This window comes from Nocardia vaccinii NBRC 15922 (assembly GCF_001613305.1).
Taxonomy (GTDB): domain Bacteria; phylum Actinomycetota; class Actinomycetes; order Mycobacteriales; family Mycobacteriaceae; genus Nocardia; species Nocardia vaccinii.
In genome coordinates, this window is the sequence record NZ_BDCC01000078.1 from 1 (window position 1) to 57,671 (window position 57,671).

Below are 57,671 nucleotides of genomic sequence, written 5' to 3' on the forward strand. Positions count from 1 at the left end.
GCGCTGAGACCTCTTGTCGCTGCGATGGTTGCTCTGCTGCATCGGGCGATTCCCAGCACTTTCGGCGCCCGCTCTTTTCCAGTAGGGCCCCGGGATCCATTGCTGGGCAATGCCTCTCCCCGTCCGGTTTCGTCCGTTTTCTGCGCGGTCGAAATTCGCCAGTGCATCGCGTTCGGTGATCGCCACTTACGTGGGTCCGTCTTCGGCGACGATGACAAGTCGAACTCGGGCGCTGCTTCGATGTGGGACTGCTGCGCGAATCGCCACCAGCAGACCGACCGCAGCGGGTGGGCAGCCGCATTCCGCTCACGTCATGCGCTCATACACCCCCTCGTCGGCGAAGTCCTCGAAATCCATATTGGCCAGGTCCAGGTTCGTGCTGATCTCGATCGCTGCGTCGGGTAGCAGCCGGAACTGGGTGACGAACTCCTCCTCGTCCTCCTCGAAGGGGAGGCCGTTCCATTCGGTCGTCACGGCCAGCAGCGGGTTTCCGGGCCGGTGCATGGTGACGTCGTCGGCGATGAATATCGCCCCCGGTGTCTGTGGCTGGGGCAGTGCCGCGCAGACCTCGCGCAGCACCTGTTCGGTAGGAGCTCCCGCCAATCGGGGATCGGTGATCGTGTGCGGATCCACCGGATCGTTGTCCAGCCACGGCGAGCGGATCTCCTCGAGTACCCGGCGCCACGCGTCGTCGTCGGTGAAGTCGGTGCGGACCACCAGCGGGGTCATACTCTCCCATCCATCGATCGCCAGGAGCGGCCCCGTATCGGGGGCGGGCTCATCGGGTTGGGGCGCCAGCACGCCGCCCAGTAGTTCGCCGCCCAGTTCGGCTGCGCCGGGCACGATTTCGGCCGTGCGGAACAGCAGCGTGTGCAGGTGCTGGTCGTGCATGATTTCCGCCAGCGCCGCGGCGACCTCCGGCACCTTGCCGCCCTTGCGTCGATGCGGGAACTCTCGGAATTCGCTCACGAGTTCGCCGCTGTGATGGACGCTGAAGGCCGCGAAGCCGCACTCTTCGTCCGGTTGACGCACGGTCGCCACCCAGGGCACAGAGGTCGCCACGGGCAGATCCGGATCGTCGCTCATCAGTAGAACGTGCGTGCCAACCGCCAGTGCCGCGACGATGGTCCCGCCGTCCGGATGCGTTGCGTCCCTGTGTCGTTGGAGCTCGGTCCAGGTCCCTGCCACCGGTGTGACACCGAACTGCCCGAGCAACTCGCGTGGGGTGGTGTGCCGGGCCACCGCCACGCTGTGACCGCGGCCGATCAGCGTGGTGAACCAGGCGGCGAGGGCGGCGTCCGGCGCCGGCTCGGCGGTACGGACCGGGCCGGGTCGCTGCGCGCGGGGGCACGACGCCCACACGACCTCGCCCGCCTGGTCGCGCAGTTCGGCCGCGCCGCGCTCGACGACGAGCTCCACGCCGGGGCCGGAAATCTGTTGCAGCACAGCGCCACTGAGGTCGCGCAGGCGCAAGAAACCGTCCTCGTCGAGGATCAGCACGTTCTCGGTGTCGGGGAACGCATCCCAGTGTGAGGTGCGGCCCTGCACGATGATCCGCACCACGCGACCGTCGTGGAACAGTACGGTCGACCCGTCGGCACTGGTCAGCGACTGCCCGTACAGACTTTCGCCGCGGCGCAGGATCGATCCCCGGGGCGCCGGGCGGGATGCGTCGCCCGCGGGCACGTCGGGGATTCCCGAACTCCACATCACCTCGCCGTGCGTATCGGTCAGGGCGAGCTCACCGCTGTCGCGCAATTCCAGCCGCCGCACACCCAGCCACGCCGTGCCGGTGCTCCAGACGTGATTGCCGCGGTGGTCCCAGGCCACCAGATCGCCGTCCGGCCCGAGACACAGCAGACTCGAGGACGGCGAATCGCTGATCCACACCCGGTTGCGAGTGAGGTTGTCCCGCACCGCGAACGTCGGTTCGTACGGCGAGTGCAGTGCCGTGAATCGCCCCGACGGCGAGGTCAGGGACTGCATCGACAGGCTGCCGCCCAGCGGCAGCCACGACCCTCCCGGCTGCGGTCGTGACGCCTCGTCCGGTGAGGTCTCTCGTGCCGCATCCGCCTGAATGGGGTTCGGCAGCGGGGCTTCTGGTGACATAGGCCGGAGCTCGCCGGGCCGCATCGGCGCGTGCTGCTGCGGCAACCGCTGGGAGAGGGGCTGCGTCGAGGGCGATCGGAAGGGAGTTGCCGTGCGGGCGAGCGTTCCTGCCGCCGCATCGCTTGCCGACGGCGCGGCCGCGTTACCAGGATCTCGCACGGCCCTATCTTTGGATGGCGCTCCTGCTGCGATGCCCCCGGATGGCGCTCCTGCTGCGATGCCCGAAGATGGTGCTGCCCGGGTGCTGGATTGCGGTGCTGCCGTGTCGCCGGGCGGCGGTGTAGCAGGTCTCGCCGGGACGACAACGGTGCCCCGATACGCGACGGGCATGAGCCCGGCGGGGCGGCGAAAGCCGCTGAAACCGTCGTCGACCAGGAATTGCACGGTCTGCAACTGCAGGTGCGGCGATCCGTGGTTGCCGGTGATGTCCAGGCGATAGTGCGTGAAGTCACCGGGCTCCGCGATCCGGTAGCTGCGGGACCGGTGGCGCCCGGGAAACGACTGACCGGAACGGATATCGATTGTGCGCCAGCGCTTTCCGTCCGCCGAACCGCGCAGCGTCCACGCCGCCGGATCGCGGTCGGGTGCGTCGTCGGCGGAGGTGAGAACGTACTGATCGACCGCGATCGGCTCGGCCAGCTGGAACTCGAGCCGGGCCCGGCTCCGCTCGGCGAACCATTTGTCGGTCGATGGGTGCAGCAGATTCGCGGCCACCTCGCCGGCCTCGCGATATTCGGCGCTGGCCCGGACGCCGGATACGAGGTGGCCGACATCCCGCGACAGCAGCACGATCGAACAGGTATCGCCCGACGCGCTGGACCACTCCACCGATTCCGGTCCGGATTCGCCACCGTCGTGGATCGAGATCCGCAACCGACCGGCCGAGCTCCCGACGTCGAGAGCCGTTGTCCCGGTATCGAACTCGAACTCACGTCCACCGGGCGGGACCGGTGCGTTTCGGTCGTCGAGTTCGCCCCGCAACTCCTGCGCCTCGCCGGCGCCGTCCCGCCGATGCCCGTAGCAACTCGCCAGATCGGGCGCGAAGCCCAGCGCGGACCGGGCTCCGTCCCGGCTGCCCCAGGACAGCTGCGCGAGCGTCACGCGATCGCCGTCGCTCACCCGCACCGACAACCGTGCCGCGGGTATCCACTCCGTAGCGCCCCAGGCGCGCCGCCACATCCGAAACGCGAACGCACCCACCTCGTCCGACACCGTCCCCACCGATCCTCCTCATCACATCCGGACACCGGAACGGATGTCCGGTGGCACCTCGTCGCACGCGTAACGCGGCGAAAGTCATTGTTGCAAGCTCGATTTCGGAATCACGCGCCGAAACTCGCGCGGCCGAACATCCGAGTGCGGGACCGAGCATAGGCCCGGGCGCCGACACATTCGTGCCGAGCGGCATCGCCCCCGGTCAGCGCCCTGCTCCGGATTCGGGTCTGCGATGATGTGCACGCGGACGACGATCCGTTCGGCCGGGCCGAATGCGGCTGCGCCCCCGCCGATCCGCGACATCGAGAGAATCGAGCTGACATGACATGGTCGAGACCGCTGCTCACCACCGGCGGCGAGCGCCGACTGTTGGAGGGGATGCTCGATCGCAACCGAGCGCAACTGGTCGGCACGCTGCGTGGTCTGTCCGAGGCGGATGCCCGGCGGCGGCTGGTCGCGTCGATGACCACGCCGATCGGATTGGTCAAACACGCGGCCGTGGCCGAGCGGATCTGGTTTCAGCACATTCTGGCGGGGGTGCCCAAGGATGCCTGTGACGGCGGCACGACCTCGGGGGACGCGAGCTTCGTCGTCGGCGATGCGGAGACCGTCGCCGATGTGATCGCGGAGTTCGAGCGTGTCAACGAACGCTCGCGTGCGATCGCCGGCGGCTTCGACCTCGACGAGATCCGGACGCATCCCGGCCTCGGCGAGGTCAGCCTGCGGTTCATCTACCTGTTCCTGATCGAGGACTTCGCCCGGCACTGCGGCCACGGCGACATCCTCCGCGAGCAGATCGAGCACCCGCGGTAGTCGCCGGCCCGCCGAACGCGAATCGCACTCAGAGCCGGGAGAGTTCGTCCACCAGATCGTCCAGGCCCAGGGAGCCCTGGGAGAGGGCGGCCATATGCCAGGCCTTGAGGTCGAAGGCGTCGCCGTGGCGCGCCCGGGCGTTGTCGCGGCCCAGGAGCCAGGCGCGTTCGCCGAGTTTGTAGCCGATCGCCTGGCCCGGCATGGTGAGGTAGCGGGTCAGTTCGCTTTCCACGAAATCGGCTGGGCGGCTGCTGTGTGCGCCGAAGAACTCCTGGGCGAGTTCGGGTGTCCAGCGGTCGCCGGGGTGGAACGGGGAGTCCGCGGGAATCCGCAGTTCCAGATGCATGCCGATGTCCACGATGACCCGCGCGGCGCGCATCATCTGGGCGTCGAGGTAGCCCAGGCGCTGTTCGGCGTCGGTGAGGTAGCCGAGTTCGTCCATGAGTCGCTCGGCGTACAGCGCCCAGCCTTCGAGGTTCGCGCTGACGCCCCCGACGGTGGCCTGGTAGCGGGAGAGGTTCTCCGCGACGTGGACCCACTGTCCGAGCTGGAGGTGATGTCCCGGAACGCCTTCGTGGTACCAGGTCGAGACGAGGTCGTAGACCGGAAAGCGGTTCTGTCCCATGGTCGGCAGCCAGGTGCGGCCCGGACGGGAGAAGTCCTCCGAGGGCTGCGTGTAGTAGGGCGCCGCGGCGCTGCCGGGCGGCGCGATGCACGACTCGACGCGACGCACCCGCTCGGCGAGGTCGAAATGCGTCCCGTCGAGGTCGTCGATGGCCTGATCCATCAAGCCTTGCAGCCAGTTCCGGACCTCGTCCACGCCCTCGATGTGCCGGCCGTGGTCGTCCAGATACGCGAGTGCGGCCCACGGCGTTTCGGCGCCGGGCAGGATCTTCTCCGCCTCGCGCTTCATCTCGTCGAGCAGGCGATGGAACTCGGACCAGCCGTACGCATACGCCTCGTCCAGGTCCAGATCCGCGCCGTTGAAGTAGCGCGCCCAGCGCGCGTAGCGTTCGCGGCCCACCGTATTCGGCGCGCCCTCGATCGCTGGTGCGTACACATCGCGGATCCAGTCGCGCAACTCGACGACGGCGGCGCTCGCGGTGCGGGCGGCGGCGTCCAGCTCCGCGCGCAGCGATTCCGGGCCCGCGGCCGCGAAGTCCTCGAACCAGCTGCGGCCCTTGCCATCCGGGTCCGTCCACTCGGTGAGCTGCTGGACGAACGTGGCGGTCGGGCGCGGCGCGGCGTACAACTCGCGCCGCAGACCGAGTGCGAGGGATTCGCGGTAGCCACCCAGGGCGGCGGGCACGGCGGTCAGCCGTTCGGCGATCGCCGCCCAGTCTTCGTCGGTCTCGGTCGGGGACACGGTGAACACCTCGCGCACCGAATGGGCGGGCGTGGCGATATTGCCCACGTGCCGCAGGCCTTCCCCGGCCTCGTGGACGGCCAGCTCCGCGGTGAGCCGCTCCCGCAGCAGACGACCGCACCGGCGCTCGACGTCACTGTCCGCGCCGGGCTGTCGTTCGGCCTCGTCGAGCCGGGCCAGGGTCTGCCGCGCCAGCGCGGCCAGGGCCTCCTGACCCGCGGGTGACAGATCGGGCAGTCTGCTCGAACTCTCCGGTACACCAAGGTAAGTGCCGGTCACCGGATCGAGGGCGATGAGTTCGTCGACATAGGCGTCGGCGACCTGCCGGGGCAGCGGATTCATGGTGTGCGACATGTGGTCCATCCTCGTACGCGCCCGCCGCACATGTCACTTCGATCGCGTCGCCGACGCCGCCGGGCGCGAACACGTCCGGTGTGACCGGAAGATACCGTGGAGACTCCCCGCGGCGCGGGGGGAAAGGAACAGCCGTCATGTCCGTGAAGACGACAGCGATCATCGGCGGGGGCATCATCGGCCTGGCCGTGGCACGCGAGATCACCCGGCGAGCCCCCGGCGTCGAGGTCACCGTTTTCGAGAAGGAGACGGCGGTGGGCGCACACCAGACCGGGCACAACAGCGGTGTCGTCCACGCGGGCCTGTATTACGAGCCGGGGAGCCTCAAGGCGGTGCTGTGCCGTCGAGGGGTGGGATTGCTCGAGGAATTCGCGCGCCGGCACGACATCCGATACGACAGGTGCGGGAAGCTGGTCGTCGCGCAGAAGGCCGAGGAGCAGGCGCGGCTGCACGGCATCCACGAACGCGCGGTGGCCAACGGCGTTCCGGGCGTCCGGATGATCTCGGCGGCGGAAATCCCCGACATCGAACCGAACGCGCGCGGCCTGGCGGCCCTGCACTCGCCCGAGACGGCCATCGTGGACTATCCGGCGGTGGCTCGGGCCCTTGCCGCCGAGATCGAAGCCTCCGGCGGCAGCGTCCGGCTCGGTCGCCGAGTGCGCCGGATACAGGAGCGCCCGGGCGAGGTTCTGCTGCACAGCGACGGTTCGGCCGAGTCGTTCGATCTCGTGATCGCTTGTGCCGGACTGCAATCCGACCGATTGGCGGTGTCCTCGGGCGAGCCCGCCTATCCCCGGATCGTGCCGTTCTACGGCGACTATTTCGTGCTCGACGCCGCGAAGACGGATCTGGTGAAGGGGCTGATCTACCCGGTTCCCGATCCGAGATACCCGTTCCTGGGCGTGCATCTCACCCGTACCGTGGACGGCACCGTCGTACTCGGCCCCAACGCGTTCCTGTCCCTCGGCCGCGAGACCTACCGCCGCGGGCGCATTTCCGTCGCGGACACGTTGAGCGCCATCGGATTTCCGGGATTCTGGCGGTTCGCGGCGAACAATGTCCCGGCCGCGATACGCGAGACGCGCACGGCCTTCAGCACCCGCTCCTTCGTGGCACAGGCGCGCGTCTACGTCCCCGCGATCACCGCCTCGGATGTGCACCGCGGCCCGCGCGGGATCCGAGCCCAGGCCATGAACCGGGACGGCAGCCTGGAAGACGATTTCGCCATCAGCGGCACCGCCCGGACCGTGCACGTGCGCAACGCCCCCTCGCCCGGCGCGACGTCCGCACTCGCCATCGCCGAACACATCGTGCGTGAGGCCCTCGGCCGCCTCGACGTGCCGACATCGCGGTAGCTCGTCCGCCGGGGCCGGTGACCCGGCCGAGCGGGTAGCGGGCGCACGGGGACACGTAGCGGACCACGTAGTAGCCACGGTGCCGCCGAAACCGTTGCGCGGCAATCTGTCCTGGAGACGTGATCCTGCACACAGCGGGGCGATCGAAAGGATATCCATGACAATCGCGACAGCGGAGCCGGACGCTCCTGCCGGCATCGATCGTGGAGGAACGTTTCGAGGAAGTGCTCGACGAGATGTCGATCATCCGCAAAGAGCTCGGATATCCGGTGATGGCGACACCGTTCTCCCAGCTCGTCGGTACCCAGGCCGTGCTGAACGTGGTGACCGGCGACCGGTACTCGGTGGTCCCGGACGAGGTCCTGCTGTACGTGAACGGCTGCTACGGCGATCCCGTCGCACCCCTGGACCAGAACGTCCTGGACAAGATCATGGCCGGGCCCAAGGCGAAGACCTACGCCGAGTGGGAGCCGCCGCAGCCGGAGCTGCCCGAACTCCGGAAGAAGTTCGGCGGCAACATCTCCGACGACGAACTGATCCTGCGCCTGCTGGTGCCCGAGCGCGATATCGACCTGATGCGCTCGACACCGCCACGGACCGTCGACTACGGACTGACCAGTCGCGAGATGGCCAATATCCGCAAACTGATCTCCATGGTCGGCGGCGCGGCGCGCAGGTGTGCCCGCGGATTGTCCAGGCCGTTGGTCTTGTTCTTCACCGCGACCGCCGCCAATTGCTCGCGGGTCAGTCCGTGTACGTCCATGTACCGGACCGCCGTCAACGCGTAGAGGCCGGGAAGCGGTAGTCCGGTCGCATCGAGGCGGTCCTGTCGTCGCGGCCGATCGCCGACCCGCTGACCATGTTGCAGTGCTGCCCCACGACCGACGGTTCCGGCGCGATCGTCGTGGGCGCGGGCCGCCGAACGTCCCGCGACATCCTCGTCGAGTCGTCCGCGATGGTGTCCGGACGTCCGTGGGACCACCGCAACGACGACGTGTGGGGATTCTCCTGCGTGCGCCGGGCCGGAGCGCAGGCGCTGGCCGAAGCGGGCCGAAGTATCGAGGAGATCAACGTCTTCGAGGTGCACGATGCCTTCACCATCGGTGAGATCACGACTCTCGAAGCGCTCGGCGTCGCCGAGGTGGGCGGGGGCGGCGAACTGGCCGTGTCCGGGCATACCGCGCGCTCGGGACCGCAGCCGGTCAATCCGAGCGGCGGCCTGTTGTCCCGCGGTCACCCGCTCGGTGCGACGGGAACCGCTCAGTTGGCCGAGATCGTCTGGCAGCTCCGCGGCGATGCCGGGCGTCGCCAGGTGCGCCGGCACGAGGTGGGCATGGTGGAAACCATGGGCGGAGGTGCCGCTGGAATGGACGGAAATGCTTGTGTCGTAACGGTTTTGTCCACATGACTCAATAGGCACCGCCGGACGCGGTGGTCCTGGAACGCGGGGCGCTCGTCGAGCCGATGGCGGTCGTATCGCGCCGGAGTTCACTCTTCGCGATCGCCTGGAGGTGCACTTCGTCCGGGCCATCGAACAGTCGCATCGCGCGATGCCAGGCGTACATAGCGGCGAGCGGAGTCGTATCGGTGACTCCGGCGCCGCCGTGTACCTGGATGGCGCGATCGATGACGCGCAGAGCGGTGCGCGGAACCGCGACCTTCGCCATGGCGACCAGATCCTTGGCCGCTTTGTTGCCGCTGACGTCGATGACGTGGGCCGTATGGTGGCACAGCAGCCTCGCCTGGTCGATCTCGATGCGCGATTCGGCGATCTGCTCGCGCACGACGCCCTGCTCCGACAGCGGTTTACCGAAGGCGACACGCTCTTTCGCGCGTGCCACGAGTAACGAGAGCGCACGTTCCGCCGCGCCGAGAGCGCGCATGCAATGGTGGATGCGGCCCGGCCCGAGTCGCGCCTGCGCGGCGGCGAACCCGCCGCCCTCCTCGCCGATGACGTTCTCGACCGGAACGCGCACATCGGTGAACAAGACTTCCGCGTGGCCGTGTTGATCGTGGTGACCCATCACGGGGTAGTCGCGAATCACCTGCACGCCCTTGGTGTCTCGCGGTATCAGCACCATCGTCTGCTGCCGGTGGACCGGTGCGGTGGGGTCGGTCTTGCCCATCAGGATGAAGAACGCGCAGCGCGGGTCCATCGCGCCACTGGTCCACCATTTGCGTCCGTTGATCACGTACTCGTCGCCGCCGCGTTCGATCCGGGTCGCGATATTCGTCGCGTCGCTGCTGGCGACATCGGGTTCGGTCATGGCGAACGCGGATCGGATATCGCCCGCGAGCAGCGGCTCGAGCCAGTCTCGCTTTTGCTGCTCGCTACCGAGCAGATGCAGCAGTTCCATATTGCCGGTGTCGGGGGCCTGTCCGTTGATCGCCTCCGGCGCGATTTCCAGGCTCCACCCGGACAGTTCCGCGATCGGTGCGTACTCGAGCTGAGTCAGGCCGGAAGCCGCGGGCAGGAACAGGTTCCACAGGCCCGCGGTCTTCGCATGCTGCTTCAACTCTTCGACGATCGGCGGCACGACGTGGTCGTCCGGTCCGGCCTCGCGACGCCACGTCAGGTATTCGGCTTCGGCCGGCAGCACACGCTCACGCATGAATCGTGCCATCCGCTCATGCAGCTCCGCCGCCCGCTGCGAGGGCGCGGGGAGTTCGTACCCGGTCATGAACACCTCCTGAACAAGACCGATCAATTGATCGGTACTGAACTATAGGGCGGCCCGGCCGAGGCGTCAACGAGGAACGCGGACGATATCGCGGGCGAACTCGATGTACTGCCGGGCGACCGCGTCCGGAGTGAGCTCGCCGGCGGGCGACCACCACTGCGGCAGTGCGGTGCACAGGGTCACCACCGCGCGGGCGGCTTCGCGCGGCAGCGGGGTGCGCATCGCGCCCCGGCGGCACCCTTCGACGACCTCGTCCTCGACCATCTGCTGCACGTCGCGCCGTGCCGCCGCGATTCGAGTTCGATGCGGCTCGTCCAGACTGCGCATCTCGCTGGCTCCGATGAAGCCGAGTTCGCGTCGATGAGTGTGGAAGAGGGCGAGGCATTCGACGAGTCGCTCGAGCCGCTCGACCGGACCGTCGCCCTCGGCGCGCGCCGCGCGGCAGCGTTCGCGCAGATCGTCCATCGTCAGGTCCAGCAGCGCGACGAGCAGATGCTGTTTGGTCGGCCAGTGGTGATACACCCCGGCGACCGAAAGCTCTGCCCGGTTGGCGATTTCGCGGATCGTCGCGCCGTGATAGCCGAGTTCGACGAAGGCGTTCAGCGCGCCGGTGATGGGGGCGGGAAGCTGTAGCGGCGGAAAATCCCGCCAGCGGAGGTCGTTCTCGTCCGGCGGCGCGCCGCGCAGTTCGGCGGGGTCGGCGCCGAACAGCCGCGCCGCGCCGGTGAGCCGGTCCTCGGAGATTCGCGCGAGTCCGTTCTCGATCGCGCTCCAGGTGCCGACGCTCACCCCGATCTCCGGAGCGACGTCCCGGATGGTGAGCCCCTTCGCCTGCCGGGCCGCGCGCAGCCGCCGCCCGAGCAGTTCGCGCTCCTCGTCGGCATTTCGTTCCGGCAGCTCTCGTGTGGTCAATCCAAGCTCCTTTCGCGGCGGGACGAGCCTAGTCGCCGTTGACATCGCCGGAGCTGTCAGCTAGCTTTCAGTTCTGTTCAATTCTACCGGACGATCGCTCGGTTTCAGGACGATGTTCATGTCGGCTCCGGCTATTCCCGGAATCTCTGTACCTCAGCTCGAAGACTTCATTCGCGCCGAGATTCCCGATCTGCTCAACGGCCCGTTGCGGGTAGAACTGCTCTCCGGCGGTCGGTCGAATCTGACCTATCTGCTGGCGGACGGCACGGCCGAGTGGGTGCTGCGCCGCCCACCGCTGGGGCATGTGCTCGCCACGGCGCACGACATGGATCGCGAATACCGGATGTTGCGCGCGCTGCACCCCACCGCCGTCCCCGTTCCGGAACCGTTGATCATCGCGGGCCCGGAAATCATCGGCGCGCCTTTCTACATCATGGAGTTCGCGCGCGGGGTGGTGCTGCGCGATCGTGAGCAGCTCGACCGGATCAGTGCCAAATCGGATGATCTCGCCACGGAGCTCGTCGACACGCTCGGCCGGCTGCACGGGCTCGATCCGGATGCGGTGGGCCTGGGCGATCTGGGGCGTCCGGAGGGGTATCTCGAACGGCAGTTGCGTCGTTGGGACGCCCAGGTCGCGGCCTCGCACAGCCGGGAATTGCCGGATCTGGTGGATCTGGGGGAGCGCCTCGCCTGCGCGCTGCCGTTCGGCCGGTCGTCAGCGCTCGTGCACGGCGATTATCGTCTCGACAATGTGGTGGTGGATCCCGGCGACGCCCGCGTCGTGGGCGTGCTCGATTGGGAAATGGCCACCCTCGGTGACCCGCTGACCGATCTGGCCTCGATGGTGGTGTGGTGGGACGGTTTTCGCGGATTGGACAGCCCCGTCGCCGCGGTGCCCGGTGACGTGCCCGGATTCCCCGCCGCCGACACGCTGGTCGAGCGGTACGCCGCCCGAACCGGTTGCGATCTGTCCGAATTCGGGTGGTATCTGGGGTTCGCCTACTACAAGATCGCCGCGATCTTCGAAGGTATTCACTACCGCACCCAGCACGGCCTGACCGTCGGGGAGGGCTTCGAACGTCTCGGCGCGCTGGTCCCCGCGTTGATCGAACGCGGTCAGGCGGCGTTCGCCGAATACGCCGGACCCAGGCGTTCCGGGTGAACCGCTCCGGCATCGTGACGGTTCGCCGAGAGGTATCGAACGCTGTGAACGAGACAACCGCACCTGGGGACGCACCGACGGCGCCGGTGTTGCTCGATGTCATCGGGCCGGTGGCGCATCTGGTGTTGAACCGGCCCCGCCGATCCAACGCGATCGACCAGCCGATGGCTCGGGCCCTCGCCCGCGCGGTGGCCGAGATCGAGCAGTCGCCGCACGTGAAGGCGGTGCTGCTGCGGGCGGAAGGTGACAACTTCTGTGCCGGAGGCGATCTGGACGCAATGGCCGCCGCGTCCGACGCCGGTGCGTTCATCGCCGAGCTCGCCGACGAAATGCACCGGGCGTTGACGGATCTGGCGAATCTGGCGATCCCGGTCGTCGGCGCGGTGCAGGGCGCCGCGGCGGGGGCGGGGCTCGGCCTGGTGCTGGCCGCCGACCTGGTCCTGTGCGCCGAATCGGCGCGTTTTCGCGCCGCCTATCCGGGGGTCGGGCTGAGCCCGGACTGCGGTGTGAGCTACTGGTTGCCCCGGACCTGGGAACGGGCCGTGCCATGCAGATGTTGTTGTGCAACAGGGTGATCGACGCGAACGCGGCCTGGGAATGGGGTCTGGCGGGCAGCATCGTCCCCAGCACCGAGCTGGATTCCGAGGCGCTGGCGGTGACCGCTGCGCTGGCGGGTGCGTCGGCCACCGCGCTCGGCCAGACGCGGCGGCTGGTCCGTGCCGCCGCTGCCCGTTCTCTGAGCGAACATCTCGGCGACGAGGCGGTCACGATCTCGCGGCTCGCCGGCGGCGCGGATGCGCGCGGCCGAATCGAATCCTTCACCGCCGGACGGCGAGCATAGCCAAATTGAGAGGGAATGCTTTGAACGACAACAGTTTCCATGGTCGGACGATGGTCATGTCCGGTGGCAGCCGGGGCATCGGGTACGCGATCGCCGCGGAGTTCGCGGCGCGCGGCGGCAATGTCGTACTGCTGGCCAAGACCGATACGCCCGACCCGCGGCTGCCCGGCACGCTGCGTTCCGCGGTGGCCGACATCGAATCGGCGGGCGGCAGTGCCGTCGGCGTGGTCGGCGATGTTCGCAAGGACGACGATGTCGACCGGGTCGTGCGGACGGCGGTCGAGCGATTCGGCGGCATCGACGTCTGTGTCAACAATGCCAGCGTGCTTACTCTGTCCGGCACCGAGGACCTGACGGGGCCGAGGCGGCCGCGCACGCCCGCGACCCGAAGATCATGGCGGATGCGGCGATGTGGATCTTCGGCGATGCGGCCCGATACGCGAACCGTTGTGTGCTCGACGTGGACGTGCTCGCCGAAGCGGGAATCACCGACCTGAGCCCGTACGGGGGACAGGTGCCGCTGGAGTACGACATTTTCGTGGATCCGCGCTGACGGCTACGTGATTCGCGGCCCGGTGGAGCTCACTCCTTGCACTCTCCTCAGTAGAGTGCTAAAAAAATCTTAGCCAGTCCACTGAGATTTTCTGAGCGCCCTCGATGGAGATTGGAGTGAGTTGGAGGTGGCTACCATGTTGATGCGCACCGATCCGTTCCGTGACCTGGATCGTTTGACACAGCAGATGTTCGGCACGCCGGCCCGCCCGGCGGCGATGCCGATGGATGCCTGGCGCGAGGGGGAGGAGTTCTTCGTCGAACTCGATCTGCCCGGCATCGACCCGGATTCGCTGGATCTGGATATCGAACGAAATGTGGTCACCGTGCGGGCCTCGCGCCCGGAACTGGATCAGGGGCGTTCGATGATCGCCGCCGAACGCACGCGTGGGGTGTTCAGTCGGCAACTGTTCCTGGGCGAGAATCTCGACACCGACGCCATCCGCGCCGATTACCGCGACGGTGTGCTGCGCCTGGTGATCCCGGTCGCGGAGAAGGCCAAGCCGCGCAAGATCGAGGTCGCCCGGCACGACCAGCGTCAGGCCATCGACGTCTGACGTCGAGATTTCCGGGGAATCCGTGATGGTGCGCGCGGGCCGGGGGCATCCCGGCCCGTGTCGACTACCGGCACTTTCACAATCGGCGCCGAGGTGATTACGTTATCGCCTCGGAGGCCGGACGCCGATCCTCGGCGGAGATCGGACGTTCGGCCAGCTGAACCCCCGCCAGGCCCGTCCAGCACAAACTCGCGGTCGTGGCGACGGCATCGCGTTTTGCCAGGGGTTTACCGGTGGCCACCCAGTCCCGCGCACAGGATTGGGCGATGGCGACCAGCTCCGTGGTGATCAGCCAGCCCTGTTCGGCCTGCGGCATCCGGTACGGCTCCAGCGCCCGCGCGAGGGTGTCGATGCACATGGCCGCGGCCTGCTGCGCCATGCGCTGGGCCGACGGCTCGTCGGCCACCGAGGCGCCGGCCAGCAGGGCGGCGCTGCGCGGGTGGATGTCGGCGAAGTCGAATACCGCGGTCACCGTGGCTTCCACGACCGAGCGCATCCCTTCGGCGCGGTCGAGAGCGGCGGTCAACGTCTCGCCCAGCACCTGGACCGCCTCGTGCAGGACCGCCAGATACAGCTCGAGCTTGCTCGAAAACGACTTGTACAGAACGGGTTTGCTGATCCCGGACCGGCACGCGATCTCGTCCATGCTCGCCGCCCGGTAGCCGCAAGCCGCGAACAATCCCGCCGCCGCGGCCACGATCGCCCGCCGCCGCTCCTGTCTGGCCTTCGCCATTCTGCTGTCCGCCATGCCTGCCTCCTGGCTCCGACCGTACCGGGCTCGGCTCCCGGGCTCGCACCCATGCCCACATTGGAGCCGGCGAAGGCATCCGATCAGTCCGTCCACGCACGGGTGAGCCTGGCGGACACCGCCTCCGGCGGCGCGGGCCAATGCGCGACGAGTTCGTCGGCCTGCTGCCGTAGTGCCTCCAGAATGCTGCCGTCCGGCCGGCCGCGGGCGAGTTCGGTCGCCAGATGCACCAGTTCGCGCTCCACCGGTGCGGGCAGCGCGCCGAGCAGGTCGCTGAGGTGCTGGGCGTGGGCCTTCTCGTCTGGCGGCGCGCCGGGGCCGCGGCCTTGAAGAACGGCCGCGCGGGCGCGGCTCACCAGATGCTGGGTCGGATTCGCGGCTTGTTCGACCGGACCTGTCACGGTGACGCCTCCGATCAGATTCCGGGCGCGTTGACGTAGTGGAGCTGGTCCTCGCGGTATCCGCCCTGGCCCATACCGATTTCGGTGATGTCGTCGACGAATTCGACGGCCTTGATCCACTTGACCATCTTGTAGCCGAGTTGATTCTCCAAGCGCAGCCGAAGTGGGGCGCCGTGTTCGATCGGTAGCGGCGCACCGTTCATCTCCATCGCCAGAATCGCCTGCGGCGCACGCGCGATGGCTATCGGAATCGCCTCGTAGAAATAGCCGTAACGGCCGCGGCCCTCGGTGAGTGCCTTGTCGTCCATCGCGTAGAACACGACGTGGGTCACCGATGCGGCGGGGCGGACCCTGTCGATCAGGGCGGCCAACGGGACTCCACCCCATTCGGCGATGCCGTTCCAGCCTTGAATGCAGTTGTGATTGGTGATCTGCCGGGTCATGCCCAGTTCGGCGAGTTGCCGCAGGGAGATCGTCATCGGATGAGCGACCAGGCCGCCGACCGGCAGGCGATAACCGCGAAAGGCGTCCGCGGCGAGTTCGCGATAGCTCTCGTCCGTCGGAGGGTAACCGTTCACGCGATGATATTCGGAGATCTGCCGCCTGCGGTACCGCTGTCGTGGTCGGCCCATCTTCGACACCGCGTATTCGAAGCGGTGCACGAGGACGCCCAGCGTCCGCCGGGTGCCCCGTGGATATGCCAGGCTCAGCACGGTGGCGAGAATGTGGATGATCACGATCGTGAGCAGGATCGACGATCCGACCACGGTCGCGACAGTGTGGTTCGCCTCGGCCGACCCCAGGAATATCTTCGCGAATTCGCTCGGAATACCGTGCACCGCAACCATGAACACGTGGATCGCGATGAATGCCAGCAGGGCGCACATACCCAGGAAGTGAATGCTGCGCGCGCCCTGTTTTCCGCCGAACAACCGGCCGTACCACGGGAATCGCGCCAGCACCGCGGGGGACATCGCCGCACCCGAGGCGATCTGGACCGGGCTCAGGATGAAGATCACCGCGAAATAGGTGAGTTTCTGGACCGCGTCGAACGGCTCACCGGACAATTGCGGCGCCAATTGGAAATGCAGATAGGTGCCGATATCGCGCACCGAGTCAGGGAAGATGCTCCAGTGCCGGGGGATCAGATACTGCCAGTAGCCGCTGGTGAAGACCATTACGACGTAGACCAGCCCGGTGACGATCCAGAATTGGACGGTCAGGAAATGCCAGTGCCGGCCCAGGCCCAGATTGTTGCGGCCGGGCAGCGCGATGACCGGATGCCAGGACTCCTCCTCGTCGAGCGACACCCACGGGCGCCGGGAGTCGCTTCCGAAATGTTTGCGGGACAATCGAAGCCATTCCCGTCCGGGGGGACAGCCATCGTTCCAGTAGAACTTCGGCATCGAGGAGAGCACCTCGACGCCCGAACGCATGAGCAGCGTGACGAACAGAATGTTCAGAGCATGTGTGACGACCACGAACATCGGGAAGTGCGGAACCTGACCCATCGCATGCGTCCTGTCAGCCGAACAGTTCGTGTCCGACGAACCTCCTTCCACCGTCGTTCCGATGACCGTCTGCCCACTTGCCGTCGTGGTAAACAGGCGGCGTCCGCTTCCAGGGCGACCACCACACGTCTGGCTGCCGCCATGGCTTTCAAGCAGTTCGCGGTTTCGCGGTTTCGATCACCCGGCGAACCGGGTCCAGTACCGGACCTCGCGGCAGCGCGTGACGAAGTCGGCGGCCGAGGTGCCGGGCGCGGAGAGATCGACGAAGCCCGCATCGAGTTCGGTCAGTCCCGCCGCGGTGAACAGCGCAGCGGCTCCGCTGTGGGCGACGAACTTGCAGTGGGCGTACGCGTCGCTGACGAAATCGCGTGCGGGCGGCAGCGATGCGAGCTGTGCGGCGCCCTCGTCGGTGGCGAGGACGGCCACGGCGTCGTAGACCACGGAGGGCGCCCCGTCGAGCTTCTCGTCCGCCTCGATCCGCTCGCCGTCGGCGGTGACGATGCCGCCGACCTTCATCGCGATGATCTCGAGGATCGCCTTCTCGGCGGTGACCGCCTCGCGCAACGCGGAGATCAGTTTCCCGTCCACGCCGTCGGTGACCAGGATGCCGAACTTGCGGCCCGCGAACGTCTCCGGGCCGTTGCGCAGGATGCTCAACGCCGGCGACTCGGGCAGATCGGTGCGCGTTTCGCGCGCAGCGGGCAGGGGCTCGGGCAGGTCGGGCAGCCCGAGGCCGTCGCAGACCGCCGTGGCCAGATCCTCGTCGACGTTGCGCAGCGCCGCCACCACCCGCCGGCGAATATCCACGCGCTCGCACTTGCTCAACTCGAAGACGAATCCGGCGATGATGTGCCGCTGCTCCACCTCGGTCTGGCTCGCGAAGAATTGCCGGGCCTGGCTGTAGTGGTCGGCGAAGCTTTCCGCGCGCAGTCGGCGCTTGGGGCCCGAAACCGTCTCGGGAACGGAGGTGAACCCTCGTTCGGGATCCTCGCGCGGGCCCTTGATCTCCGACGGCCACGAATTGGGTTCGTAGTTGACCCGATTCGTGGGGTTGACCGTCGCCATGTGGCCGTCCTGCTGGAACGTCGCGAACGGGCATTTGGGCGCGTTGACCGGCAGATGGGTGAAGTTCGGGCTGCCCAGACGTTTGAGCTGGGTGTCCAGGTAGGAGAAATTCCTGCCCTGCAAGAGCGGGTCGTCGGTGAAATCGATTCCCGGAATGATGTTCTGGGTGCAGAAGGCGACCTGCTCGGTCTCGGCGAAGAAGTTGTCCACCACCCGGTCCAAGACGAGCTTGCCCACCCGGCGCACCGGAACCTGTTCCTCCGGAATGATTTTCGTCGGATCGAGGATGTCGAATTCGAAGTTGTCGGCGAATTCCTCATCGAACAACTGCATGCCGAGTTCCCACTCGGGGAAGTCGCCGGACCCGATCGCATCCCACAGGTCGCGCCGGTGGAAGTCCGGATCGGCGCCGTTGATCTTCAACGCCTCGTTCCACACCACCGACTGCATGCCCTGCTTCGGCTTCCAGTGGAATTTGACGAAGGTCGAGCGTCCCTCGGCGTTCACCAACCGGAAGGTGTGCACCCCGAACCCTTCCATGAAGCGGAACGAGCGGGGGATCGCGCGGTCGGACATGATCCACAGCAGCATGTGGGTCGACTCGGGCGTCAGCGAGACGAAATCCCAGAAGTTGTCGTGCGCGGTCTGAGCCTGCGGGAAGCCGCGGTCGGGCTCCTGTTTGGCCGCGTGGACCATATCCGGGAATTTGATGGCGTCCTGAATGAAGAAGACCGGGATATTGTTACCGACCAGATCCCAGTTGCCCTCCCCGGTATACATTTTCACCGCGAACCCGCGGACGTCGCGGGCCAGGTCGAACGACCCCTTGTTCCCGGCGACCGTCGAGAATCGGACGAACACCTCGGTGCGGCGACCGGCTTCGCGGAACGGGTCGGCGACGGTCAGGTCCCGCAGCGGCTCGTAGTTCTCGAAATAGCCGTGTGCCCCGAAGCCGCGAGCGTGCACGACACGTTCGGGAATGCGCTCGTGGTCGAAATGAAAGATCTTCTCGCGGAAGTGGAAATCTTCCAGCAGCGCCGGGCCGCGTTCACCGGCACGCAGGGTGTTCTGGTCGTCGCCGACCACGACACCCTGTTGGGTGGTGAGTCGTACGTCGTCTCCGGATGCCTGCTGGTGGGTTTCCCCGCCGTTGCCTGGTCGACCTGCATTTCCGTCGGTCATACCGTGGTCTCCTGTCGGGTGTGCGTCGAGCCGTTCGGATCGTCCGCGGTCACATACGGCCGCGAATTCTCGGAGTTCACAAGCGGCGCATGCCCGCCGCGACGGAGACGAAACGTGCGCGTCCGGCGGATCGGCGGGGTGTTTTTCCGGCTTCGGGCCGGGTAGCCGCTCGACGCCGCACGACGAGCCGGAAAGGAAATGCTCCGTATGGATGTCTTGACTGTGCTGCTCACCGACCACAACGTGGTGCTGCGCATGCTGCGATCACTCGAACGCGGCCGCGGCCGGGGGGAGGCCGAGCAAACCGCTCGTGCCGAGCTGGTGACCAGTCTGGTGATCACCGAATCCGGGCACGAAGCGGTGGAGGAACAGTATTTCTGGCCGCTGGTCCGGAAAATGGTGCCCGACGGTGACGTGCTGGCCGACCACGCCATCGATCAGGAGAAGGCGGGTAAATACCTGCTGCAGCGACTGGAGAACGGGCCCGTCGGCAGCCCGGAATTCGAGGAGGCGCTGGCGAGGTACATTCCCGCGGCGCGCGAGCACATCAATTTCGAACAGACCCGGGTCTGGCCGCTCCTGCGGCAATTCTGTTCGGCCCAGCAGCTCGAGGTGGTCGGGGAGAAGATGGTCGCGGCCAGGAAGCTCGCCCCCACCCGTCCGCATCCGAAGGCTCCGGCCAATCCGGCCGTGCAGAAGGCCGGCGGAATCGCTGTGGCCGCCTTGGACCGGGTGCGCGACCTGGTGACCGTGCGCCGTAACCGCCGGCCGACGGGACCGTGGATCTGAGCCCGGGCCGGGCCGGCCGGTGTTCGCCCGTTACGGCGAAGTGGAATCCGGGTAGATCTGCCAGCCCCAGGACAGCGCGTCCAGCAGATTTCGTTTGAAGGTGCGTGCGGTGCTGTTGTCGCCGACGCGTGGTCGCAGGTTCTCCCGGATCGCCTGGACGAACCGCCACCGGGTGATGCCGAAGGCCACCAGCAGCTCCTCGGCGCTCGCCCCGCCGAATGGCGCCCATTCGATCGCGAATCGGATCAGTGTCCGGGCTTCGGCGTCGAGCGATCTGGATGTTGCCAGGAAATCGCACTGATGCAGGCAGGATCGGACCCATATCGGGTCGCAGGGTCTCTCCCGGGTCGCCTCGGGCATCGACTTCTTTCCTCTCCGGCGGTTCGAATGGTTCATCTGCCGGCTGGGAGATGGGCCGGCCGGGACGGGAGGGGCGACCGGAATGGTGGTGAACACCGGGAACCTGTCGGGAATCGCCTCCGGGGTGAATGTCACTCGCACCGGCCGGTCCGACGGCGGGGGGACTTCACCCGCGATCGTCGTGTAGATCCACGGGCCGTCGTCGAGTTCGACGATGGCGATCGTGGATGCCTCCCACTCGCCGGAATCGGCATCGTTCCTCGGGCGATGCACGACCTTCCACGACACGATCGAACCGTTGCCGCAGGACATCACCCATTCCAGCGCCGTGGATCGGCACGCGGTGCAGGTGCGGACCATCGGCGCGAGCCGCAACCCGCAGGCGATACAGCGCCTGATCATCAACGCCTCGCCGCGGTGCGGACGGGCGGTATCGTGAACGGGTTCCGGCCGGGTCGGCTGGTACGGGTCGTGAAGGTCCATCGGAGTCCTTCGGTGATCGCGGCAACAATATGTCCAGGTAAAGGGTCGGCCGCGCGACGCGTCCACACATCGGCAGATCTACCGGGTACATACCTATTTCCGGAACCGCCGCTTCGCACCGGGGCAGTTCGCCCATCTCGGTCCGTCGAAGGCCCTCTACCTGCACTGTTGTGACGATCTTCACAAATTCTCCGTACTGGCGATAATTCCCGCGACTGGGATCGGCGCGCGCAGTAGGTTTGAGGTGTTCTGTTGTCTACAGGTCGTGGGGTTCGTTCTCGGAGTGGAGTGGTCCGCGAGTGGCCCGTCACCGAGGAGAATGTGGGTGGATGACGTCGAGGGGGTGCTGGCCAAGGCTTGGTTGAGAGCCTTGGCACTCGATGGTGCGGGGCCGGAGTCGGCCGTGTCGGCGCATCGCCTGCTGCGCGGCCTGATCATCGAGTTGCTCGCCGCGCTGCACACCGACCCCTTCGACCCGGCGGCAGGTGCGCAGGTCGGGCGGGCTCTGGTCGCGGCGCAGTGGACCGGGCAGGACGTTCCCTCGACCTCCGCGGGGGTGTTGTATCGGCTCGCCGACCATTGTCAGCATCCCGATGCCTCGTCCAGGCTGGCGGCATTGCTCGCCGGTCTGGGACAGGGGCATCAGGCCGGATTGTACGATCTGCACGGCTTCGATCAGCGCCACGGCGGGCCTGCGCGCGAAGCGGAGGCCGAGGCGCAGAACTCGCGATTCCGTATGGCGTTCGACAATATCGCCGCCGCCGTCGCGATCGGGGACACCGAAGGCAGACTGCTGGAAGCGAACAACGCGCTGGCCGAGATGATCGGCGTCCCGGTCGATTCCCTGCACGGGATATCGGTCTACGACTTCGCCCACCCCGACGACCAGGAGCAAATCCGGAATCTGTTGTACGAGAAGCTGGTTCCGACTCGTTCCGGCACGGTCACGATGGAGCACCGGCTGGTGCGCGCCGACGGCAGCATCGGATGGATGTCGTTCGCCATCACCTACGTCCCGGGCGTCAACGGCGAGCCCGATTACCTCCTGGCGGTGGGCGGGGACGTCACCGAACTGCACGAGCGGCACGAAGAGCTGCATCGCGAGGCTCGGCACGACCCGCTGACGGGGCTGCCCAACCGCCGGCTGCTCGCGGAGCGGGTCAGCGAGCTGACGGCCACCGCCCGCCCCGACGACCGGGCCGTATTCTGTTTCGCGGACCTCGATCACTTCAAGGTGATCAACGACCGCTACGGCCACAACGTCGGGGACAAGGCCCTCATCGCCGTCGCGAAACGCATGCGCACGGTCATGCGTGAGCATGATTGCCTGGTGGCGCGCATCGGCGGTGACGAATTCGTCGTTCTCGTCCCGCCCCCGGCCAGCACCTCGCGGACCTCGATCATCGCCGATCAGCTGCTCTCGGCGCTGGCGGCGCCGATCACCATCGACGGTCACGAGCTGCGGATGTCGGCCAGTATCGGCGTCATCGTGACGCCCATTGCCGGAGCCGACGCCGAATCCCTGCTCGCCGCCGCCGACACCAGCCTCTACTACGCGAAAACGAATGGCAAAGGTCACTGGGTGCTGCAAAACCTCGACGCTCCCGCCTGACCGGGCATCGAATTCGGCGGCCGGGCCGATGTACTCGGCGCGGTGACTGCGGCAGACTTCCCATCGAGGCCGTCGCGACGTCGAGATGAACGTGCGTTCACCGCGCACGGTAAGGGAGGTCAGTGGTGGAGTGGTCGGACCTTCTGGCCCGGATCGTGGCGTGGTTGCGGGCGGGATATCCGCAGGGAGTGCCGACGCAGGACTATGTGCCGCTGCTGGCGGTGCTGGGACGCCGGTTGAGTGAGGAAGAGATCGGTCAAGTGGTGGACCAGCTGATCGTGCAGGGGGCGCTTCCGGCCGATCGGGTCGATGCCGGTGTGGCGATCACCCGCCACACCCACGAGCTGCCCAGCGAATCGGATCTCGCGCGAGTGCGTGATCGGCTCCGGTCGGGCGGCTGGCCGGTCGGCGGCGACTGGCAGCCGCCCGCGCCCGAGCCTGCCGCCGAATCCGCTCCGGCGCTGGGCGTTGCGTCCGACGCGGACGAGCAGGGCGGGGATCGGTCCGAGACGCGGATCGAGTACCACGAGAACCTGCGGCAGCTGGCCGAGTTGTTGCACGAGATGTGCCTGCGGGACCGGGCTGTGGTCTCGGCCGCGACGAACGCCCTGGTCGCCGGCGATCTGGAACAGGCGCAAGCCGCGATCGACAGCGGTGGTGCGGTCGAGGCGATGGCGCGGCGCGCCGAAGCCGAGGCGGTCCGGCTGCTTTCTTCGCAGGCGCCCGCGGCCGGGGATCTGCGGCAGCTGGTGACCGCGGTGCAGCTGACCGGCAACCTGCAGCGAATGGCGGTGCTCGCGACGCATATCGCCACCGCCGCGCGTCGTCGCCACCCCGACTCCGCGGTCCCCGAACCGGTGCGGCCGTTGATCGATCGCATGGGCAGCGTTGCGGTGGCGATCACCACCAGCGCGGCGGCGGTGCTCGAGGCGCCGGCCCGCGGGACCGCGAACATGCTCGAGCGGCAGGACGACCTGATGGATCACCTGCACGAAGATCTACTGGCCACGGTCCTGGGCCCGGCATGGGATCACGGGATCACCGCCGCGGTCGATATGACGCTGATCGGACGCTATTACGAGCGTTTCGCCGACAACGCAGTCGAGGTCGGCCGCCGCACCATTCTGCTGGCCACCGGCGAAATTCCCCGCGCCCGCCGCCCGAGCGCCCTCGAGGAGAGTTCGGATCCCGAGGAGTAGATCTCCCCGTCGGTGAGCCCGGAAAGGGCCGACGGCGGATGTGAAGTGTTGCCGGTTCCCGAGTTTCGCGTTGTCGCGCGGGCTCCCGTGCCTGGGGCTGGTGTGCCCGGTGCGGCGGGTCTTTCGGCCCTGTGGGCGTGCCGCCGCCGGAGCGACGCTGGGAGAACGTACATCGTCCGGTGAGTCGGATGGTGACAGTCCAGCGGGAGAACTCATGGATGCAATGCTTTTTCACGGGCCGGGGAGCTCGGGATGGGAGCCGGTGCCGGAACCGGTGATCCAGGTCGGCAGCGGGGTGCACACCAGGCGATCGACGGAGCACCGATGAGGAGCACTCGATTCGGGGATGATGTCCGGCATTCGGTGACCGCGCCGGTCGTGGTCGGCGTCGACGGCTCCGAGGCCGCCGACGCCGCGGTGACGTGGGCCGCGGAGACCGCGGCGCAGCGCGGACGAGAGCTGCGTATCGTGCACGGACTGGATCTGGTCGAGATGCGGCGGGTATTCGAGCCCTACGACGTACTGGAGCCGTCGGTATTCGACACGATGCGTGCCCGCGCCGCCGATCTGGTGACGCGTTGTGCGCAGCATGCGTTGGAGACCGCACCCGGATTGCGGGTGCGGACCGAGGTATCGGAGGCGGATCCGGTCCAGATGCTGCTCGAATACGGCGCGACGGCCCATCTGGTGGTGCTGGGCGCGTGCGGCGCGACCGGACTGGCCGCACACGTGGGTTCGACGATGCTGGCGGTGACCTCGCATGCCGAGGGTGTCGTGGTGGTCGTTCGCGGTGACCCCGAGGCAGAGGGACGGGTGCGCCGGGAAGGGCCGGTTGTGGTCGGCCTGGACTGCGGCCCGGCGGGGGAGCCCGCGCTGGCGGTCGCGTTCGAAGAGGCCGCCGAGCGGCGCGCCGAGCTGGTGGCGGTGCACGTCTGGGACGATATGAATTTCGGGCGGTACGCCGGGGAGTCCAATGCGTTGTTTCCGGTGCCGAATGTCGAGGTACGTGAGGAGGCTCTGGTCGCCGAGCGGTTGGCCGGCTGGCAGGAGAAATATCCCGAGGTCCTGATCAATCACCGGATCTATCCCACCGATGCGGCCGCGACTCTGCTGGCATGGTCACGATCGGCGCGGCTGGTGGTGTCCGGCAGCCGAGGTCGTGGCCGGCTCGCGAGCATACTGCTGGGCTCGACCTCCAATGCGCTCGTACAACACGCCCAGTGTCCGGTGATGGTCGTGCACCCCGACGATCGGCGCCACACATGACCGCCGCGCCGACTTCGGTGGCGGCCGCGACCGCCGAGTCGGTCGCGGATCTGGATGCCTGGTGGCGGGCGGCGAACTACCTCGCGGCCGGGCAGATCTATCTGCTGGACAATCCGTTGTTGACCGAACCCCTTGTGCCGCAACATGTCAAGCCGCGCCTGATCGGCCACTGGGGCAGCGTGCCCGGCATCACGCTGACGTATGCGCACCTCAATCGGGTGATCATGCGCCGTCGTCGGCGGGTGTTGTTCGTCTGCGGTCCGGGGCACGGTGCGGCGGGTCTGAACGCGGCGGCATGGCTGGAGGGCAGCTACAGCGAACGCCATCCGCAGGTGACCCGCGACGCGGCGGGTATGCGGGAGCTGTTCCGGCAGTTCTCGTTTCCCGGCGGAGTGCCCGGCTGTGCCTCGCCGCACCTGCCGGGCTCGATCCACGAGGGCGGAGAGCTGGGGTATTCGCTGGCGCATGCGACGGGCGCGGTGCTGGATGATCCGGACCTGGTGGCGGCATGCGTGATCGGCGACGGGGAGGCCGAGACCGGCGCCTTGGCGACGAGCTGGAACGCGCCGTTGTTCCTGCGTCAGATCCACGACGGCGTCGTGCTGCCGATCCTGCATCTGAACGGATACAAGGCGGCGGGGCCCGCGCTGTTGGCGCGAATCCCTCGCCGGGATCTGGACGGGGTGCTGAGCGGATACGGCTGGGATCCGATCCACGTCGAGGGCGACGATCCGCACTCGGTCCACCTGCGGTTTCGGACGGTGCTGGACGAGGTCTTCGATCGGCTCGACGAAATCCGCGAACACGCCAGGCTGCACATCGGTGCGCGCAATGCCAGGCCGCCGGTGATCGTGCTGTCCACCCCGAAAGGCTGGACCGGTCCGGTGACCGTAGACGGTCACCGGGTGGAAGGGACCGTCCGGGCGCACGAGGTGCCGTTGCCGGATGTGCGGGAGAACGCCGAACATCTTGCGCTGCTGGAGGATTGGTTGCGGTCCTACCGCCCGCGGGAATTGTTCGGGCCGGATGGGTCGCCCGCGGAGACGATTCGGCGACTGCACCCCGAGGGCGAATTACGGATGAGCGCAACGCCCGTCGCGCACGGCCGCACCCAGCGGGACCTTCGGTTACCGGCCGTGCGCGACCATACGGTCCGGCTCAGCTCACCGGGCAGCATGATGGAACGCCACAGCGGGGCGCTCGGCGCATACCTTCGGGACGCGCTGGTGGCCAATCCGCATGAGCTGCTGTTCTTTTCGCCCGACGAACAACCGTCCGAGCGGCTCGCGGCCATCCTCGAGGTCACCGGCCGCCGCTGGCGCGCGGGGACCCGAGACAGTGAGGACCGGCTGGAGACGAACGGCCGCGTCTTCGACGTGTTGTCCCAGCAGTTGTGCCAGGGCTGGCTCGAGGGCTATCTGCTCACCGGACGGCACGGAATACTCTCGACTTCCGAGGCATTCGCCCACGTGGTCGACTCCATGGTCGTCCAGCATGCGAAGTGGTTGCACGAGGCCGCGCAATTCCCTTGGCGTGAGCCGATTCCGAGCCTGAACTACCTGCTGACCCCGCATGTGTGGCAGCAGGACCGCAACGGCCCCACACATCAGGATCCGGGTTTCATCGATCATGTGCTGAGCAAGCGGCCCGAGGTGTGCCGGGTCTACCTGCCACCGGATGCGAACTGCCTGTTGCACGTGCTCGATCACTGTCTGCGCAGTCGCGGCCGGGTCAACGTCGTCGTCGGGGGGAGCCGGCCCGGCCTGCAGTACCTCGACGGCGACCAGGCCGGACATCATTGCGCCGAGGGGCTCGGGGTGTGGAGCTGGGCCAGTTCGGACCTGCACGGCAGCCCCGACGTGGTGCTCGCCTGCGCCGGTGACGTGCCGACGCGGGAGACCCTGGCAGCCGCGGCGCTGTTGCGGGAGCTGGCGCCGACGCTGGCCGTGCGCGTGGTCAACGTGGTGGACCCGACCAGGCTGTTTCCTCCTGACCGGCATCCGCACGGCATCTCCGACACCGCCTACACCGAGATCTTCCCGCGGTACCGGCCGGTGATCTTCGCGTATCACGGCTATCCGTGGCTGGTGCACCAGCTCACCTACCGGCGTCCGGGGCACGACAACCTGCACGTGTTCGGTTTTCACGACAACGGCGCCACGACCACTGCGTTCCAGATGTGCGCGATGAACGGGATCGATCGGTACCACCTGGCCCTGGCGGCGCTCGAGCAGGTGCCCCAGGCCGCCGACCGGATCGGTCACCTGCGCGAACAATTGCTCGAACGGTGTTCTCGCGCACACGATTACGCATATCGCTTCGGTGCTGACCCGCCCGAGATCCGGAATTGGCAGTGGCCCTACGGGGCGTCGGATTCCGTTCCATCGATTTCGTGAGGAGAACATCATGACCGGACCGGCCACATGGCGGCATCAGCCGAACCCGCCGATCCTGGCGGCGGTCGACGGCTCGGCCGTGTCGTACCAGGCCGCCGCGTGGGCGGCGGCCGACGCGGTGCTGCACGGGTGCGGGCTGCACCTGCTGACCTCCATCGCGATGCCCGCGGAGTACGGTCCCGGTGCGCTGCTGACCGATGCGGACGTCGACCGGATGCGAACAGACGGAGAACGGATACTCACCGAGGCGGCCCGGGTCGTGCGCGCCGGATCGCCGGGTGCGGTGCCGCCGATAACCACGGAGGTGAGCTGGTCGCGGATCATCCCGGACCTGATCGAGCGATCCCGCGATGTGCGGATGCTGGTGCTGGGCAATCACGGGGCCGGTGCGTTGCGGCGCGGACTCGTCGGTTCGGTCACCACCGCGGTGCTCCGGCACGCGCACTGCCCGGTAGGCGTGATCCACTACCTCGAGGCGCCGGATCCGGCGGCGGAGGGACGGCCGATCGTGGTCGGCGTCGACGGCAGCGCCAACAGCGAACCCGCGCTGGCGACGGCCTTCGAGGAGGCGGCACTGCGCAAGGTCGGACTCACCGCGCTGCACGCCTGGAGCGATATCCCGGTGACCCGCCCGCTGTCGGGGAACTGGGAGGAGGGGATGCGCGCGAGCGAGGACCTGGTGCTGGCCGAGAGCACGGCCGGCTGGTCCGAGCAGTACCCGGACGTGCCCGTACAACGGAAGTTGGTGCAGGACAGGCCCGTTCGGGCGCTTCTCGAGGAGGCCGAATCGGCACAGCTGGTGGTCGTCGGCAGTCACGGCCGCGGCGGTTTCGCCGGTATGCTGCTCGGCGCCACCAGCAACGCACTGGTGCATTCGGTCGAGTGCCCGATCGTCGTCGTCCGTGCGGAGGGCACGGCGGCGGACTGAGGCTCAGCGCGAATCCGCTTCCTCCGCGCGGAGTTTCGTTGCCAATACCGCGGCTTGGGTGCGACGTTCCATGCCCAGTTTGGTCAGCAGACGGGAGACGTAGTTCTTGACCGTCTTCTCGGCCAGGAACATGCGCTGGGCGATCTGCCGATTGGTCAACCCCTCGCCGAGCAGTTCGAGCAGGATGCGCTCCTTCTCGGTCAGATCCGCCAGCGGGCCGTCGGGGCGGGTGCTGCAACGCAGCCGGTCCATGAGCGCGGCCGCTGCCCGGTTGTCCAGCAGCGAGCGTCCCGACCCGACCGTCTTGATGGCCGCCGCGAGCTCCATGCCCTTGATGTCCTTCACGACGTAACCGCTGGCTCCGGCCAGGATCGCGTCGAGCATCGCCTGCTGGTCGGTGAACGAGGTCAGGATCAGGCACCGCAGGCCCTCGACCCTGGACAGCAGCTCCCGGCACAGTTCGATGCCGTTGCCGTCGGGTAGTCGCACGTCCAGCACGGCGACGTCGGGGCGCAATGCCGGAATCCGCGCCAGGGCGTGGGTCACGTCGCCCGCCTCGCCGACGATGGTGAGTTCGGGATCCTGCTCGAGCAGATCTATCAGTCCCCGCCGTACGATTTCGTGATCGTCGACCAAGAACACCGTGGTCATAATGGTGGCCAATCCTTGAAGAGGGTGTTTTGCAGAAAGGGTGGTCCGACTCGCCGGGGCCGCGCCTGGTGGCGAATCAGCGCCGGATCTCGAATATCTCGCCGATGGGACGGCGCGGGGTCGGCGGCTGCGGTCCGGCATCGGGCGCGGTGCCGACGCGGATGATCACCTGCGGGGACCCCGGGTGCGGCAGCAGTGCCGCTACCGTCTGTCGCCCGGCAGGCATTTCGGTGATATGCGTCAGCGGGCAGGTGGCGAGCCCGGCGGCGGTGCATTCGAGCAGCACCGCGGAGAGCGCCTCACCCGTATGCAGCCACTGCGACATCGTATCGTCGTACGAACTCAGCACCACGAGGCTGGATCGGTCGTGGATATCGGCGCGACGCTGGGAGTGCGCGGGCCGCGGGAAGGACCGGCCCACATCGACGCGGGCGAACTCCGCGTCGGAGGCCAACGCCGTCGGCGGCACGCCCTCCGTAGGTCCGGAATGCCCTGTCCACCAATTTAATTCTTGTTGGTAGAACATGTCGTACTTGCGGGCGGCCGCGGATCGCTCGGACACCGCCGCGAGCCGGGGCCGGACCTCGTCGTCGAGGATGTCGAAAGCGAGGTCGTGCGGTTCGACCAGTCGCCGCAGCGCGGGAACGATATCGGTCCACCCCACCGGCGGAAGCATCGGAAGCCGATCGGTGTAGCGGCGATCGATGGCCGCGGCGCGGCGTGCGATGCCGGAGGGAGGATCGGGCCAGGCCCGGAAATCGATGGTGGCGAGGTAATCCGGCCGATCCGGGTCGGGTAGGAGGGTGGTGTCGGTGTGCCAGCCCAGCGCCGCGAATACCGTGCGCGCGTGATGCAGTGTGGCGCCGCAGCTGATGATCTGCTGACGTCCGTGCGGGTCCGTGGCGGGGAGTTGGCGGTCGGGATCCGAGTACAGGTGCAGGCGGGAGCCGTCGAAGACCCAGTGCCACGGTTGAGAGTTGTGCAGCGAGGGAGCGCGGGCGGCCCGGCTCACCGTGGTCTCGATCGTGTAGGCATCCGGAGTCGTGGCGATGGGATGGCTCGCTGTCATACCGTAAGCGTGCGGGATGATGGTCGCCGCGGATACGGCCTTTCGGGCCCTGTGCGGGGACGATGGTCCTTTCTCGATCGAGACCTCACCGCACCGTTCCCGGCATGTGTACCATGCCGAGGGCTTCGGTGAGCAGCCGGTGGAGCTCGTCGGCGATCTCCGACAGCGCGATGCCGCGGAAGGCGGATGGGAGGGCCGTGGGATCACCGGCTTCGACCAGGGTGCCGACGTCGTCCGCCCGGACGATCACGAGTGTCGACGACAACCAGGCTGCCTGCGGGTCCGCGGCGAGCGCCCGTGCCGTGAGCGGCGGGTGGTAGGCGTGCAGGGCCAGGTGGTCCGCGATGTGTGTGCCGACCCGGTCGCGCAGCAGCGCCCGCAGATCGGTCTCGCTGACGATCTCGAAACCCAGTCCTGTCAGCGCCTGCCGGGTGAGTCCGACCGTCTCCTCGAACGATCTGTCCACGTGCACGCCGATGACCGCGGGCCGGACGACGGGGATGCGGATTTCGGTGATCAGCCGGCGCGGGTCGCTCGTCTCCTCGGGACCGACCAGATAGACCTCGGTCGGTGGGCCCGCGGGCCGATATCCGCACTCGCGAATCCACTCGTCCAGCGCCCGGTACGCCGTGTCCAGATGGTCGTATCCGCCGCGGTGACATGTGCGGGCCACCAGGCTGCCCGGCTCCGCAACCACCTCGGCCCCGGACCACGGCCCCAAGGTGGTGCCGAGATCCACCGGCACCCCGAAGTCGACCTCGATATTCCCGTCGGGCTCGGTGTCCTTGCGATAGGTGATGGTCGGGGCGCCGCAGGCGGTCAGGCCGACTCGATCGGTGGTGGCGGTCAATTCGCGCATCCCGGCGGCGATATCCGCGCCGATCTGGTCCCGGTGCAGTTCCCAGGACAGGCGCAACATGGTCTGAGGCGTCGACTCGCACACGTTCACTCGATATTCCATGGCCGCCTCCTCGTGTCGATCGACCCACCGCTGTTCATGGCCGAGCCCTGGCTGGTGTCCGCGTTACGGCCAGTCAACGCGCAATTCCGCTGGCAGCACAGGGCTTTTCGTCCGTTGTACGGTGTCCTTGGTCCATCCGCGGGGCCGTGCCCCGGGGGTCGCGGAGGCGTCACCTCATGGACATCGGACTCCGGCCGATGCCCTGGCAGGGCTCAGCGCAGTGGGGCCGTCCAGCGGATGCGGGTCCCCGGGGCATCGCCGGGGCCGGGATTCGCCGCCGGGGTGACATCGAAGGAGCCGTGGCACTCTTTCGCGCGGTTCGCCAGATTGGCCAGGCCACTGGTGGGCCGACCGGGCGGGATGCCGCGGCCGTCGTCTTCCACGATGATGCTGAGGTCCTCGTCGACGTGGATCTCGACCGTGAGGTGGTCGGCGCTGGCGTGGTGTACGGCGTTGCTGATCGCCTCGCGGATCACCGCCTCGGCATGGTCGCCCAGTACGCCGTCCAGCGTCGAGAGCGGGCCGGTGACCCGGACCGACGTCGCGATCTGTGAATCCGCGGTCTGCCGGCGGACCACCTCATCGATACGCCGCCGCAAGTGCCCGAGTATGGGATCGTCGCTGTGCAGATCGAAGATGGTCGTGCGGATCTCCTGCACCACCTGCTGCAATTCCTCGACCGCCTCGGTGATCCGTTGTCGCACTTCGGGTTTGTTGCTACGCGGCACCGTGCCCTGGAGCAGCAGGCCGACGGCGAAGAGGCGCTGGATCACCTGATCGTGCAGGTCGCGGGCGATGCGGTCGCGGTCGCTGAGCACGCTCAATTCCTGGACCCGTTCCCGGGTGGCTGCCATCTGCATCGCCGCCGCGGCCTGAGTGGTGAAGCTCGTCGCCAGGTCGAGGATCTCATCGGTGTAGTCCATGGATCCCTCCGGCCTCGTGGTGATCAGCACGCCGAGTGCGGTGTCACCGGTGTGCAGCGGAAGCAGCAGCGCCGGGCCGTCGCCGAGCAGTTCCGCATCCGATCCGGCTGTGAGTTGCCGCGCGGTTCGGGTGCGGAAGACACTGCCGATGTCGCTATCGATGATCTTCACCCTGGGCGGAACCGGGCCGGAAGGCGCAACGCCCGTGATGTCCAGATGGGTGATCTGGTCGACAGGCACATCCGGGTCGCGGCAGACCGCCAGTATCGCCCGCTCCGAAGAGGTCAGCTGGCGCGCGTGCTCGACCAGGTGGCCCAGCACCTCGCGGGAGCCGGCGCCGCCGAGGAATTCCGCGGTCAGGTCACGGGTCGCCGAGATCCACGCATGTCTGCTGCGAGCCGATTCGTACAGATGCGCATTGTTGATGGCCACACCGGCCGAGGCCGCCAGCGCCTGCATCACGATCTCGTCGTCCTCGGTGAATGCCTGGCCGTTGAGCTTCTCGGTCAGGTACAGATTGCCGAACACCACATCGCGGATGCGAATCGGCACTCCGAGGAAGCTGTCCATCGGCGGATGGTTCGGCGGGAATCCGACCGACGCGGGATGATCGGAGATACGGTCCAGCCGAATCGGCTTCGGCTCATCGATCAGCACTCCCAGTACGCCGTGTCCCTGGGGAAGATCGCCGATCAGGGCGCGTTGGTCGTCGTCGATACCCCGGTAGATGAACTGAACCAGCTCATGGCCCTGCCCGCGGACGCCGAGTGCTCCGTAGCGGGCGCCGACCAGGCTCGTCGCGGTACGCACGACGGTGCGCAGCGTCTCGTCCAAATCGAGCCCGGAGGTGACTGTCAGCATCGCCTCGACGAGTCCGTCTATTCGTTCTCGGGCATCACTGATCTGCTCGATGCGGTCTTTCACCTCATCGAGCAGTTCGCGCAACCGTAATTGCGAGAGCGTCTCGCGCACGGAATACGCGTCCGAAGACCGGGACATGACGCCCCCTTCTGCTGGTCCCGCGATCTCAGGCGAAATCGTGCGTTCGGGGAACACTCGACAGTTTAGCAACAACGGGTGCCATGGCAGCCGCCGAGTGAACGGCGTTCGCGGCTGTCCAGGGGGGCGGCGGACCGCTCGGCGGGGACCCGGACGATCACCCGGCGACGTGCAGGATCTCGCCGAGAGGCAGGCGTGGCGTGCGCGGCTCCTGGACACTGTCGGGCGCCGCCGTGCCGACGCGGATCAGGGTCTGCGGCAGCGCGGTGTCACCGATGAGATCTCGGACGATATCGCGGCTGCGCTGATATTCGGTCAGGTGAGTGAGCACGCACGTGGCATAACCGGCCGCCGTGCATTCGAGCAGGATGGTCGAGAGCACCGCACCACCCCGCATCAGATCCGCCCGGCTGTCGGAATCGGTCGACAGCACGAGCACGGTCGCCGCATCCGGCGAGGCGGCTCGATGCGGACGGTGTTCGGTGAGCGGAAAGCTGCGGCCGAGCGGCACCCGGGCACGCTCGTCCGCCGACAACAGCGCGGACTCGGGAATCCCGATGTCGGGATCGGCGATTCCGGTCCACCACATCAGCTCGGATTGGTACTCCGCGTCCCGGTAACGCACCGCGGCGGTGAGGCTGCTGGCGTGCGCCAGCACGGAGCGGGCGGATTCGGGCACCACGTCCAGCACCGCGTCGGCGGGATCGAATGTCGAGCGCAGGACCGTTTCGAAGTCGGCCCAGCCGGCCGGCGGCCGCATCGGCAACCGATCGGTGTGCCGTTGCCGGATGGCCTCGGCGAGATCGCGTTCGGCGTCGGTGACCGAGGAATGGGGTGTGAATCGGACGGTGGCGACATGTGTGCGGCGGTTCGGGTTCGGACAGTAGGCGACGGTCGTGCCCCAGCCCGCGGCGGTCAACGCGGTGCGGAGATGGCCGAGGGTGATTCCGCAACTCAGGAACATCTGGCGTCCGGTCGGATCGGTGGTGGGCAGCATCCGTTCGGGCACGGCGTACAGGTCCAGATGGTCGCTGTCGAACATCCAGCGCCAAGGCTGTGAATTGTGCAGCGAGGGCGCGAGCCCGGCGGAACGGACTGCCTTCGCGACGATGTCGACGGGGAGCGCGGTCATCACCTCACGCTATTGCGCGCCGGGCCGTCGGGGAGGGGTCTTAGGGCCTCGAGTGGCGGGCCCCCGATCCCTTCCGAATCACGGCCGTTCCGGTGACATTCGGCCGTGCTGAACGGCGCGTGCGCAGGCAATGCTGAGATCTGGAGCCTTCGCCAGGAAGCAGAGGACACATGTCATGTGGAGCATTCACCCGACCGGTACGCCGGCGCCGGCGCGGTTGCGCTGGCACCGCATCCTCGGGCCGTGGAGTCGGAACCCGCTGCTGCGGTCGTCGGATCGGCTACAGGCCGGCGTCCGGATTCTCGCCGCGGTCCTGATTCTCGCGGCAGTGCCGGTGTGCTGTTCGATCGGCACCGCGCAGTACACGCAGACGGTCGCGCGGATCAAGGCGGGCAATGCCGCGCAGACCGCGGTGACCGCGACACTTTCGGCGGACCCCGTGGAGACGGCCGTCAGCAGCACGCACGACTCCGAGGTCACGGTCGAACACGACTGGCAGGCGCCGGTCGTGTGGGCCGATCAGGGAAAGCACGGGTCGGCGAAAGTCGTGGTGCCGTCCACGGCGCGGCGTGGGGACCGGATGCAGGTGTGGCTCGGGCCGGACGGCGGGCCGTCGACGGGCCCGCTGCCCACGAGCGCTGCGGCCTTCCGCGGCGTCGGCTCCGCGATAACGGTGCTGTTCGCTGTCGTATCGGCCGTGGTGTTCTCGACATTGGGCTTCGGGCAGCTGCTGGATCGGCAGCGCAGCGCTCGGTGGGAAGCCGAGTGGCGGTTGGTCGATCGGAACGGGACGGTCATGCCGTGAGCACAAGGTACTCGAAAACCGTTGTGGCATAAGCAAACAGGAGGAGACATCATGTACGCCCGCGATATTCTGAGCCGTCCCGTGGTGACGGTGCGTCCGAAGACTTCGCTCCGCGAGGCGATCGCACTGCTGACCGAGCACGGTTTCGCGGCGCTTCCGGTGGTGGACGACGACGAGCACGTTCTGGGCATGCTCTCGGAGTCCGACGCGCTTGCGGCGGAAAACGCGCACATCGGAGCGAATGTCGAGGCGGCGATGGCTGTTCCGGTCGAGGTGGTGGACCCCGGCACCCTGACCGGCGTCATCGCCGCTCGCATGCTGGCACTGCATCTGCGGTCCATGCCGGTGGTGGAGGCCGGGGTGCTGGTCGGCATCGTGGCTCGGCGCGACCTGCTGCGCGCCCTGATCCGCGACGACGCCGCGATCGAATCGAAAGTCCGCGCGCGGCTGGACAATTACGCGGGCAGCCGTAGGCAGTGGACCATCACCGTCACCGACGGCCACGTCAGTATCCGGGGCCTGTTCGCCGACGCCCACGAGCAGCGCACCGTATCGGCGCTGGCCATGACCGTCGAGGGAGTCGAGGAGGCGCGCACCGTCGCCGACCCGCCGTCGCCCTCGGGAGAGGTGCAGGCGCCGCCGCTATCGGAATGGCTGCAGCACAGGGCCGATGAAACCATCGGCTGAACGTCCTACGGATGTACCACCATGACCGGGCAGCGTGCGTGCTGGACCAGGAAATTGGCCGTGGAGCCGAACAACATCCCGGCGAAGCCGCCGCGTCCGCGACTGCCGACGACCACCAACTGCGCGGATTGCGACCACGTCTGCAGATGCTCTGCGGGTGCGTAGGCGTACGACGTTCGGATCACTGCGACGTCGGGGTATTTCTCCTGCCACCCGGCGATGCGTTCGGCCATGACGGCGTTCTCGGCCTCGGCGGGATTACCCTCGGCGAACCGGAGCGTGTCGTACCCCGCGTAGTGACCGAAGTTCTGGTCGTTCCACACGTGGACGGCGACCAGATCGGTGTTGTGCTGGGCCGCCTCGGCGAACGCCGCCGCGATGGCCGCGTCGCTGAGCGGACCACCGTCGATGCCGACCACGATCGGTCCGGCGGACCGGACGACGTCGCCGGCGTCGGGGTCGGTGCGGACCACGATGACCGAGCCGTGCGCGTGGGCGACGACCGACAGCAGCGTCGAACCCAGGTGCGCGAGCGTTCCCGCCGATCCCGTGGCGCCGATCACCACCGCGAACGCCGCGGCGCTGCGGGTGATGAGCAGGGTGGCGGCGTTGTCCGCCGGCAACTCCGTCGTGACGGACAGGTCCGGGGAGAGCACCCGGGCCAGCTGGGTGGCTCGGGCGATGACGGACTCGCCGTTGGCGCGGGCCTCGTCGAGCAGCCAGGTGTTGCTCACCGCGTAAGCGCCGTCGGGCCAGGTGGCGCCCGAGGTGTTCATACCGTGCACGATGTGCAGCCCGCGGCCGTGCAGGCCGGCGTAGCGCACCGCCCACCGCAGGGCCGCGTCCGCCCCGGTCGATCCATCGACGCCGACGACGACTTTCGCCGAGACCAACTGGTGAACGTCGTCATCGTGCCGGGGCGTACTGCGTTTGCCGGATAAGCCCTTCATCGCGTTCTCCTGAATGCTGTCGGCGAAATGTGGCCCCCGATTACCGATCGTCGTTTCCGCTGCTCCGGCGCGGCACGGCCGAAGGTCACCGGATACGCGGTCCTCGGACATCCTGCGGTCGGCCGCCGGAGCGAATCCCCACACGCCGCGGTCCGGTCGCCGCGCGGACCGGATATGCGGGCCGGTGTGCCGCTGTGGTGATGACTTCGGTCCCTGGGCTGCGGCGGGCTCGGCCGGTTGAGTGATATGTGTCGCGGCGAGGTACACACGCGACGTCATGGAGACCGCGGCGAGGCTGCGGCGCGGATACGACGACAGTGGGAGTTACGGCGATGACCGGAACCGCTTACGTTCGATTCTTCGACGAGTTCGGTATTGCGGACGTGGCGTCGGTGGGCGGGAAGAATGCCTCACTGGGCGAGATGTACCGCTCGCTCGCGGAGGCGGGTGTTCGTGTGCCGAACGGCTTCGCGATCACCGCGGACGCCTACCGAGACATGCTGACCGCGGCGGGCGCCTGGGGTCCGCTCACCGACGCGCTGGCGGGCCTGGACCCCGACGATCTATCCGATCTCGCGCAGCGTGGTCGCCGGGCACGCGAGATCGTCTACGGCGCAGGGCTTTCCGATGACCTCACGAGTCGGATTCTGGCCGGGTACCGGCGCCTGCGGGACGAATACGGCCCGGATCTGAGCCTGGCGGTGCGCAGTTCCGCGACGGCCGAGGACCTGCCGACCGCCAGTTTCGCGGGCCAGCAGGAGACCTTCCTCAACGTCCGCGGCGAGCAGCAGTTGCTCGACGCGGTGCGCCGCTGCTTCGCCAGCCTGTTCACCGACCGGTCGATCCACTATCGCATCGACCAGGGCTTCGACCACCTGAAGGTGGGCCTGTCGGTGGGGGTGATGAAGATGGTCCGCGCGGATCTGGCGTGCTCGGGGGTGATGTTCACTCTGGATACCGAGTCCGGCTTCCGGGACGTCGTATTCGTCACCGGCGCTTACGGTCTGGGCGAGAACGTCGTGCAGGGCGCGGTCGATCCGGATGAGTTCTACGTGCACAAGCCGACCTTCGAGGCCGGACACCGGGCGGTGCTGCGGCGTGAACTCGGCGACAAGGCGGTGAAGATGATCTATGTCGAGGGGGAGGCCGGCCGCACCACTCGCAACGTTCCCACCCCCCACGCCGAGCGGGACCGGTTCTGCCTCTCGGACGACGAGGTGCTCACCTTGACCGCTTCGGCGTGCGCGATCGAGCGCCACTACGGGCGACCGATGGATATCGAATGGGCCAAGGACGGTCTCGACGGCAGGCTGTACATCGTGCAGTCCCGTCCGGAAACCGTCGGGTCGCGGCGAGCGGCGAACACGCTGGACACCTACGTCCTCGATGCCCGCGCTCCGGCACTGACGGTGGGACGTGCCGTGGGGGAGAGGGTCGCCACCGGCCTGGCGCATCGCATCGCTACCGTGGCGCAGTTGAGCGACTTCAGGCCCGGCGAGGTGCTGATCGCCGACACCACCACACCGGATTGGGAGCCGGTGATGAAGACCGCGGCCGCGATCGTCACCGCTCGCGGCGGACGCACCTGCCACGCCGCCATCCTCGCGCGGGAGCTGGGCATCCCGGCGGTCGTCGGCGTCTCGGACACCACCGCGATACCGCTGGGCGAGATGGTCACCGTCTCGTGCGCCGAGGGCGATGTCGGGCGGATCTACCCGGGCGAACTCGCCTTCCACGTCGAGCATCTGATGATCGACGAGTTGCCCCGGCCCCGCACCCGGATCATGGTGAACCTGGCCGATCCGGATCGGGCGTTCTCGACGGCGATGATGCCCAACGACGGTGTCGGCCTGGCCCGGATGGAGTTCGTCGTCACCAACTCGATCAAGGCCCATCCGCTCGCTCTGATGCATCCCGAGAAGGTCGGCGATCCGAAGGTGCGGGAACAACTGTCGCGGCTGACCCACGGGTACGCCGACGGCGCGGACTTCTTCGTCCGCCGCCTGTCGGAGGGAATCGGCACCATCGCCGCGGCTTTCTGGCCCAAGCCGGTTGTCGCGCGGATGTCGGACTTCAAGACCAACGAGTACGCCGGCCTGCTGGGCGGACGCGATTTCGAACCGATCGAGGCCAACCCCATGCTCGGCTTCCGGGGCGCGTCGCGCTATGCGCACCCCGCCTACACCGAGGGGTTCGCGCTGGAGTGCGCCGCGATGCGGCGGGTGCGCGAGGATATGGGGCTGACCAATGTGATTCTGATGCTGCCGTTCGTGCGCACGGTGGCCGAGGCGCGGAACGTACTGGCGCGCATGGCCGAACTCGGGCTCGTGCGCGGGGAGAACGACCTGGAGGTCTACGCGATGTGCGAAATCCCGAACAATGTCGTACTGATCGATCGATTCGCCGAATTGTTCGACGGATTCTCCATCGGCTCCAACGATCTGACCCAGCTCACCCTCGGTGTCGACCGGGACAGCGAGGTCGTCGCCTTCGACTACGACGAACGAGATCCCGGGGTGAAGGAAATGATCCGGCTCGCCGTGGAAGGCTGCCGCCGCAACGGAATTCACTCCGGACTGTGCGGCCAGGCGCCCTCGGACTACCCGGATATGGCCGAATTCCTCGTCGAACTCGGCATCGACTCCATCAGCCTGGACCCCGACACGCTGATCGCCACCACGCGGACGGTCCTCGACGCGGAGCGGCGGCACGACGCGGCTCGCGCACCGTCCAGGGCCGCGGCGGCGAGCCTGTCGGCTCGGCAAGCGTGAGCGGGGTGCTGCCATGTCGATTCTCACGCTGACGATGAATCCGGCCATCGATATCTGCACGCGCGTCGACCGCGTCCGTCCGGTGGACAAGATGCGTTGCGACCCACCACGAATCGACCCGGGCGGCGGAGGAATCAATGTCGCGCGCACGGTGCTCGCACTGGGTGCGACGGCAACGGCGGTGTTCCCCGCGGGCGGGTATCCGGGCAGGCGCCTGGAACAGTTGGTGCTGGCGGCGGGGGTGTCGATGCGGCCGGTTCCGATTGCCGAGCCGACTCGGGAAAGTGTGTCGGTCACCGACAAGACCTCGGGGGAGCAGTTCCGTTTCGTCCTGCCCGGTCCCACGTTGAGCGATGCCGAACAGCAAGCGGTGCTCGGTGCGGTCGATCAGGCTGCCGAGTCCGCGCAGGTGGTCGTGGCCAGCGGGAGTCTGCCGCCGGGTGTGCCGGACGATTTCTATCGAACGCTGGCCGAGCGGATGGCCATTCGAGGCGTGCCGCTCGTCCTGGACACCTCCGGTGCGGCATTGCGGCATGTGCACAGCGGCGTATTCCTGCTGAAGCCGAGTGTGCGCGAGCTCGGTGAACTGTTCGGACGCCGGTTGACCGGCAGCGACGAGCAGATCGCCGCGGCGCGAGAACTGATCTCGGACCGGGTCGCGCACATCGTCGTCGTATCCCTGGGCGCGGGTGGTGCGCTCGCGGTGACATCGGATACGCAAGAGTTCTTCCCGGCGATCCCGGTGCCCGTGTGCAGCGGAATCGGTGCGGGGGATGCGATGGTCGGCGGTATCGCGGTCGGCATGGTGCGCGGGATGTCGCTCGGCGACGCGGTCCGGCTGGGCATCGCGGCGGCGACGGCCGCACTGGGCGCCCCGGGAAGCAGCCCGGGAGCGCCCGAGCGGATCGCCGAACTGTTCGAGCAGCTCGAGGACGACCACTACGTCACGGACGATGCGGAACAAGCACCCTCGGCATTGCCGGGCTAGCTTGCGCGCCGTGCGCTACGGCTTCGCCGTAGTGCCGGGCGGGACGCGGCAGCGGAGCCGGTGACGTTGGGCGGGCCGGGGTGTGTCCTCGGACTCTGCCGCGAGGAGTGCCCGTCGACGGATCGTAGGGATACCGATTGCGGTTGTGGCAAGACGAAGGAGACCGGTCTCATGAATATGCAGTCCCCGATGATGCAGGCGATGCACGCCTTCATGATGTGGTTGCGGGGCATGGGCATCTGCCCGCCGATGATGATGCAGATGTGATGGTGCACAACGGGTTACGCCGGGACCGCCCCCGCGGCCGGATGGCTCCGGGGGGCGGGACGCGGGGAAAGCGGGCCGATGGCCCGTCGCATCGTGACTTTCGGCCGTCTCGGCGGACGCCGCCGCGGCGGGAGGCTGATGGTGAGCAGTTCGAGCGGCTCGAGCACATATTCGGAAGGACGCACCGATCATGACCGACTCCAACGGTCGCAGCGCCATCGTCACCGGTGGTGCGCGCGGAATCGGCGCCGCCGTGGCCGCGGCGCTGGCGAAGGAACAGTTCGGGGTGGTGGTCGCCGACATACTCGAACACGATGGCACCGCAACGGCCGAATCACTGGGCGGGAACGCGGTTTTCCGGCGTCTGGACGTCACCGACGAGAGCGACTGGCGAACGGTGATCGATGACGCGGAAGCTCTGTTCGGCCCGCTGGCGGTCCTGGTCAACAACGCGGGAATCATCGACTTCGGTGATGTGGAGACCGAGACGCCGGTGGCGTTCCGGCATGTCGTCGGCGTCAATCTGTACGGGCCGTGGCTGGGCATGCATCTTGCCGGGCCGCGGATGCGGGCCGCGGGCGGCGGGGTGATCGTCAACGTCTCCTCCACCGCCGGACTGATCGGTTACGCCGGGCTCGGCGCCTACGTCGCGAGCAAATGGGGCCTGCGCGGACTGACCAAGACCGCGGCCCTCGAATTCGGCGCGGCGGGCGTGCGCGTGTGCTCGGTCCATCCCGGCCCGATCCACACCCCGATGACCTCGATGATGGGCGAGGACGTGGTAGCCGCGGCGCCGCTGCCGCGCTTCGGCGAGCCCGACGAGGTGGCGGCGATGGTCCGTTTCATCGTGACCGAGGCAACCTTCTCCACCGGCTCGGAGTTCGTGCTCGACGGTGGCGCCACCGCCGGCCAGTTCCTCGCTGTGCCCGGCCAATTCTGATCGGAGACCAACGATGTCGAACCATCCGGACAGCCACACGATCGAGTCCGCTCTGCGGATGGCCGTGCGCGCCCCGTCGGTGCACAACACCCAACCGTGGCTGTGGCGGGTCGGGGAAAGCACCCTCCATCTGTACGCCGACGAGACCCGTCGCCTGCCGTATGCCGATCCCGATGGGCGGAACCTGACGATCAGCTGTGGCGCGGCACTGCATCACCTGCGTGTGGGTGCACAGGTGCTGGGCTGGGACACGCACGTGCACCGGCTACCGAATCCGGCCGAGCCGGCCCACCTGGCCTCCATCGAATTCCATCGGGCGACGCCCACGGACGAGTCGATCCGCCTCGCGCGGGCCATCAACGAGCGCCGCAGCGATCGCCGTCGGTTCACCTCCTGGAAGGTCACCGCGGGCCACATCGACGCCCTCGTCGAGGCGGGCCGGTCGAACGGTGTGCTGGTGCACGACGTCGACAGCGGATACGAACGCGCCGGACTGCTTCGGGCATTCGAAATCGCCTCGCGTGCGCATGCCCGGGACTTCGATTACACCGCCGAGCTGCACGAGTGGAGCGGTCATCATGCGGCACCGCAGGGTGTGCCCGCGCGCAGCGCGGTGAGTTCCACCGATGCCACCGTACGTCCGTTCGCCGACCCAGGACTGGGGCAGGCGGTGATCGACGACATCGACGGCGAGGACACCATGCTCGTGCTCAGCACCTCCGGTGACGAGCGGATATCGCAGCTGCGTGCCGGGGAGGCGGCCAGTGCGGTGTTGCTCACCGCGACGGCGATGGGCCTGGCGACCTGCCTGCTGACCGAGCCGCTCGAACTGGCCGACACGCGCGCCGCGGTGCGGGCGGAAGTATTGCACGACAGCGGTTTTCCGCAGGTGATCATCCGGGCCGGTTGGGCGGCATCGAGTGCCGACGCCATCCCGGCCACGCCGCGACTGCCACTCGACGAGGTCGTACAGCCGCTGTGACACCGGAACGAACCGGAACGCCGATCGCGAGTGCCGCGCGAACGCGGACGGCCTGGCCTCGGCCGGTCAATGCTCGGCGGATCGCGCGGGAACTCCCCGGTCGCGGCGGCGGATCAGGAAGCGGCGCAGTTCGTCCGCGCCCCACACGATGATCGGGTAGGGCAGCAGCAGCGCCAGCTGGCCCGGCGTCAACGCGGCGGTGCCCAGCAGCGCCTGCAGGGGCGGGCTGAACACGAAGAGCGCCGCGAGCGCGATCTCGGCCGCGATTGCGCCCAGCAGGTAGCGATTGCTGAACACACCCACCGAGCGCAGCGACGCGTACTGGGTCCGGACCGCGAACACGGTACCGATCTGCCCGGCGATCATGCCCAGGAAGGTCATCGTCGTCGCCTGCTGATACGCGTGGTGCAGCGGGGTTCCGGGCCCGGTGGGCAGGCCGGGATGCCAGCCCGCGGCGTAGAGCACGTACAAGAATCCGGACAGCTGCAGGACGGTGACGATCAAGCCGAGGAACAGCCAGGCACGCATCAGCATGGGCCCCCGGATCACGCCCTCGGTGCGCGGGCGCGGCGGGCGGGTCATGATGCCGGGCTCGGCGGGTTCTCGGCTCAGCGCAAGCGCAGGCAGTGTTTCGCTGCCCACGTCGAAGGCCAAGATCTGCAGGATGGTCAGCGGCAGCGGGATAGCGCCGCCGCTCAGTGCGAACACCAGGAACGACATGGTCTCCGGAGTGGCGTGGGCGAAGATGTAGACGATGAACTTGCGGACGTTGTCGTAGATGCGTCGGCCCGCTCGCACGGCGGCGACGATCGAACTGAAATCGTCGTCGGTGAGCACCATCGTGGCCGCCTCCCGCGCGACGTCGGTGCCCGAACGTCCCATGGCCACACCGATATCGGCGCGATGCAGCGCGGGGGCGTCGTTGACGCCGTCACCGGTCATGGCCACGACGTGGCCGTCGCGCCGCAGCGCCTCGGCGATGTGCAGTTTGGCCTCGGGTGTCGCGCGCGCGAAGATGATCTCCGGCTGGGCCCGCATGAGCGCGGCCAGGTCGTGCTCGTCGAGTCGATCGAACTGGTCGCCGGTGACGACCGTCGGGTGCTTGCCCGTGATGCCCACGCGTTCGGCGATGGCGGCGGCCGTCAGCGGGTGATCGCCGGTGATGACGATGACGCGGATACCCGCGGTGCGGCACTGGGCGACGGCATCGGCCACACCGGGCCGGGGCGGGTCCAGCATGGCGATCAGACCGGCCAGGCACAGATCGTGTTCGGCGTCGGCGCGGCGGTGCGGCGGCCGTCCGGGCAGCGCCCGCTGGGCCAGGGCCAGGACGCGAAATCCTTCGGCGGCAAACGAATTCACCGCTCGATCGATTCGCGCCCGTTGTTCGTCGTCGAGCGGTGCGGGTTCGCCGCACGGGTCGAGGACGCCGGTGCAGCGCGGCAGCACCGATTCGGGCGCGCCCTTGGTGTGGATGACCTGGAATCCGTCGCCGTGGTCGTCGACGGTCGACATCAGCTTGAGTTCCGGGTCGAAGTGGAACTGCCAGCGGCGGTGAGCTTCCCGGTGGGAGGCGTCGGTATCCGCGCCGAACGTCCGCGCGGTGGTCAGCACCGCGACCTCCGTGGGGTCGCCGGTCGGACCCTGTTCCCCGTCCAGGCGGGCATTGTTGCACTGAGCCGCGATTCGTGCGAGCGAGTCGTACACCGGAGCCGAGTGTGACGCCGGATCCGTTGTGGCGGAGTCGATCTCGAGTCGGCCCGCCATCGTCCAGACCGCGATCGGCGTCATCTGGTTCCGGGTGAGCGTGCCGGTCTTGTCCGTGCAGATGACGTCGGTCGAGCCGAGTGTCTCGACCGCGGACAGGCGTTTGACCAGTGCCCCGCGCTTCGCCAGGCTGCGCACCGCGACCGCCAGCGCGAGTGTGATGACCGGCAGCAGCCCCTCGGGCACCATTCCGGCCAGCAGGCCCGCCGCGAACACCAGCGAGTTGACCAAGGTGAGGTGAGCGGTCAAGGTGGCCAGCGGGATGAACGCCGCCACCAGGATCACCGAGACCAGGGCGATCAGCCACGCCACCCGTCGAACCTGCCGTTCCAGCGGGCTCGGTTCGGTCTTCACCCGTTCGGACAGCGCCGCGATCCGGCCGATCTCCGTATGCATTCCCGTGGCGAATACGACGCCGCGCGCCTGTCCGCCGGTGCAGTTGGTACCACTGAAGACCAGCTCGTGAGCCTCCAGCAGCGGCACGTTCACCTCGACCGTCGCCGCGGACCGCAGCGCCGGCATCGACTCGCCGGTCAACGCCGACATGTCGACCTCGACCGCCCCGGCGAGCAGCCGGATATCCGCGGCGATCCGATCGCCCTCCTCGAGTACCACGATGTCACCGGGCACCAGTTCGGACGCATCGATCTCGCGTACCACCCCGTCACGGTCGGCCTTGGCTCGTTGCGGCAGGTATTTCGCCAACGCCTCCACCGCGCGACCGGCCTCGATCTCCTGCACGAAGGAGAATGTCGCGTTCAGCACGATGATCAGCAGCACTGCGCCGGCCACCACGTCCGAGCCGACGAGCAGCAGCAGGCCCGCGGCGAGCCACAGCAGCAGCGCCAGCGGATGGGTGAGTTGCCGCACCAGTTCCGTGGGCCACTGTCGGCCACCTCGTTTGTGCAGCACATTGGGGCCGTATTGCAGCAGCCGCCGCCCGGCCTCGGTGGTCGTCAAACCGGATCGGTTGCTGCGCAGATCGCGGAGTAACCGATCCGCGGCCTCCTCGGGATTCAGCCCGGCAGGGAGCACCCACTCCTCATGCTGACTGCGCACCTCTCACATGGTGGGTGGCGGACGTACTGGGCGACAGAGACCAATCGACCCGTGGCAATGGACCAAGTGCCTCGCCAGAACTGCTGACGATCAATCGGATTCGGCGATGCCGTCGAGACGGATGCCGTTGATGATGGACGGCTCGATCTCCACCACGACGTCCATGACCCTGTCACCCCACGGCTCGAGCAGTTCCTCGTACCGGGCGATCCGGTCCCGATCGTCGACGGTGCGCGCGATACCGGTCACCACGACCGACCACCCGATGCGGCGAATCGGGTCGATATCGTCGGCCTGATACGCGACGACCACCTTGTGATTCGCGCGCACGCTCGCGGTGAGCCGGGACGTGAGCCGGGTCCGGATGATGATCAACCCGTCTTCGACCAGGTGGTTGACCGGCCGGATCGCGGGCAGGGCATCCCTGGTGAACACCACGCGCCCGTAGGGCGCGGCAGCGAGCAACCGCAGGGCCTCCGATTCGCTGATGGGCATCGGGCGGTGCGGGCGGCCATTACCATCGATCTTCGACGCAGCCATGGCGCACAATCCCTTTCCTGATGCCTCGTCGCACTCGGCCCGGTCATGACTCGGTGCGCGGCGCGGACACTCGACACCCGCTGACGACCGATTTACCGAACACGGGTCATCGGACTGAAGTGATACCCCGAAACGGCGGCGGTTGAACCTGTCACCTCGACTTGCTCGGAGAATCCGGGCGCGTCGGTCGGTCGCAGATGTTCAGCGCGTACCACCGGTCCGGCGATCACGAGCCGAAGTTCGCATACCGCAAGCCATTCGGCAGTTGTCCGCCGTTGCTCCCATCGTGCGCCGCGCGGCCGGACCGGGGGCAGGTCCGGTGGTCGTCTGACGAAGGGTCGTAGGTCCCCGGTACGGCGGGACGGATCGGAGCGACGGATACCGGCGAAGGTTCCGAAACGGCGCTGGCGCAGTGACTTTGGTTACTAGGAGCCTCCGCGTCCGAGACCGATGATGTAGTCATGGATCGACGATGTGCAGGGCGAGCGGGGCGATATCCCGTCGCGACTGCGCGGCTGGATGAGGCGTCCGGGCCGGCGCTTCACGCAGTGGGTTTCCCGGAATGTCCGCGGCGACAACGTGGTCGCCGACGCGGCCTACGTCACCACAACGGCGTGGTGGTGTGATGATGGCGGCAGTGTCGAGGCTTCGGATGTGCCATCGATCCCGCACCCGAAGTGCCGGTGTCACGGCAATCGAACTTTTACGGCGTGGGGGCGGTTTGTTGGGGTGAAGGGGCGTGCGATGTGGGGGCAGGTTCCGCGCGGCGGCTGCGATGCGGCGCCACCGTAGCCGCGGGAGCGGCACCGGAGATATCCGTGGGAGCGGCTACCCCGGCCAGCGCGTAAACGTCGCCGCCGTCGACGGTTTCGCGATCCAGGAGCAGTGCCACGAGCCGTTGCAGCGCGTCGCGACGGGATTCGATCAGGTCGGCAGCGCGGTGTTCGGCTTCACGCAGTAGCCGGGATACTTCCGCGTCGATGGCCGCCTGGGTGGCTTCGGCGAACGGACGGCTGGACAACTCCGCACCGCCGCCGCCGAGGAACACCGACCCGCCCTGCGGATATCCGACCGGCCCCAGTGCGGCGGAGAGCCCGAATTCGCGGACCATCTTGGTGGCCAGTTCGGTGGCCTGCGCCAGGTCGTTTCCGGCGCCGGTGGAGCCCTTGCCGAAGACGACCAGCTCGGCGGCCCGGCCACCGAGACGTACGGTCAGCGTATCGATCAGGTAGTCCTCGCTGTAGAGGTGGCGTTCGACCAGCGGCAGTTGTTCGGTGCTGCCGAGTGTCTGCCCGGCCGGGAGGATGGTGACCTTGGCTACCGGATCGGCATGTGCGGACAGCGCCGCGACCAGAGCGTGCCCGCTCTCGTGCACCGCTACCGCGTATTTCTCACCGGGCAGCAGGACGTTGGACCCTTCGCGGCGGCCGAGCAGGATCCGGTCGCGAGCCGCCTCGAAGTCGGCGGACCCGATCACCGTGCGGTCCTCCCGCACCGCGCATATCGCGGCCTCGTTGGCGAGATTGGCCAGATCGGCTCCGGAGAATCCGGGGGTGCCGCGGGCTACGACCTGCATGTCGACCTCCGGGGCGAGGTGTTTGCCCCGGCAGTGCACGGCCAGGATCGACGCGCGTTCGGCGAGGGTCGGCAACGGGATGGTGACCTGCCGGTCGAAACGCCCGGGCCGCAGCAGGGCGGGGTCGAGCACCTCGGGCCGGTTGGTCGCCGCCAGCACGACGATGCCCACGGCAGGGTCGAAACCGTCCATCTCGGACAGGAGTTGATTGAGCGTCTGTTCGCGCTCGTCGTTGGCCACCATCGCCGAGCCGCCGCCGCGACGCGATCCGATCGCATCGATCTCGTCGACGAATACGATGGCCGGAGCTCGCTTCCGGCCTTCGGCGAACAGGTCCCGCACCCGTGCGGCTCCGACGCCGACGAACATCTCCACGAAGCTGGACCCGGCCACGGACAGGAACGGGACGCCCGCCTCGCCCGCGACCGCCCGCGCCAGCAGAGTCTTGCCGGTGCCCGGCGGACCGATCATCAGCACGCCGCGCGGGGCGACCGCTCCGGCCCGGCGGTACCGCTCCGGCGCGCGCAGGAAGTCGACGACCTCGGTGATCTCCGCCTTGGCGCCCGAGTAGCCCGCCACATCGGCGAATGTGGTGTTCGGACGCTCGCTGTCGAACACCTTCGCCTTGGACTTGCCCACCCCCCGCATGCCCTCCAGTTGGCCCTGGGCTCCGCGCCCGGCACGCCGGAACCACCACAGCAGCAACAGGAACGGTGCGAAGACCGCTGCCAACCCGAGGAGCTGCGACCAGCCGGACGTTCCGGTGGCGGGCGGTTTCGCGGTCATGGCGACATCGGCCTTCTCCAATCGGTCCAACAGCCCCGAACCGGCCTGGGCGGGGATCACCGTCGTGTAATCCTGTCCATTACCCAGGGTTCCGACGGCTCGGCCGGAGGATTCGATGGTGATGGTCTTGATCTGGCGCGCATCGATATCGGCGAGGAATTGGCTGTAACTCAAGCTGGTCGGGGTCGGCGCGGACGTCCACCGCTGGCCGAGCCAGATCGCCACGGCGACGGACACGATCAACATCGCGGCCGGAAGCAGCCATTGCCGCCAGGACGGTCGTTTCGGCAGGGACGGCGCCGGGTGCTCTCCCGGCGGCGGGGCGCTGGCCCGTCGGCTCATCGTCGTCTCCTATCGTGCCGTTCAGAGCTCGTGTCCGGGAAACGAGGGGGTGGCGGGCGGAGCGGGCGGCCGCACCGAAAGTCCGAGCGCCGAGCGCTCGCACGCGACGACGAGGTCCGTGGCCGTGACGATTCCGGTCGGGCGGCCGGACGCGTCGACCGCGACGAGCGCATCCAGTGCGGGGCGCAACAGCACCCGGGTCGCGGCGTCGGCGAGCAATTCGTCCTCGGGCACCACCGCGCCGGATGGCAGGCGTCGTGCCAGCGTGGACAGCTGGGCTGTGGCGTGGGCCGCGGGGGGCGTGCGAGACAGGTCGGACCAGGCCAGCAGCGCGGTCGGGTGACCCGCGGCGTCGACCAGGGGGAAAACGCTGTGGCCGCTGTCGGCAGCGGGGGAACGCAGCAGATCCGCCACCGACCAGTGGTCCGGCAGCGCTGGCGCCGGGGTCCGCATGACATCACGAACCTTGATATCTCCCAGCTGATGTCGAAGTCCGGCGACCGAGATCTCGGTATTGGCCGAGCTGCGCAGGAACCAGCCGAGCAGGACCAGCCACAACCCGGCCGGCTGCCGGGCCACGATCGCCTCGATCGCACCCAGCACGATCAGGATCGTCCCGAGCGCTTGTCCACCGCGTGCCGCCGCGGTCGCCGCACGCAGTCGGTCGCCGGTCCTGCGCCAGATCAGTGCCCGGACCACCCGCCCGCCGTCCAGCGGAGCTCCGGGCAGCAAATTGAACACCGCCAAGGCGATATTCATGATCGCGAGCCACACGCACGTCGCGACCAGAACGCCGTGCGGCTCCACGGTCGCGATCGCCACCGCGGCGGCATACCACAGCAGCCCGACCATCAGGCTCGTCAGCGGCCCGGCCAGGGCCACCCGTAGTTCGGTGCGCGCGTCGCCTGGCTCCTCGGTCAGCTCCGACGCTCCGCCCAACAGCCACAGCACGATCCGATCCACGTGCACACCGTGTCGCCGGGCCACGATCGAATGGGCCAGCTCATGTGCGGCGAGGGAGGCCAGCAGCGCGAGCGCGCCGCCCACGGACACGGCCCAGATCACTGCGGGGCTGCCGAGGCCGGAGAGCCCGGACCGCAGTACCCAGGTGAACAATGCCAGGGTTATCACTATCGACCAGTGCGCGCCGAGCCGGATGCCCGCGACGCGGCCGAGCGGAATGGTTCCGCGCAGCATGTCTCAGCGCTCCGGGCTGACGACGATTCGGAATGCTGTTGTCTGCATGGGATCAGCCTGTCTCGGTGCGGCTGCGCAGAGCAGGGCCGGGCAGCCTCGCTGCCGAGGACCAACGTCCCCGTTACGGCGTGAAACCGGGTACGCGAACGTGGCAACGCACCCGGCCGGACCGAGGCGCGGGGGTTCGGCGGTCCCGGTAGACCGGGCGCTCGCCCAGCTCGAACCGGCTCTGGAGGAACGCGAGCGCGACGAGAGGGACACGGCCCGAGTCGCGGATGCGGTCCGAAGTCCTGGAAGGTGAGGGCGGGCGGCCCGCGATTACGGCGCCGATTGTCGACCTGTGGCCCTGGCGGGGGGTGCCGGCGCGGATCAGGCTGGACAGGTGCACGAGCAGGATACGGTGGGCGCGGTGATCGACACCCGTGTTTTCGACGCGGTGCTCTTCGACATGGACGGTGTCGTCACCGACAGCGCATCCATTCACCAGGCGGCCTGGAGGGAGCTGTTCGACACGTTTCTCGCCGACCGGCCGGCATCGCCGGGGCAGGATCGGTCGCCGTTCACCGATAGCGACTACGAGCGCTTCGTGGACGGCAAGCCGCGCTACGACGGGGTCACGGACTTTCTCGCGGCACGGGGGATGACCCTGCCGCGCGGCGAACCGTCGGACCCGCCGGACGCGTCGACCGTCTGCGGTCTCGGCAATCGGAAGGATCAGCTGTTCCTCGCGCGGGTCGCGAAAAACGGTGTGCCGGCGTTCGATTCCACTGTCGCGCTGGTTCGGAAGCTGCGTGCCACGGGGATGGCGACCGCGGTGTTCTCCGCCAGTCGCAACTGTGCCGAGGTACTGGCCGCCGCGGGGCTCGGCGAGCTGTTTCCCGTCCGGATCGATGGCGTGGTCGCCGACGAGCTCGGATTGCGTGGCAAACCGGATCCGGCGATGCTGCTCGAAGCAGCCGATCGGCTGCATGTGCGACCGGAGCGGACGGTGGTCGTCGAGGACGCCGAGGCGGGTGTTGCCGCGGGACGCCGCGGCGGATTCGGCCTGGTCATCGGCGTGGACCGGATCGGACATGCCGAACGCTTGCGCGAATTCGGCGCCGAGGAGATCGTGACCGACCTGGCGGAGGTGCAACTGCGGAGCGGCTTTCCCCGGATGTCGGAAATCCCCGACGCACTGGAGTTCTGGCCGCGGATCGCGGATCGACTGCAGACCGGGAAACCTGCCGTATTGCTGGATTTCGACGGCACCCTGTCCGATATCGTCGCCGATCCGGGGGCCGCGGCACTTCGCGAGGGTATGGCGCAGGAACTCGCGAAACTGGCCGAGCGTTGCCCGGTGGCCATCGTGAGCGGCCGGGATCTGGACGATCTTCGCGCGCGCGTCGGGATTCCCGGCATCTGGTACGCGGGATGCCATGGCTTCGAACTCATGTCGCCGCATGGGCGGCGGCATCGGCACGCGGCGGGTGCGGCCGCAGAAGCCGCCCTCGCCCGTGCCGTGAATCGGCTGGGCCTGGAATTGCGTGACGTTCCCGGCGTCGTCGTCGACGACAAGCGCTTCGCCGTGGCCGTGCATCATCGCATGGTCGCCGAGCAGCAGGTCGCGGACGTGATCGCCGTCGTGCACAATATCGGCCACGAGGAGGGCCTGCGAGCGGCCGCCGGGCGCAAGGTCACCGAGCTGCGCCCGCCGGTGCGCTGGGACAAGGGGCGCGCGGTCGACTGGATTCTGGAACACCTTGCCGCACCGGCCATTCCGATCTACGTCGGGGACGACCTGACCGACGAGGATGCCTTCGACGTGGTCGGCGCGGGTGGAATCACGGTATGCGTCCGCAACACCGAAGCGGGGGACCGGCGCACCGCGGCCCAATTCGGTGTCGAGTGTCCCGCCCGCGTCCGCGATCTGCTCGCCCGCCTCGCCGATCTGCTGACCGAGTCGAATACCTCCGCCGCACCGGAATCCTGGATCCTCGCCTTCGACAGCTACGACCCGTCCGCGGAGAAGTTGCGTGAGGCGCTGTGCGGCATCGGAAACGGCTACCTCGGGGTCCGGGGGGCCACGCCCGATTCCACGGCGGGCCCACACCACTATCCGGGCACCTACGCCGCCGGGATCTACGACCGCGTGTCCGACACGATCGCCGGCCAGGAGATCGAGAACGAGAGCCTGGTGAACCTGCCGAACTGGCTACCGCTCACCTGGCGTATCGACGGCGGCGACTGGTACGACCTCGATTCGGTCGAATTACTCTCCTACCGAACCGAATTCGATCTGCGGTATGCCGCGCTGACCCGGAACGTCCGATTCCGCGACGGCGCCGGACGAATCACCTCGGTCTGCGAGCGCAGATTCGCGGCTATGGACGCACCGCACATCTGCGCTCTGCGGGTGCGGATCACCGCCGAGAACTGGAACGGAGTTCTGACGACCCGCTCCGGCATCGATACGGCCGTGGAAAACGGATTGGTCGAACGGTATCGGAACCTGTCCGGGGTTCATCTCGGCGCCGCCGAGGTGTCCGGGCCCGCGCCCGATACCGTGCTGGCGACCGTGCGAACACGCCAGTCGGATATTCCGATCGCCATCGGGACACGGACCCGGTTGTGCACGGCTGACCCGAGCCGTTCGGTCGAGTGGCGTCCATTCGCGGAGCCGGGACTCTTCGGAAACGATGCCGACGTCGAGATGAGCGTGGGGGAGTCGGTGACGGTGGACAAGGTCGCCGCCCTGTACACCGGCCGCGATCACGCGATCTCGGCTCCGGCGGACCAGGTCCGGCGCGCCCTCGAGGCCGCCGGCGACTTCGACGCGCTGTTCGACCACCACGCGCTCGCGTGGGAACGGCTGTGGGAAAGACTGCGGATCGATCTGGACAGCAGCGCGACCGCGGCGCGGACCCTTCGGCTGCACCTCTTGCACCTGGTTCAGACGGTATCCCCGCACACCGCGTTTCTCGACACCGGTGTCCCGGCGCGGGGGCTGATCGGCGAGGCGTATCGCGGTCACGTGTTCTGGGACGAGATGTTCGTGCTGCCGGTGTTGAACCTCCGATTGCCGTCGTCGGCGAGATCGCTGCTCGAGTATCGTTATCACCGGTTGCCCGAGGCGCGCCGACTTGCCCGCGAAATAGGCTGTGCGGGTGCGCTTTTCCCGTGGCAGTCCGGCAGCGACGGCCGCGAGGAGAGCCAGCGCCTGCATCTGAATCCGCGATCGGGCCACTGGACCTCCGACCCGAGCCGGCGCGCGCACCACGCCGGAATCGCCGTGGCCTACAACGTGTGGCAGTACTACGAGCTCACCAGCGATCGGGAGTTCCTCGCCCGGATGGGCGCCGAACTACTGGTCGAGATCGCCCGATTCTGGGCCACCGCGGCGACCTACGATCGGCACGACGACCGGTACCACATCCGCGGTGTGATCGGCCCCGACGAATTCCATTCCGGCTACCCGGACGCGCCGGGAGCGGGAATCGACGACAACGCGTACACCAACGTCATGGCGGCATGGGTGATCCGCCGCGCCCACGACGCGCTGCGGCGCATTCCCGCGCGGACCCGGGCCGAACTCCTGCAGTCGCTGCGGATCCCGCCCGAGGAACCCGAGCAGTGGAATGTGGTGGCCGACCGGATGTACGTTCCGTTCCACGAGGGCGTGATCAGCCAGTTCGCCGGGTACGACCGGCTCCTCGAACTCGATTGGGCCGCCTATCGTGAGCGGTACGGCGATATCGGCCGCCTGGACCGCATCCTCGAGGCCGAGGGCGACGACGTGAACCGGTATCGTGCCGCGAAACAGGCCGACGTCCTCATGCTGTTCTACCTGCTCTCGGCCGACGAGCTGCGAGATGTGCTGGGGCACATGGGATATCAGCTACCGCCCGAGGCGATTCCGCGCACGGTCGAATATTATCGCGCGCGCACCTCGCACGGGTCCACGCTCAGCGCCGTCGTATATTCCTGGGTCCTCGCCCGAGGCAACCGCGACCAGGCCATGACTTTCTTCGACAGGGTGCTCAATTCCGATGTGAACGATATCCAGGGCGGCACCACGGCCGAAGGTATCCACCTGGCCGCCATGGCCGGAAGTATCGATCTGCTGCAACGCTGTTTCACCGGCCTGGAGATTCGGGGCGGTCGGCTGATCTTCAACCCGCGCTGGCCCCGCGAACTCGGGCAGCTGAACTTCCCGATGAGCTATCGCGGCCACCGGCTCACCGTGCGCATCGATACCGAGATTCTGGAGATCGCGTCCGAACCCGGCCCGGCCGCGGCGCTGACCGTCGAATTCGGCGGTCAGCGCCATCGGCTCGCCGCGGGAGCGACGGTGCGATTGTCACTCGCCGATCGAGGCGGCACATCGGAGGAGCTCGTGGCGCGCCCGACAGCGGTGTGAGCGCCCTGCGGCCGGGCGGCTGCGGCGATCACATGGTGGCCGGCACGCTCACGCACCTTGCGGACGGCCGAGCTCCAGAACGACGCTGAGCACATCATCTTCGCGCCGTACGCCGATCGGCAGGTCGATATCCATCAACAGCTGCATCATCTTCGAATTCGTGGACAGGACCTCGGCGACGAACCGCTCGATACCGTGCCGACGAGCCTCCTGCGCCAAGCGGCCGAGCAATGCGGTGCCGATGCCGGCGTGCTGGTCCTCATGCGCCACGATCATCGCGACCTCGGCGTAGCGGGCGTCGTCGAGTACGACGTAGTTCGCCACACCGACCAGCCGGTGATCCAGGAACGCGCCCAGCGCACAGTGTTTCGGGTCGTCCGTGGCGATCTGCGTGGCGATGTGGTCCAGGTTCTTCGGGCGCGGCCCGAAGAACCGGTAGTAGCCATCGCGGTCGTCGAGCGCCGCGTGCAGATCGCGGACCGCCGCCATATCGCTGGGCTCGAGCCTGCGAAAGGCGAGCTCCGTCATCTGGGTGGTGGTTTTCGCGGTCATGACGTGAATTTCTCCTCCGCTCGTCGATAGATCCGCAGGGCCGCGGCCTCGGTGTGGTCCAGCGATGCGGTGGTGTCCAGGACGGCCGCGTCGGGCCAGGGCGCGTGTTCGTCGGCCATCGCCCCGGCGATCGCCGGGGTGGCCTCCGATTCGGACCCGGTGCGTGCGGAGATTCGCGCGTTTGCGATCGATTGCGGTGCGCTACAGCATATTTCGATGAGATCCGAAGCCGTGTCGGCCGCGACGCGGCCCGCGCGGCGGCGTTGTGCGGCATCGATCCAGCTGGCATCCAGAATGACCGAGCAGCCGGCCGCGAGCAGTGTCCGCGCCTCGGCGCGCATGACCGCGTAGACATGGTCACGCGCCGCGGGAGCGTAGGCGCCCCGGTTGAATTCTCCGCTGCCGCCCGCTATCGCGCCGCCGGTGCGGGCATCGGCCCGGACGCGGTCGCTGGATATCAGAGCCGCACCGGTCGCATCCGCCAGGCGTCGGGCGACCGTCGATTTTCCGGTGCCGGGCAGTCCGCCGACCAGTACGAGCCGCACCGCGCCGGCGGCCAGATGCCGCAGTGCGATATCCGTGTGCGCAACGGCCCTCGGGCCCGCATCGGCCGCGCCCTGACGCCGGCGCACGCACTCGACCTTCGCCCGCACGGTCGCGCGGTAGGCGATGTAGTGGTGGCGCAACGAGTCCGGCGCGGCGTCGTGCGTCAGCCGCAGATAGGCATCGACGAACTGCGCGGCCAGCGCGGGATGGCCGAGCCGCTCGAGATCCATTGCCAGAAAGCAGACGTCGTCGAGCCGGTCGACGTGGCGGAGTTCGTCGTCGAAGTCCAGGCAATCGATCACCCGCAAGCCGTCGCTTGTCACGAAGATGTCCTCGGCGCGCAGGTCGCCGTGACCGTCGACGATGCGCCCGGCGGCTATTCGCTCGTCGAACAACGCCGCCCGGCCGTCGAGATAACGCATGGCCAAGTTGGCCAGATCCCGCACCGAGGCGGGATCCACAGCGGAACAGCGCAATCCGGACAACAGCGATCGCCAGCGATCGCGCACCGCGTCCACGGTCGCCGCACGGTCGATGACCGGACCCGCGGGAGCGCGATCGTGCCAGGCCGCCAGCTGCCGCACCAGGGCGGGCAGCGTCTCGCGACCGACGGCCGGGTCGTCCAGCCGAGCCGACAGCCGGGCGGCCTCGGGCAGGCGCCGCATCACCAGCATCGGCTCGCCCGGGCCACCGGTCGGGTCGCTCAGCCATGCGAGGCCGAGATAGACATCGGGTGCGAATCGGCGATTCAGTTCGAGTTCCCGGGCGCAGGCCGCCTCGCGCGCGGAGACGGTGGAGAAATCGAGGAAATCGGTCCGCACCGGCTTCTTGACCTTGTATGCCTGATCGCCGAAGAGCACCACCACCGCCGAATGGGTTTCGGCGAGCGCTGCGAAGGGGACGTTGGTTTCCATCATTACCAGCCTCGCCGATCGTCGCCGATTTCGTGATGGGCGAAAGTCACCGATGTGGTCTCGCCCATCACGGCCGGGTTGCCTCGGTCGATCGTGTACGAGCGTCCCGCGCGGGTATGGCGTCGTCGTTGCTCGACTATCCGACAGGAGGATGCATCATGACGACGGTTACCGAATCGGTCGACGTTCACGTGCCGGTGACGACCGCCTACAACCAGTGGACCCAGTTCGAATCGTTCCCCGAATTCATGCAGGGCGTGAACCGGGTCCAGCAGATCGACGACACCCATACCCACTGGACGGTCGAAGTCGCGGGTGTGACAAGGGAATTCGATGCCCGCATCACCGAACAGCATCCGGACGAACGTGTTTCGTGGGCCACCGAGGCCGGGCCGAAGCACGCGGGCGTCATCACCTTCCATCGGCTGGACGGCGAAACGACGCGAGTGACGGCCCAAATGGATATCGACCCCGAGGGTTTCGTGGAGAATGTCGCCGACAAGCTCGGCGTCCTGGACCACAGGGTCAAGGGCGATCTGAAGCGGTTCCGCGAATTCATCGAATCGCGGCAGCGCGAGACCGGCGCATGGCGCGGCGAGGTGGGCCGCCCGCAGCCCTGACGCGAGGCGTCCATGACCACCGAACAGGTCGACGCGGTCGTCATCGGCGCCGGGCACCAGGACTGCACTGGAGCCGGGCGCCGGTGGTCCACGGCCATCCGGCCGGGCCGAGCGACGAGGACGCACCCGCGGTTCATCCGCGACCCGAGGCGCTCGCCCGGCCGATCCGCACGCGGAATCAGGTCGTCTCCCGCACCACGTCCCGCGCGTTCTTATCGGTTCGCAACCCGATATAACGCGGATGCCGCAATTTGCCCTCGTTCGTCCATTCGGTGAAACCCAGCTGCACGACCATCTCGGGCCGAACCCATCGCGCGCCGGCCGGGCCGCGCAATCCCTTGGTGAACGGCGGATGGTCCTGTTCCATCGCGGACAATCGGTCGTGCAGGCCGCGCAGAGTTCTGGTGTCGAAGCCGGTCCCGACCTTGCCCGCGTAGACCAGATCGGGTCCGTCCTGATAACCCACCAGCAGTGCGCCCAGACCGACCCGGCTGCCCCGCGGAGCGGTATAACCACCGACCACGAACTCCTGGTCTCGAACGCATTTGAATTTCAGCCAATCGCTCGTGCGGCGGCCCGCGTACGTCGAATTCGCCGATTTGGCGATCACGCCCTCGTCCCCGCGCGCACAGGCCGCCCGATAGGCGGCGTTGCCGTCCTCGACGCGATGCATGCTGTAACGCAGCGGATCGGCGAATTGAAATGCGTTGCGCAGCAGCCGTTTACGCCATACCAGTGGTAATGCGATGGTCGACTTCCCATCGAGATGCAGGAGATCGAACAGATAGTAGAACACCGCGACCCCCGAAGCGCGAGCCGCGCGCGGATCGGAGATGCCCAGGCGCCGCTGCAGACGGGAGAAACTCGTCCGGCGCCCGTCGAAGGCCACCACCTCGCCATCCACCACGAATCGTGTCGATTCTTGTGCGGCGAGAGCGTCCACGATTTCCGGATACGTTCCATTCAGCGGCTGACGATTGCGCGACAACAATCGAATCTGCCCGCCGTCGCGGAATGCCAGACAGCGCATGCCGTCGAGTTTCCGTTCGAAGATCCAATCCGGATCGGAGAAAGGTTCCCCGGTCAACGTGGCCAGCGTCGGTGACCGCCAGGCGGGTACCGATTCCTCGCGCATCAATTCCCGCAATTCGCTCGGCAATTCGCCGGCATCGACGCCTTCGGGTTGCCGGCCGGACCAGCGCCGGCGGCCTCTGCTCACTTGACGAGGGTGAACTGCATGACGTCGAGGTGTCCGCTGCGGAAGTGGTCGGCGCTTCCGGTGAGATATCGCAGGTAGCGGGCGTAGGTTTCCGGCGAGGTGATGCGCTCCGCCTCGGCGCGGTTGTCCTGTAGCGCGTGGGCCCACAGGTCCAGGGTGTGGGAATAGTGCT

At 67.9% G+C, this 57,671-nt stretch carries 44 protein-coding genes and 2 pseudogenes (1 of these 46 running past the window's edge); 22 read left to right on the forward strand and 24 right to left on the reverse strand.

Annotated features, from left to right (window positions below):
* Both NV1_RS45320 and NV1_RS37815 read right to left on the reverse strand, forming a co-directional pair.
* On the reverse strand, positions 1–186 hold a 186-nt coding region (locus tag NV1_RS45320), incomplete at its 3' end, for a hypothetical protein (RefSeq protein ID WP_218027339.1).
* 120 nt (positions 187–306) lie between these two features.
* Positions 307–3,330 carry a DUF6924 domain-containing protein gene (locus NV1_RS37815; protein ID WP_157117641.1) on the reverse strand — a complete coding sequence of 1,008 codons (3,024 nt, stop codon included), beginning with the start codon at positions 3,328–3,330 and terminating at the stop codon, positions 307–309.
* A 315-nt stretch (positions 3,331–3,645) separates the two neighbouring features.
* On the opposite strand from NV1_RS37815, the gene NV1_RS37820 reads away from it, so the two are divergent.
* Complete coding sequence (locus tag NV1_RS37820; protein WP_067903186.1) at positions 3,646–4,137, forward strand: DinB family protein; 492 nt, start codon at positions 3,646–3,648, stop codon at positions 4,135–4,137.
* Between the two features lie 28 nt (positions 4,138–4,165).
* Here NV1_RS37820 and NV1_RS37825 read toward each other — a convergent pair whose 3' ends face one another.
* Positions 4,166–5,857 (reverse strand): DUF885 domain-containing protein, encoded by a 1,692-nt coding sequence (locus tag NV1_RS37825; protein WP_067903189.1) that lies wholly within the window; start codon positions 5,855–5,857, stop codon positions 4,166–4,168.
* Between the two features lie 137 nt (positions 5,858–5,994).
* On the opposite strand from NV1_RS37825, the gene lhgD reads away from it, so the two are divergent.
* From lhgD to NV1_RS37840, 3 genes are all read left to right on the forward strand, one after another.
* Positions 5,995–7,212, forward strand: a complete 1,218-nt coding sequence (gene lhgD / locus NV1_RS37830) for an L-2-hydroxyglutarate dehydrogenase (protein WP_067903112.1) — start codon at positions 5,995–5,997, stop codon at positions 7,210–7,212.
* Between the two features lie 203 nt (positions 7,213–7,415).
* On the forward strand, positions 7,416–8,000 hold the full coding sequence (locus tag NV1_RS37835) for a hypothetical protein (RefSeq protein ID WP_067903115.1): 585 nt from the start codon (positions 7,416–7,418) through the stop codon (positions 7,998–8,000).
* A gap of 71 nt (positions 8,001–8,071) precedes the next feature.
* Positions 8,072–8,620: a thiolase family protein gene (locus NV1_RS37840; protein WP_245714139.1), complete on the forward strand. Its 549-nt coding sequence runs from the start codon at positions 8,072–8,074 to the stop codon at positions 8,618–8,620.
* 1 nt (position 8,621) lies between these two features.
* Here the strand turns inward: NV1_RS37840 and NV1_RS37845 are convergent, their stop codons facing one another.
* Both NV1_RS37845 and NV1_RS37850 read right to left on the reverse strand, forming a co-directional pair.
* Entirely contained in the window at positions 8,622–9,893 is a 1,272-nt protein-coding gene (locus NV1_RS37845) for an acyl-CoA dehydrogenase family protein (RefSeq protein ID WP_084526483.1), read from the reverse strand.
* Between the two features lie 66 nt (positions 9,894–9,959).
* Positions 9,960–10,805, reverse strand: coding sequence for a TetR-type transcription factor C-terminal domain-containing protein (locus tag NV1_RS37850; RefSeq protein WP_245714140.1), 846 nt, complete (start codon positions 10,803–10,805; stop codon positions 9,960–9,962).
* 118 nt (positions 10,806–10,923) lie between these two features.
* Between NV1_RS37850 and NV1_RS37855 the strand changes: the two genes are divergently transcribed.
* The 4 genes and pseudogenes from NV1_RS37855 to NV1_RS37870 all read left to right on the forward strand — a co-directional run bounded on the left by NV1_RS37855 (position 10,924) and on the right by NV1_RS37870 (position 13,917).
* Positions 10,924–11,967 carry a phosphotransferase family protein gene (locus NV1_RS37855; RefSeq protein WP_067903194.1) on the forward strand — a complete coding sequence of 348 codons (1,044 nt, stop codon included), beginning with the start codon at positions 10,924–10,926 and terminating at the stop codon, positions 11,965–11,967.
* Positions 11,968–12,131: 164 nt separating this feature from the next.
* Positions 12,132–12,808 (forward strand): annotated as a pseudogene (locus NV1_RS37860) (enoyl-CoA hydratase-related protein).
* 20 nt (positions 12,809–12,828) lie between these two features.
* Positions 12,829–13,361, forward strand: a pseudogene (locus NV1_RS37865) (SDR family NAD(P)-dependent oxidoreductase).
* A 136-nt stretch (positions 13,362–13,497) separates the two neighbouring features.
* Positions 13,498–13,917: an Hsp20/alpha crystallin family protein gene (locus NV1_RS37870; protein WP_067903118.1), complete on the forward strand. Its 420-nt coding sequence runs from the start codon at positions 13,498–13,500 to the stop codon at positions 13,915–13,917.
* Between the two features lie 97 nt (positions 13,918–14,014).
* Here the strand turns inward: NV1_RS37870 and NV1_RS37875 are convergent, their stop codons facing one another.
* The 4 genes from NV1_RS37875 to NV1_RS37890 form a co-directional block, all read right to left on the reverse strand.
* A complete protein-coding gene (locus NV1_RS37875; protein ID WP_084526486.1) occupies positions 14,015–14,665 on the reverse strand; it encodes a TetR/AcrR family transcriptional regulator in 651 nt (216 codons plus the stop codon).
* 83 nt (positions 14,666–14,748) lie between these two features.
* Complete coding sequence (locus tag NV1_RS37880) at positions 14,749–15,066, reverse strand: hypothetical protein (protein ID WP_067903124.1); 318 nt, start codon at positions 15,064–15,066, stop codon at positions 14,749–14,751.
* A gap of 14 nt (positions 15,067–15,080) precedes the next feature.
* Positions 15,081–16,577 (reverse strand): molybdopterin-dependent oxidoreductase, encoded by a 1,497-nt coding sequence (locus NV1_RS37885; protein WP_067903126.1) that lies wholly within the window; start codon positions 16,575–16,577, stop codon positions 15,081–15,083.
* Between the two features lie 177 nt (positions 16,578–16,754).
* Positions 16,755–18,824: a catalase gene (locus tag NV1_RS37890; RefSeq protein WP_067903129.1), complete on the reverse strand. Its 2,070-nt coding sequence runs from the start codon at positions 18,822–18,824 to the stop codon at positions 16,755–16,757.
* A 207-nt stretch (positions 18,825–19,031) separates the two neighbouring features.
* On the opposite strand from NV1_RS37890, the gene NV1_RS37895 reads away from it, so the two are divergent.
* Complete coding sequence (locus NV1_RS37895; protein ID WP_067903132.1) at positions 19,032–19,613, forward strand: hemerythrin domain-containing protein; 582 nt, start codon at positions 19,032–19,034, stop codon at positions 19,611–19,613.
* A gap of 30 nt (positions 19,614–19,643) precedes the next feature.
* Here the strand turns inward: NV1_RS37895 and NV1_RS46180 are convergent, their stop codons facing one another.
* A complete protein-coding gene (locus NV1_RS46180; RefSeq protein ID WP_245714141.1) occupies positions 19,644–20,456 on the reverse strand; it encodes a Zn-ribbon domain-containing OB-fold protein in 813 nt (270 codons plus the stop codon).
* Between the two features lie 319 nt (positions 20,457–20,775).
* Between NV1_RS46180 and NV1_RS37905 the strand changes: the two genes are divergently transcribed.
* From NV1_RS37905 to NV1_RS37925, 5 genes are all read left to right on the forward strand, one after another.
* Entirely contained in the window at positions 20,776–22,068 is a 1,293-nt protein-coding gene (locus NV1_RS37905; protein WP_067903135.1) for a diguanylate cyclase domain-containing protein, read from the forward strand.
* A 125-nt stretch (positions 22,069–22,193) separates the two neighbouring features.
* Positions 22,194–23,267, forward strand: coding sequence for a DUF3349 domain-containing protein (locus NV1_RS42885; protein WP_169813515.1), 1,074 nt, complete (start codon positions 22,194–22,196; stop codon positions 23,265–23,267).
* Between the two features lie 324 nt (positions 23,268–23,591).
* The gene (locus NV1_RS37915) at positions 23,592–24,533 is read left to right on the forward strand and encodes a universal stress protein (protein ID WP_067903203.1); all 942 of its coding nucleotides are present in this window, start codon (positions 23,592–23,594) and stop codon (positions 24,531–24,533) included.
* Positions 24,530–26,929, forward strand: coding sequence for a phosphoketolase family protein (locus NV1_RS37920; protein ID WP_067903138.1), 2,400 nt, complete (start codon positions 24,530–24,532; stop codon positions 26,927–26,929). Before NV1_RS37915 ends, NV1_RS37920 begins: the two co-directional genes overlap by 4 nt.
* A gap of 10 nt (positions 26,930–26,939) precedes the next feature.
* The gene (locus NV1_RS37925; RefSeq protein WP_067903140.1) at positions 26,940–27,857 is read left to right on the forward strand and encodes a universal stress protein; all 918 of its coding nucleotides are present in this window, start codon (positions 26,940–26,942) and stop codon (positions 27,855–27,857) included.
* Between the two features lie 3 nt (positions 27,858–27,860).
* On the opposite strand, the gene NV1_RS37930 is transcribed toward NV1_RS37925, so the two are convergent.
* The 5 genes from NV1_RS37930 to NV1_RS37950 form a co-directional block, all read right to left on the reverse strand.
* Complete coding sequence (locus NV1_RS37930; protein WP_067903143.1) at positions 27,861–28,508, reverse strand: response regulator transcription factor; 648 nt, start codon at positions 28,506–28,508, stop codon at positions 27,861–27,863.
* Positions 28,509–28,584: 76 nt separating this feature from the next.
* Positions 28,585–29,577 carry an Acg family FMN-binding oxidoreductase gene (locus tag NV1_RS37935; RefSeq protein WP_067903146.1) on the reverse strand — a complete coding sequence of 331 codons (993 nt, stop codon included), beginning with the start codon at positions 29,575–29,577 and terminating at the stop codon, positions 28,585–28,587.
* Positions 29,578–29,662: 85 nt separating this feature from the next.
* Entirely contained in the window at positions 29,663–30,538 is an 876-nt protein-coding gene (locus NV1_RS42890) for a DUF302 domain-containing protein (protein WP_084526490.1), read from the reverse strand.
* Between the two features lie 212 nt (positions 30,539–30,750).
* Positions 30,751–32,460: a GAF domain-containing sensor histidine kinase gene (locus NV1_RS37945; protein WP_067903149.1), complete on the reverse strand. Its 1,710-nt coding sequence runs from the start codon at positions 32,458–32,460 to the stop codon at positions 30,751–30,753.
* Positions 32,461–32,617: 157 nt separating this feature from the next.
* Positions 32,618–33,592: an Acg family FMN-binding oxidoreductase gene (locus NV1_RS37950; RefSeq protein WP_067903152.1), complete on the reverse strand. Its 975-nt coding sequence runs from the start codon at positions 33,590–33,592 to the stop codon at positions 32,618–32,620.
* 175 nt (positions 33,593–33,767) lie between these two features.
* On the opposite strand from NV1_RS37950, the gene NV1_RS37955 reads away from it, so the two are divergent.
* The gene (locus tag NV1_RS37955; RefSeq protein ID WP_067903156.1) at positions 33,768–34,397 is read left to right on the forward strand and encodes an Rv1733c family protein; all 630 of its coding nucleotides are present in this window, start codon (positions 33,768–33,770) and stop codon (positions 34,395–34,397) included.
* A gap of 51 nt (positions 34,398–34,448) precedes the next feature.
* The gene (locus NV1_RS37960; RefSeq protein ID WP_067903157.1) at positions 34,449–35,084 is read left to right on the forward strand and encodes a CBS domain-containing protein; all 636 of its coding nucleotides are present in this window, start codon (positions 34,449–34,451) and stop codon (positions 35,082–35,084) included.
* A gap of 5 nt (positions 35,085–35,089) precedes the next feature.
* On the opposite strand, the gene NV1_RS37965 is transcribed toward NV1_RS37960, so the two are convergent.
* Entirely contained in the window at positions 35,090–36,034 is a 945-nt protein-coding gene (locus NV1_RS37965) for a universal stress protein (RefSeq protein ID WP_067903209.1), read from the reverse strand.
* 332 nt (positions 36,035–36,366) lie between these two features.
* On the opposite strand from NV1_RS37965, the gene ppsA reads away from it, so the two are divergent.
* From ppsA to NV1_RS37985, 4 genes are all read left to right on the forward strand, one after another.
* Entirely contained in the window at positions 36,367–38,805 is a 2,439-nt protein-coding gene (gene ppsA, locus NV1_RS37970; protein WP_067903160.1) for a phosphoenolpyruvate synthase, read from the forward strand.
* Between the two features lie 13 nt (positions 38,806–38,818).
* Positions 38,819–39,793 (forward strand): 1-phosphofructokinase family hexose kinase, encoded by a 975-nt coding sequence (locus NV1_RS37975; RefSeq protein ID WP_218027340.1) that lies wholly within the window; start codon positions 38,819–38,821, stop codon positions 39,791–39,793.
* 457 nt (positions 39,794–40,250) lie between these two features.
* Positions 40,251–41,000: an SDR family oxidoreductase gene (locus NV1_RS37980; RefSeq protein WP_067903162.1), complete on the forward strand. Its 750-nt coding sequence runs from the start codon at positions 40,251–40,253 to the stop codon at positions 40,998–41,000.
* A 13-nt stretch (positions 41,001–41,013) separates the two neighbouring features.
* Positions 41,014–41,982: an Acg family FMN-binding oxidoreductase gene (locus tag NV1_RS37985; protein WP_067903166.1), complete on the forward strand. Its 969-nt coding sequence runs from the start codon at positions 41,014–41,016 to the stop codon at positions 41,980–41,982.
* Positions 41,983–42,048: 66 nt separating this feature from the next.
* On the opposite strand, the gene NV1_RS37990 is transcribed toward NV1_RS37985, so the two are convergent.
* The 4 genes from NV1_RS37990 to NV1_RS38005 all read right to left on the reverse strand — a co-directional run bounded on the left by NV1_RS37990 (position 42,049) and on the right by NV1_RS38005 (position 49,249).
* Positions 42,049–44,808, reverse strand: coding sequence for a cation-translocating P-type ATPase (locus NV1_RS37990; RefSeq protein WP_084526491.1), 2,760 nt, complete (start codon positions 44,806–44,808; stop codon positions 42,049–42,051).
* A gap of 90 nt (positions 44,809–44,898) precedes the next feature.
* Positions 44,899–45,348, reverse strand: coding sequence for a pyridoxamine 5'-phosphate oxidase family protein (locus tag NV1_RS37995; RefSeq protein WP_084526492.1), 450 nt, complete (start codon positions 45,346–45,348; stop codon positions 44,899–44,901).
* 703 nt (positions 45,349–46,051) lie between these two features.
* Positions 46,052–48,052, reverse strand: a complete 2,001-nt coding sequence (gene ftsH, locus NV1_RS38000; protein WP_084526493.1) for an ATP-dependent zinc metalloprotease FtsH — start codon at positions 48,050–48,052, stop codon at positions 46,052–46,054.
* Between the two features lie 21 nt (positions 48,053–48,073).
* Positions 48,074–49,249, reverse strand: a complete 1,176-nt coding sequence (locus NV1_RS38005; RefSeq protein WP_067903171.1) for a site-2 protease family protein — start codon at positions 49,247–49,249, stop codon at positions 48,074–48,076.
* Between the two features lie 382 nt (positions 49,250–49,631).
* Here NV1_RS38005 and otsB point away from each other — a divergent pair, with 382 nt between their 5' ends.
* Positions 49,632–53,648 (forward strand): trehalose-phosphatase, encoded by a 4,017-nt coding sequence (otsB, locus tag NV1_RS38010; RefSeq protein WP_067903218.1) that lies wholly within the window; start codon positions 49,632–49,634, stop codon positions 53,646–53,648.
* A gap of 48 nt (positions 53,649–53,696) precedes the next feature.
* On the opposite strand, the gene NV1_RS38015 is transcribed toward otsB, so the two are convergent.
* Both NV1_RS38015 and NV1_RS38020 read right to left on the reverse strand, forming a co-directional pair.
* Entirely contained in the window at positions 53,697–54,200 is a 504-nt protein-coding gene (locus NV1_RS38015) for a GNAT family N-acetyltransferase (protein ID WP_067903174.1), read from the reverse strand.
* On the reverse strand, positions 54,197–55,660 hold the full coding sequence (locus tag NV1_RS38020) for a bifunctional aminoglycoside phosphotransferase/ATP-binding protein (protein ID WP_245714143.1): 1,464 nt from the start codon (positions 55,658–55,660) through the stop codon (positions 54,197–54,199). Before NV1_RS38020 ends, NV1_RS38015 begins: the two co-directional genes overlap by 4 nt.
* Positions 55,661–55,818: 158 nt before the next feature.
* Between NV1_RS38020 and NV1_RS38025 the strand changes: the two genes are divergently transcribed.
* Entirely contained in the window at positions 55,819–56,280 is a 462-nt protein-coding gene (locus NV1_RS38025; RefSeq protein ID WP_067903221.1) for an SRPBCC family protein, read from the forward strand.
* A gap of 178 nt (positions 56,281–56,458) precedes the next feature.
* Here NV1_RS38025 and ligD read toward each other — a convergent pair whose 3' ends face one another.
* Both ligD and NV1_RS38035 read right to left on the reverse strand, forming a co-directional pair.
* Positions 56,459–57,415 (reverse strand): non-homologous end-joining DNA ligase, encoded by a 957-nt coding sequence (gene ligD / locus NV1_RS38030; protein ID WP_067903224.1) that lies wholly within the window; start codon positions 57,413–57,415, stop codon positions 56,459–56,461.
* 80 nt (positions 57,416–57,495) lie between these two features.
* Positions 57,496–57,671, reverse strand: partial view of a cyclopropane mycolic acid synthase family methyltransferase gene (locus tag NV1_RS38035; protein WP_067903180.1) — the final stretch only. The gene runs 682 nt beyond the window's last position; 176 of the gene's 858 nt are visible here — the last part of the coding sequence; its start codon lies beyond the right edge, outside the window — the gene reads right to left on this strand; it ends in the stop codon at positions 57,496–57,498.

What these genes read in the sequence shown, in the direction of transcription:
- NV1_RS37820 (WP_067903186.1), top strand. Translation starts at nt 3,646, where the DNA reads ATGACATGGTCGAGACCGCTGCTCACCACCGGCGGCGAGCGCCGACTG.
- NV1_RS37825 (WP_067903189.1), bottom strand. Translation starts at nt 5,857, where the DNA reads ATGTCGCACACCATGAATCCGCTGCCCCGGCAGGTCGCCGACGCCTAT.
- lhgD (WP_067903112.1), top strand. Translation starts at nt 5,995, where the DNA reads ATGTCCGTGAAGACGACAGCGATCATCGGCGGGGGCATCATCGGCCTG.
- NV1_RS37840 (WP_245714139.1), top strand. Translation starts at nt 8,072, where the DNA reads ATGTTGCAGTGCTGCCCCACGACCGACGGTTCCGGCGCGATCGTCGTG.
- NV1_RS37845 (WP_084526483.1), bottom strand. Translation starts at nt 9,893, where the DNA reads ATGACCGGGTACGAACTCCCCGCGCCCTCGCAGCGGGCGGCGGAGCTG.
- NV1_RS37855 (WP_067903194.1), top strand. Translation starts at nt 10,924, where the DNA reads ATGTCGGCTCCGGCTATTCCCGGAATCTCTGTACCTCAGCTCGAAGAC.
- NV1_RS37870 (WP_067903118.1), top strand. Translation starts at nt 13,498, where the DNA reads ATGTTGATGCGCACCGATCCGTTCCGTGACCTGGATCGTTTGACACAG.
- NV1_RS37875 (WP_084526486.1), bottom strand. Translation starts at nt 14,665, where the DNA reads ATGGCGGACAGCAGAATGGCGAAGGCCAGACAGGAGCGGCGGCGGGCG.
- NV1_RS37885 (WP_067903126.1), bottom strand. Translation starts at nt 16,577, where the DNA reads ATGGGTCAGGTTCCGCACTTCCCGATGTTCGTGGTCGTCACACATGCT.
- NV1_RS37890 (WP_067903129.1), bottom strand. Translation starts at nt 18,824, where the DNA reads ATGACCGACGGAAATGCAGGTCGACCAGGCAACGGCGGGGAAACCCAC.
- NV1_RS37895 (WP_067903132.1), top strand. Translation starts at nt 19,032, where the DNA reads ATGGATGTCTTGACTGTGCTGCTCACCGACCACAACGTGGTGCTGCGC.
- NV1_RS46180 (WP_245714141.1), bottom strand. Translation starts at nt 20,456, where the DNA reads ATGGACCTTCACGACCCGTACCAGCCGACCCGGCCGGAACCCGTTCAC.
- NV1_RS37905 (WP_067903135.1), top strand. Translation starts at nt 20,776, where the DNA reads ATGTGGGTGGATGACGTCGAGGGGGTGCTGGCCAAGGCTTGGTTGAGA.
- NV1_RS37915 (WP_067903203.1), top strand. Translation starts at nt 23,592, where the DNA reads ATGAGGAGCACTCGATTCGGGGATGATGTCCGGCATTCGGTGACCGCG.
- NV1_RS37920 (WP_067903138.1), top strand. Translation starts at nt 24,530, where the DNA reads ATGACCGCCGCGCCGACTTCGGTGGCGGCCGCGACCGCCGAGTCGGTC.
- NV1_RS37925 (WP_067903140.1), top strand. Translation starts at nt 26,940, where the DNA reads ATGACCGGACCGGCCACATGGCGGCATCAGCCGAACCCGCCGATCCTG.
- NV1_RS37930 (WP_067903143.1), bottom strand. Translation starts at nt 28,508, where the DNA reads ATGACCACGGTGTTCTTGGTCGACGATCACGAAATCGTACGGCGGGGA.
- NV1_RS37935 (WP_067903146.1), bottom strand. Translation starts at nt 29,577, where the DNA reads ATGACAGCGAGCCATCCCATCGCCACGACTCCGGATGCCTACACGATC.
- NV1_RS42890 (WP_084526490.1), bottom strand. Translation starts at nt 30,538, where the DNA reads ATGGAATATCGAGTGAACGTGTGCGAGTCGACGCCTCAGACCATGTTG.
- NV1_RS37945 (WP_067903149.1), bottom strand. Translation starts at nt 32,460, where the DNA reads ATGTCCCGGTCTTCGGACGCGTATTCCGTGCGCGAGACGCTCTCGCAA.
- NV1_RS37950 (WP_067903152.1), bottom strand. Translation starts at nt 33,592, where the DNA reads ATGACCGCGCTCCCCGTCGACATCGTCGCGAAGGCAGTCCGTTCCGCC.
- NV1_RS37955 (WP_067903156.1), top strand. Translation starts at nt 33,768, where the DNA reads ATGTGGAGCATTCACCCGACCGGTACGCCGGCGCCGGCGCGGTTGCGC.
- NV1_RS37960 (WP_067903157.1), top strand. Translation starts at nt 34,449, where the DNA reads ATGTACGCCCGCGATATTCTGAGCCGTCCCGTGGTGACGGTGCGTCCG.
- NV1_RS37965 (WP_067903209.1), bottom strand. Translation starts at nt 36,034, where the DNA reads ATGAAGGGCTTATCCGGCAAACGCAGTACGCCCCGGCACGATGACGAC.
- ppsA (WP_067903160.1), top strand. Translation starts at nt 36,367, where the DNA reads ATGACCGGAACCGCTTACGTTCGATTCTTCGACGAGTTCGGTATTGCG.
- NV1_RS37975 (WP_218027340.1), top strand. Translation starts at nt 38,819, where the DNA reads ATGTCGATTCTCACGCTGACGATGAATCCGGCCATCGATATCTGCACG.
- NV1_RS37980 (WP_067903162.1), top strand. Translation starts at nt 40,251, where the DNA reads ATGACCGACTCCAACGGTCGCAGCGCCATCGTCACCGGTGGTGCGCGC.
- NV1_RS37985 (WP_067903166.1), top strand. Translation starts at nt 41,014, where the DNA reads ATGTCGAACCATCCGGACAGCCACACGATCGAGTCCGCTCTGCGGATG.
- NV1_RS37995 (WP_084526492.1), bottom strand. Translation starts at nt 45,348, where the DNA reads ATGGCTGCGTCGAAGATCGATGGTAATGGCCGCCCGCACCGCCCGATG.
- ftsH (WP_084526493.1), bottom strand. Translation starts at nt 48,052, where the DNA reads ATGAGCCGACGGGCCAGCGCCCCGCCGCCGGGAGAGCACCCGGCGCCG.
- NV1_RS38005 (WP_067903171.1), bottom strand. Translation starts at nt 49,249, where the DNA reads ATGCTGCGCGGAACCATTCCGCTCGGCCGCGTCGCGGGCATCCGGCTC.
- NV1_RS38015 (WP_067903174.1), bottom strand. Translation starts at nt 54,200, where the DNA reads ATGACCGCGAAAACCACCACCCAGATGACGGAGCTCGCCTTTCGCAGG.
- NV1_RS38020 (WP_245714143.1), bottom strand. Translation starts at nt 55,660, where the DNA reads ATGGAAACCAACGTCCCCTTCGCAGCGCTCGCCGAAACCCATTCGGCG.
- NV1_RS38025 (WP_067903221.1), top strand. Translation starts at nt 55,819, where the DNA reads ATGACGACGGTTACCGAATCGGTCGACGTTCACGTGCCGGTGACGACC.
- ligD (WP_067903224.1), bottom strand. Translation starts at nt 57,415, where the DNA reads ATGCGCGAGGAATCGGTACCCGCCTGGCGGTCACCGACGCTGGCCACG.